The 55,281-nt window shown below is 71.5% G+C and carries 51 protein-coding genes and 3 pseudogenes (2 of these 54 only partly in view); 25 read left to right on the top strand and 29 right to left on the bottom strand.

The window, feature by feature from the left end:
* The 4 genes from ACQP09_RS02615 to ACQP09_RS02600 all read right to left on the bottom strand — a co-directional run.
* Positions 1-1,316, bottom strand: the 5' portion of a protein-coding gene (locus tag ACQP09_RS02615; protein ID WP_433395648.1) for an ABC transporter transmembrane domain-containing protein. 511 nt of this gene lie to the left of the window's left edge; only the first 1,316 of its 1,827 coding nucleotides appear in the window; the start codon lies at positions 1,314-1,316; the stop codon falls past the left edge of the window.
* A gap of 166 nt (positions 1,317-1,482) precedes the next feature.
* Positions 1,483-2,991, bottom strand: coding sequence for a Gfo/Idh/MocA family oxidoreductase (locus ACQP09_RS02610; protein ID WP_433395646.1), 1,509 nt, complete (start codon positions 2,989-2,991; stop codon positions 1,483-1,485).
* Positions 2,992-3,234: 243 nt separating this feature from the next.
* A complete protein-coding gene (locus ACQP09_RS02605; RefSeq protein ID WP_433395645.1) occupies positions 3,235-6,183 on the bottom strand; it encodes an FAD-binding and (Fe-S)-binding domain-containing protein in 2,949 nt (982 codons plus the stop codon).
* 12 nt (positions 6,184-6,195) lie between these two features.
* Positions 6,196-6,705 carry a MarR family winged helix-turn-helix transcriptional regulator gene (locus tag ACQP09_RS02600; protein WP_433395643.1) on the bottom strand — a complete coding sequence of 170 codons (510 nt, stop codon included), beginning with the start codon at positions 6,703-6,705 and terminating at the stop codon, positions 6,196-6,198.
* Between the two features lie 106 nt (positions 6,706-6,811).
* On the opposite strand from ACQP09_RS02600, the gene ACQP09_RS02595 reads away from it, so the two are divergent.
* The 3 genes and pseudogenes from ACQP09_RS02595 (at position 6,812) to mltG (ending at position 10,392) form a co-directional block, all read left to right on the top strand.
* On the top strand, positions 6,812-8,629 hold the full coding sequence (locus ACQP09_RS02595; RefSeq protein ID WP_433395641.1) for an ABC transporter ATP-binding protein: 1,818 nt from the start codon (positions 6,812-6,814) through the stop codon (positions 8,627-8,629).
* A gap of 50 nt (positions 8,630-8,679) precedes the next feature.
* A pseudogene (locus ACQP09_RS02590) lies at positions 8,680-9,135 on the top strand (hypothetical protein); the annotation flags it as partial.
* 399 nt (positions 9,136-9,534) lie between these two features.
* Entirely contained in the window at positions 9,535-10,392 is an 858-nt protein-coding gene (gene mltG, locus ACQP09_RS02585) for an endolytic transglycosylase MltG (protein ID WP_433395639.1), read from the top strand.
* 27 nt (positions 10,393-10,419) lie between these two features.
* Here mltG and ACQP09_RS02580 read toward each other — a convergent pair whose 3' ends face one another.
* The 6 genes from ACQP09_RS02580 to ACQP09_RS02555 form a co-directional block, all read right to left on the bottom strand.
* Positions 10,420-11,517 (bottom strand): NAD(P)-binding domain-containing protein, encoded by a 1,098-nt coding sequence (locus tag ACQP09_RS02580; protein WP_433395637.1) that lies wholly within the window; start codon positions 11,515-11,517, stop codon positions 10,420-10,422.
* A 67-nt stretch (positions 11,518-11,584) separates the two neighbouring features.
* Positions 11,585-12,781 (bottom strand): LLM class flavin-dependent oxidoreductase, encoded by a 1,197-nt coding sequence (locus ACQP09_RS02575; protein ID WP_433395635.1) that lies wholly within the window; start codon positions 12,779-12,781, stop codon positions 11,585-11,587.
* Positions 12,778-13,809 (bottom strand): ABC transporter substrate-binding protein, encoded by a 1,032-nt coding sequence (locus ACQP09_RS02570; RefSeq protein ID WP_433395634.1) that lies wholly within the window; start codon positions 13,807-13,809, stop codon positions 12,778-12,780. Before ACQP09_RS02570 ends, ACQP09_RS02575 begins: the two co-directional genes overlap by 4 nt.
* Before the next feature lie 44 nt (positions 13,810-13,853).
* On the bottom strand, positions 13,854-14,675 hold the full coding sequence (locus ACQP09_RS02565) for an ABC transporter ATP-binding protein (RefSeq protein ID WP_433395633.1): 822 nt from the start codon (positions 14,673-14,675) through the stop codon (positions 13,854-13,856).
* On the bottom strand, positions 14,648-15,538 hold the full coding sequence (locus tag ACQP09_RS02560) for an ABC transporter permease (RefSeq protein WP_433395631.1): 891 nt from the start codon (positions 15,536-15,538) through the stop codon (positions 14,648-14,650). Before ACQP09_RS02560 ends, ACQP09_RS02565 begins: the two co-directional genes overlap by 28 nt.
* Positions 15,539-15,790: 252 nt before the next feature.
* On the bottom strand, positions 15,791-15,892 hold the full coding sequence (locus ACQP09_RS02555) for a putative leader peptide (protein ID WP_356899727.1): 102 nt from the start codon (positions 15,890-15,892) through the stop codon (positions 15,791-15,793).
* Positions 15,893-15,966: 74 nt separating this feature from the next.
* On the opposite strand from ACQP09_RS02555, the gene ACQP09_RS02550 reads away from it, so the two are divergent.
* The 3 genes from ACQP09_RS02550 (at position 15,967) to ACQP09_RS02540 (ending at position 18,361) form a co-directional block, all read left to right on the top strand.
* Positions 15,967-16,389 carry a secondary thiamine-phosphate synthase enzyme YjbQ gene (locus tag ACQP09_RS02550; RefSeq protein WP_433395628.1) on the top strand — a complete coding sequence of 141 codons (423 nt, stop codon included), beginning with the start codon at positions 15,967-15,969 and terminating at the stop codon, positions 16,387-16,389.
* Between the two features lie 121 nt (positions 16,390-16,510).
* Positions 16,511-16,915 carry an FKBP-type peptidyl-prolyl cis-trans isomerase gene (locus ACQP09_RS02545; RefSeq protein ID WP_433395626.1) on the top strand — a complete coding sequence of 135 codons (405 nt, stop codon included), beginning with the start codon at positions 16,511-16,513 and terminating at the stop codon, positions 16,913-16,915.
* 132 nt (positions 16,916-17,047) lie between these two features.
* The gene (locus tag ACQP09_RS02540) at positions 17,048-18,361 is read left to right on the top strand and encodes a hypothetical protein (RefSeq protein WP_433395624.1); all 1,314 of its coding nucleotides are present in this window, start codon (positions 17,048-17,050) and stop codon (positions 18,359-18,361) included.
* Positions 18,362-18,432: 71 nt separating this feature from the next.
* Here the strand turns inward: ACQP09_RS02540 and katG are convergent, their stop codons facing one another.
* A complete protein-coding gene (gene katG / locus ACQP09_RS02535) occupies positions 18,433-20,688 on the bottom strand; it encodes a catalase/peroxidase HPI (RefSeq protein WP_433395622.1) in 2,256 nt (751 codons plus the stop codon).
* A 392-nt stretch (positions 20,689-21,080) separates the two neighbouring features.
* Between katG and ACQP09_RS02530 the strand changes: the two genes are divergently transcribed.
* The 5 genes from ACQP09_RS02530 (at position 21,081) to ACQP09_RS02510 (ending at position 26,563) form a co-directional block, all read left to right on the top strand.
* Positions 21,081-21,491 (top strand): Fur family transcriptional regulator, encoded by a 411-nt coding sequence (locus ACQP09_RS02530; RefSeq protein ID WP_356751007.1) that lies wholly within the window; start codon positions 21,081-21,083, stop codon positions 21,489-21,491.
* 96 nt (positions 21,492-21,587) lie between these two features.
* Positions 21,588-22,925 (top strand): pyroglutamyl peptidase, encoded by a 1,338-nt coding sequence (locus ACQP09_RS02525; protein ID WP_433395620.1) that lies wholly within the window; start codon positions 21,588-21,590, stop codon positions 22,923-22,925.
* Position 22,926: 1 nt separating this feature from the next.
* Positions 22,927-23,556, top strand: a complete 630-nt coding sequence (locus tag ACQP09_RS02520) for a class I SAM-dependent methyltransferase (RefSeq protein WP_433395618.1) — start codon at positions 22,927-22,929, stop codon at positions 23,554-23,556.
* 135 nt (positions 23,557-23,691) lie between these two features.
* Positions 23,692-24,561, top strand: a complete 870-nt coding sequence (locus ACQP09_RS02515; RefSeq protein WP_433395616.1) for an alpha/beta fold hydrolase — start codon at positions 23,692-23,694, stop codon at positions 24,559-24,561.
* Between the two features lie 40 nt (positions 24,562-24,601).
* Positions 24,602-26,563 carry an acyl-CoA dehydrogenase family protein gene (locus ACQP09_RS02510; protein WP_433395614.1) on the top strand — a complete coding sequence of 654 codons (1,962 nt, stop codon included), beginning with the start codon at positions 24,602-24,604 and terminating at the stop codon, positions 26,561-26,563.
* Positions 26,564-26,611: 48 nt separating this feature from the next.
* Here the strand turns inward: ACQP09_RS02510 and ACQP09_RS02505 are convergent, their stop codons facing one another.
* The 3 genes from ACQP09_RS02505 to ACQP09_RS02495 all read right to left on the bottom strand — a co-directional run bounded on the left by ACQP09_RS02505 (position 26,612) and on the right by ACQP09_RS02495 (position 28,783).
* Positions 26,612-26,755 carry an MFS transporter small subunit gene (locus ACQP09_RS02505; protein ID WP_326707124.1) on the bottom strand — a complete coding sequence of 48 codons (144 nt, stop codon included), beginning with the start codon at positions 26,753-26,755 and terminating at the stop codon, positions 26,612-26,614.
* Positions 26,724-28,070, bottom strand: coding sequence for an OFA family MFS transporter (locus tag ACQP09_RS02500; protein WP_433395612.1), 1,347 nt, complete (start codon positions 28,068-28,070; stop codon positions 26,724-26,726). The genes ACQP09_RS02505 and ACQP09_RS02500 overlap by 32 nt, the downstream gene beginning before the upstream one ends.
* Before the next feature lie 101 nt (positions 28,071-28,171).
* On the bottom strand, positions 28,172-28,783 hold the full coding sequence (locus ACQP09_RS02495; protein ID WP_433395610.1) for a TetR/AcrR family transcriptional regulator: 612 nt from the start codon (positions 28,781-28,783) through the stop codon (positions 28,172-28,174).
* A 92-nt stretch (positions 28,784-28,875) separates the two neighbouring features.
* Here ACQP09_RS02495 and ACQP09_RS02490 point away from each other — a divergent pair, with 92 nt between their 5' ends.
* From ACQP09_RS02490 to ACQP09_RS02475, 4 genes and pseudogenes are all read left to right on the top strand, one after another.
* On the top strand, positions 28,876-29,832 hold the full coding sequence (locus ACQP09_RS02490; RefSeq protein ID WP_433406472.1) for an oxygenase MpaB family protein: 957 nt from the start codon (positions 28,876-28,878) through the stop codon (positions 29,830-29,832).
* A 208-nt stretch (positions 29,833-30,040) separates the two neighbouring features.
* Positions 30,041-30,172 (top strand): annotated as a pseudogene (locus tag ACQP09_RS02485) (iron-enterobactin ABC transporter permease); the annotation flags it as partial.
* A 687-nt stretch (positions 30,173-30,859) separates the two neighbouring features.
* On the top strand, positions 30,860-33,349 hold the full coding sequence (locus tag ACQP09_RS02480; protein ID WP_433395608.1) for an ATP-dependent Clp protease ATP-binding subunit: 2,490 nt from the start codon (positions 30,860-30,862) through the stop codon (positions 33,347-33,349).
* 3 nt (positions 33,350-33,352) lie between these two features.
* On the top strand, positions 33,353-33,520 hold the full coding sequence (locus ACQP09_RS02475) for a hypothetical protein (RefSeq protein WP_433395606.1): 168 nt from the start codon (positions 33,353-33,355) through the stop codon (positions 33,518-33,520).
* Positions 33,521-33,544: 24 nt separating this feature from the next.
* On the opposite strand, the gene ACQP09_RS02470 is transcribed toward ACQP09_RS02475, so the two are convergent.
* Positions 33,545-34,660: an FAD-dependent oxidoreductase gene (locus tag ACQP09_RS02470; RefSeq protein ID WP_433395604.1), complete on the bottom strand. Its 1,116-nt coding sequence runs from the start codon at positions 34,658-34,660 to the stop codon at positions 33,545-33,547.
* A gap of 167 nt (positions 34,661-34,827) precedes the next feature.
* Positions 34,828-35,385, bottom strand: coding sequence for a hypothetical protein (locus ACQP09_RS02465; RefSeq protein WP_433395602.1), 558 nt, complete (start codon positions 35,383-35,385; stop codon positions 34,828-34,830).
* Positions 35,386-35,520: 135 nt separating this feature from the next.
* On the opposite strand from ACQP09_RS02465, the gene ACQP09_RS02460 reads away from it, so the two are divergent.
* Complete coding sequence (locus tag ACQP09_RS02460) at positions 35,521-36,177, top strand: DUF6518 family protein (protein ID WP_433395600.1); 657 nt, start codon at positions 35,521-35,523, stop codon at positions 36,175-36,177.
* A gap of 60 nt (positions 36,178-36,237) precedes the next feature.
* On the opposite strand, the gene ACQP09_RS02455 is transcribed toward ACQP09_RS02460, so the two are convergent.
* From ACQP09_RS02455 to ACQP09_RS02440, 4 genes are all read right to left on the bottom strand, one after another.
* A complete protein-coding gene (locus tag ACQP09_RS02455; RefSeq protein ID WP_401113275.1) occupies positions 36,238-36,504 on the bottom strand; it encodes a DUF4235 domain-containing protein in 267 nt (88 codons plus the stop codon).
* Positions 36,501-37,067: a DUF3618 domain-containing protein gene (locus ACQP09_RS02450; protein WP_433395598.1), complete on the bottom strand. Its 567-nt coding sequence runs from the start codon at positions 37,065-37,067 to the stop codon at positions 36,501-36,503. Before ACQP09_RS02450 ends, ACQP09_RS02455 begins: the two co-directional genes overlap by 4 nt.
* A complete protein-coding gene (locus tag ACQP09_RS02445) occupies positions 37,064-37,477 on the bottom strand; it encodes a phage holin family protein (protein ID WP_433395596.1) in 414 nt (137 codons plus the stop codon). The genes ACQP09_RS02450 and ACQP09_RS02445 overlap by 4 nt, the downstream gene beginning before the upstream one ends.
* 163 nt (positions 37,478-37,640) lie before the next feature.
* Positions 37,641-38,690: a YihY/virulence factor BrkB family protein gene (locus ACQP09_RS02440; RefSeq protein ID WP_433395594.1), complete on the bottom strand. Its 1,050-nt coding sequence runs from the start codon at positions 38,688-38,690 to the stop codon at positions 37,641-37,643.
* A 188-nt stretch (positions 38,691-38,878) separates the two neighbouring features.
* On the opposite strand from ACQP09_RS02440, the gene ACQP09_RS02435 reads away from it, so the two are divergent.
* Positions 38,879-39,739, top strand: coding sequence for a SigB/SigF/SigG family RNA polymerase sigma factor (locus ACQP09_RS02435; RefSeq protein ID WP_433395592.1), 861 nt, complete (start codon positions 38,879-38,881; stop codon positions 39,737-39,739).
* Between the two features lie 127 nt (positions 39,740-39,866).
* On the opposite strand, the gene ACQP09_RS02430 is transcribed toward ACQP09_RS02435, so the two are convergent.
* Positions 39,867-40,349: an ATP-binding protein gene (locus ACQP09_RS02430; protein WP_432149895.1), complete on the bottom strand. Its 483-nt coding sequence runs from the start codon at positions 40,347-40,349 to the stop codon at positions 39,867-39,869.
* A 420-nt stretch (positions 40,350-40,769) separates the two neighbouring features.
* Between ACQP09_RS02430 and ACQP09_RS02425 the strand changes: the two genes are divergently transcribed.
* The 3 genes and pseudogenes from ACQP09_RS02425 (at position 40,770) to ACQP09_RS02415 (ending at position 44,340) form a co-directional block, all read left to right on the top strand.
* Positions 40,770-41,639, top strand: coding sequence for a universal stress protein (locus tag ACQP09_RS02425; RefSeq protein WP_433395590.1), 870 nt, complete (start codon positions 40,770-40,772; stop codon positions 41,637-41,639).
* A gap of 195 nt (positions 41,640-41,834) precedes the next feature.
* A pseudogene (locus ACQP09_RS02420) lies at positions 41,835-43,519 on the top strand (GAF domain-containing protein).
* Positions 43,520-43,623: 104 nt separating this feature from the next.
* Positions 43,624-44,340, top strand: coding sequence for a response regulator (locus ACQP09_RS02415; RefSeq protein WP_433395588.1), 717 nt, complete (start codon positions 43,624-43,626; stop codon positions 44,338-44,340).
* Positions 44,341-44,495: 155 nt separating this feature from the next.
* Here the strand turns inward: ACQP09_RS02415 and ACQP09_RS02410 are convergent, their stop codons facing one another.
* Complete coding sequence (locus tag ACQP09_RS02410) at positions 44,496-46,118, bottom strand: phytoene desaturase family protein (protein WP_433395586.1); 1,623 nt, start codon at positions 46,116-46,118, stop codon at positions 44,496-44,498.
* Positions 46,119-46,161: 43 nt separating this feature from the next.
* Complete coding sequence (locus ACQP09_RS02405; protein ID WP_433395584.1) at positions 46,162-46,641, bottom strand: SRPBCC family protein; 480 nt, start codon at positions 46,639-46,641, stop codon at positions 46,162-46,164.
* 297 nt (positions 46,642-46,938) lie between these two features.
* Here ACQP09_RS02405 and ACQP09_RS02400 point away from each other — a divergent pair, with 297 nt between their 5' ends.
* Positions 46,939-47,748, top strand: a complete 810-nt coding sequence (locus ACQP09_RS02400) for a SigB/SigF/SigG family RNA polymerase sigma factor (RefSeq protein ID WP_433395582.1) — start codon at positions 46,939-46,941, stop codon at positions 47,746-47,748.
* Between the two features lie 53 nt (positions 47,749-47,801).
* Here ACQP09_RS02400 and ACQP09_RS02395 read toward each other — a convergent pair whose 3' ends face one another.
* Positions 47,802-48,338 carry a cysteine hydrolase family protein gene (locus ACQP09_RS02395; RefSeq protein ID WP_433395580.1) on the bottom strand — a complete coding sequence of 179 codons (537 nt, stop codon included), beginning with the start codon at positions 48,336-48,338 and terminating at the stop codon, positions 47,802-47,804.
* Positions 48,339-48,468: 130 nt separating this feature from the next.
* On the opposite strand from ACQP09_RS02395, the gene ACQP09_RS02390 reads away from it, so the two are divergent.
* A complete protein-coding gene (locus ACQP09_RS02390; RefSeq protein WP_433395578.1) occupies positions 48,469-49,659 on the top strand; it encodes a zinc-dependent alcohol dehydrogenase in 1,191 nt (396 codons plus the stop codon).
* A 37-nt stretch (positions 49,660-49,696) separates the two neighbouring features.
* Positions 49,697-50,743 (top strand): NAD-dependent epimerase/dehydratase family protein, encoded by a 1,047-nt coding sequence (locus ACQP09_RS02385; RefSeq protein ID WP_433395577.1) that lies wholly within the window; start codon positions 49,697-49,699, stop codon positions 50,741-50,743.
* Between the two features lie 52 nt (positions 50,744-50,795).
* On the opposite strand, the gene ACQP09_RS02380 is transcribed toward ACQP09_RS02385, so the two are convergent.
* Complete coding sequence (locus ACQP09_RS02380) at positions 50,796-51,590, bottom strand: RNA polymerase sigma factor SigF (protein ID WP_433395575.1); 795 nt, start codon at positions 51,588-51,590, stop codon at positions 50,796-50,798.
* Between the two features lie 358 nt (positions 51,591-51,948).
* Between ACQP09_RS02380 and ACQP09_RS02375 the strand changes: the two genes are divergently transcribed.
* Positions 51,949-52,737 (top strand): VOC family protein, encoded by a 789-nt coding sequence (locus tag ACQP09_RS02375; RefSeq protein ID WP_433395574.1) that lies wholly within the window; start codon positions 51,949-51,951, stop codon positions 52,735-52,737.
* Positions 52,738-52,759: 22 nt separating this feature from the next.
* On the opposite strand, the gene ACQP09_RS02370 is transcribed toward ACQP09_RS02375, so the two are convergent.
* The 3 genes from ACQP09_RS02370 to ACQP09_RS02360 form a co-directional block, all read right to left on the bottom strand.
* Complete coding sequence (locus tag ACQP09_RS02370; RefSeq protein WP_433406471.1) at positions 52,760-53,431, bottom strand: HAD family hydrolase; 672 nt, start codon at positions 53,429-53,431, stop codon at positions 52,760-52,762.
* 102 nt (positions 53,432-53,533) lie between these two features.
* Complete coding sequence (locus tag ACQP09_RS02365) at positions 53,534-54,007, bottom strand: DUF5709 domain-containing protein (RefSeq protein ID WP_432149877.1); 474 nt, start codon at positions 54,005-54,007, stop codon at positions 53,534-53,536.
* A gap of 40 nt (positions 54,008-54,047) precedes the next feature.
* Complete coding sequence (locus ACQP09_RS02360) at positions 54,048-54,374, bottom strand: plasmid stabilization protein (RefSeq protein WP_432149876.1); 327 nt, start codon at positions 54,372-54,374, stop codon at positions 54,048-54,050.
* A 567-nt stretch (positions 54,375-54,941) separates the two neighbouring features.
* On the opposite strand from ACQP09_RS02360, the gene ACQP09_RS02355 reads away from it, so the two are divergent.
* Entirely contained in the window at positions 54,942-55,181 is a 240-nt protein-coding gene (locus ACQP09_RS02355) for a DUF5133 domain-containing protein (RefSeq protein WP_433395572.1), read from the top strand.
* 50 nt (positions 55,182-55,231) lie between these two features.
* Here ACQP09_RS02355 and ACQP09_RS02350 read toward each other — a convergent pair whose 3' ends face one another.
* Positions 55,232-55,281 carry the final stretch of a GAF and ANTAR domain-containing protein gene (locus ACQP09_RS02350; protein ID WP_433395570.1) on the bottom strand. It continues 682 nt past the right edge of the window, so only the last 50 of its 732 coding nucleotides appear in the window; its start codon lies beyond the right edge, outside the window; the stop codon is at positions 55,232-55,234.

Genomic DNA, 55,281 nt, shown 5'->3' with positions numbered 1-55,281 from the left:
GACGGGACGTCCAGCAGCTCCTCGAGCGTTCCGGAAAGCAGCACCGGGTCCTTGTCCTGGACCAGGACGGCGGTACGGGCGGTGTCCAGCGGGAGTTCGTCCAGCGCGACGGCGCCGAGCAGGACGGAGGGGGTCTCCTGCTGCTCCTCGGCGTCCTGGTCCCCGGTCTGCGCATGGCCGCCGAGGCGTTCGGCCAGCCGTCCCGCCTCGTCCGGATCGCCGCAGACGACCGCGGTGAACTGGCCCTGGTGGGCCATCAGTCCGGTGGCCGGGTCGTACAGATCGCCCGACGGAACGCCCGCCTCGGTGGCCGTCCGGTCGCTGCGGCGGAGCGACAGCACCCGTACGGCGCGCTGTGCGGACGGCCGCGAGAAGGAATAGGCCATCGCGATCTCCTCGAAATGGCGGAGCGGGAACAGCATCAGGGTGGCCGCGCTGTAGACCGTGACCAGCTGGCCCACGTCGATCCGGCCCTCCCGCGCCAGCGTCGCCCCGTACCAGACCAGCGAGATCAGCAGGACGCCCGGCAGCAGCACCTGCACCGCCGAGATCAGCGCCCACATCCGCGCGCTGCGCACGGCCGCCTTGCGGACCTCCTGTGAGGCGCGGCGGTAGCGGCCGAGGAACAGCTCCTCGCCGCCGATGCCGCGCAGCACCCGCAGTCCGGCCACGGTGTCCGAGGCCAGCTCGGTCGCCTTGCCCGCCTTCTCGCGCTGCTCGTCGGCGCGCCGGGTGGCGCGGGGGAGGAGCGGCAGGACGGCGAGGGCCAGCACCGGCATGGCGACGGCCACCAGGACGCCGAGGGTCGGAAGGTAGACGACCAGCCCCACGCAGACCACGACGAGCGCGATGGCGGCGGCCAGGAAGCGCGAGAGCGCCTCGACGAACCAGCCGATCTTCTCCACGTCGCCGGTCGACACGGCCACCACTTCACCGGCCGCGACCCGCCGGGTCAGGGCGGACCCCAGCTCGGCGGTCTTGCGCGCCAGGAGCTGCTGCAACCGGGCGGCGGCGGTGATCCAGTTGGTGACGGCGGTCCGGTGGAGCATGGTGTCGCCGAGCGCGATGAAGACGCCGAGAGCCAGGATCAGACCGCCGGCCAGCGCCAGGCGTGCGCCGGAGCGTTCGATGACGGCCTGGACGGCGACACCGACGGTGACCGGGAGACCGGCGATGCTCAGCTGGTGGAGCAGTCCCCAGCCGAGCGCCTTGAGCTGTCCGCCGAGCTGATGGCGCCCGAGCCAGTACAGGAAGCGAGGGCCCGACCGTACATCGGGGTCGCCGGGATCCGAATACGGAAGATCGCGAATCTGCATGACGTCCCAGGGGCTCGGTATGCGCGAGGTCCGTGCGGACCTCGGAGAACGGGGTGACCAAACCGTGCAAGGTTCGCTTCCCGTACCCCTTCGGGGCAACCGGTTTTTCTCCGCTGCTGGGAGGCCGCGCGGGGCCCCGTGCCGACCGCCCGGGACCCCGCCGCCGTCAGGCCGCCGGCTTCTCCGAGTCCATCCCGGACCTGGCCTTCTTCCACGCGCCCCGGGTGAAGTCCGGTATCGGCAGCGGCGCGCCCTTGGCCTTGATGGAGAGGTGGCTGAGCGGCACCGGGGCCGTCCAGACGGCCGCGTCGTACACGTCGAAGTCCGGGACCAGTCCGAGCCGCATGCACTGCATCAGCCGGAAGATCATGATGTAGTCCATCCCGCCGTGGCCGCCCGGCGGATTGGCGTGCTCCTTCCACAGCCAGTGGTCCCACTCGGCGTACTTCTTGAAGTCGTCCCACTGGTGGTTCGTGTTCGTGGGCTCCAGGTAGATCCGCTCCGGGTAGTCCTCGAAGACGCCACGCGTACCGCCGAGGCTGTTGATACGCGAGTACGGATGCGGCGACGACACATCGTGCTCCAGCCGGATCACCCGGCCCTGGGCGGTCTGGACGAGGCTGATCGTCCGGTCGGCGCCGATGTACGACTCCTTCCAGCTCGGATCGCCCGCCGGCATGTGCTCCTTCCGGTACGCGGCGAGGCCGAGGGCCGGGGTGCCGACGCTGGTGATGGAGACGGCCCGGTCGCCCCGGTTGACGTCCATGTAGTTGGCGACCGGCCCGAACCCGTGGTTCGGGTAGAGGTCGCCGCGCAGCCGGGTGTGCCAGAGCCGCCGCCACGGGCCCTCGTAGTAGTCCGGGTCGAACATCAGCTCACGCAGATCGTGGTTGTACGCCCCCGCGCCGTGCAGCAGGTCCCCGAAGAGGCCCGCGTGCGCCATCCGGAGCACCCGCATCTCGTTCTTGCCGTAACAGCAGTTCTCCAGTTGCATGCAGTGGCGCCGGGTGCGCTCGGAGAGGTCGACGAGCTGCCAGAGCTCGTCCAGCCGCATCGCGATCGGGCACTCCACGCCGACGTGCTTGCCGTTCAGCATCGCCGCCTTGGCCATCGGGAAGTGCGTCTCCCAAGGCGTGGCCACATAGACGAAGTCGATGTCCCCGCGCCGGCAGAGGTTGACGTAGTCGTCCTCGCCCTTGGCGTAGACGGCGGGCGCGGGCTGTCCGGCGGCGGTCACCTTGGCTGCGGCCTTCACCGTCTTCTCCCGCACCGGGTCGCAGACCGCCACGACCCGGACGCCGGGGACGGCGAGGAAGAGGTCGATCATGCTGTCGCCGCGGTTGCCGAGGCCCACGATGCCGACCCGTACGGTCGAGCGCCGCTCGAAGGGGACGTCGGTCATGGTGCGGCCCTGGCGGGCGGGGGCGGCCGTGGCGGCCGCCACGGCTTCCGGAATCGTGGCTCCGGCGGCCGAGGCGGTGCCTCCCGTGAGGGCGCTCAGGCCGAGTCCGGCGCCGGCCACGCCCGCGGTGGTCCACAGCACCGAACGGCGGCTGGGATCCTGCTGGTCGGTGTGGTGGCCGGTGTTCTGCGGGCTGCTGGTGTCCTGCGGGTTGCCGGTGTTCTGCGGGGGGAGGTCCTGCGGGGTCTGTGCGGGCCGGGCGTCGTCGTTCATCGAGCCTCCAGGTGGGGTGTGGGGGTTCTGGACGTGCGCGAGCGGGGCCGGTCCCGAAGGGGCCTGAGCGACCTCGGGACGGGCCTCGGTAAGGACCCTGAACGGTGAGGTTGATGGTGCGCAAGGGAGCCAATTGGACTCTCGTCCTCAAACCATGGACTTTTCTTCCGGGCACACCAACGCCCCAACTGGTTCAACCAGTTGGGGTGTCTGACCTGCGCTCGGCCGGGCCGGGCGGTCCGTTCAGCGACTCGGCGGCCGGGTGGCGCGCTCCAGCTCGATCAGAGCCGAGCGGTAGGGGTGTCCGGTGGCCCGCTCCATGCCGATCTCGCACATGCGGTTGGCCGAGAGGTAGGCGTCGTACGGACGCGAGGTGACCTCGGCCGCCTCCTTCGCCATGGCGGAATCGGTCAACTCCTTGTGCAGCATGCCCCGGTCACCCGCGAACGCGCAGCATCCGGCGTCGTCGGGGACGACGACCTCCTCGGCGCATGCTCGGGCCAGGGCACGCAACTGCTCGACGTCACCCAGGTGTTCCATCGAGCAGGTCGGATGGACGACGGCTGAGCCCACCCGCTCGAACACCGTCAGCTCCGGCAGCAGCTCGTCGGCCGCCCACACCAGCGAGTCCACGACGGTCAGCTCCTGGTGCAGCGCCCGGTTCTCCTCGGTGAGGTAGGGCACGACCTCCTCGGCGATGCCCAGCGTGCAGGAGGACGCGTCGACGACGAGCGGCAGGGCCCCGCCCGCCGTCCAGCCCCAGGCCGCCTCGACGATGCGGTTGGCCATGATCCGGTTGCCCGCGTCGTACCCCTTGGAGTGCCAGATCGTCGCGCAGCACGTCCCGGCCACGTGGTCGGGGATCCGGACCGGCTTTCCGGCCCGCTCGGAGAGGGCCACGACGGCATCGGCCAGAGAGGGGTCGACCGGGCCCGTCTCCGGTCCCGCGAAGATGCGGTTCACACAGGCCGGGTAGTAGACCGCGCTCGCGCCGACCCGCGCGGTGCGGGGCAGCTGCCGAGCGGCGGCACCGGGCAGCTGAGGCAGCCACTCCGGTACGAGATCAGGGCGTACGGCCTTGCGCGCGAGCCGGGTCACCGACTCCAGCAGCCGGTCGCCGCCGCGCTCACCGATGGCGTCGCCCGCCGCCACCGCGAGCCGCGCCGAGGCCTCCACCACGCGGAAGTTCTTCGCGGTGAGCGCGGCGATCCGCTCCTCGCGCGCGGTGTGCCTGCGGTGCCGGAAGCCCTTCATCATCGCGCCGGTGTCGATGCCGACCGGGCAGGCGAGCTTGCAGGTGGAGTCACCGGCGCAGGTGTCCACCGCGTCGTACCCGTAGGCGTCGAGCAGTCCGGTCTCCACCGGGGAGCCGTCGGCCTGGCGCATCATCTCGCGGCGCAGCACGATCCGCTGGCGCGGCGTGGTCGTCAGATCCTCGCTGGGACAGGTGGGTTCGCAGAAACCGCACTCGATGCACGGGTCGGCCACCGCCTCCACCTTCGGAATGGTCTTCAGCCCGCGCAGATGGGCGCGCGGATCCCGGTCGAGGACGATGCGCGGCGCGAGCACGCCGTGGGGGTCGATGACCTGCTTCGTCCGCCACATCAGCTCCGTCGCCCGCGCGCCCCACTCCTTCTCCAGGAACGGTGCGATGTTGCGGCCGGTGGCGTGCTCCGCCTTGAGCGATCCGTCGAACCGGTCCACGACCAGGGCGCAGAACTCCTGCATGAACGCGTCGTACCGCTCCACGTCGGCGGCCCGCGCCGCGTCGAAGGCGAGCAGGAAGTGCAGGTTGCCGTGGGCCGCGTGCCCGGCGACGGCCGCGTCGAAGCCGTGGCGCGACTGGAGCTCCAGCAGCGCCTCGCAGGCGTCGGCCAGCCGGTCCGGCGGCACCGCGAAGTCCTCGGTGATCAGCGTCGTACCGGACGGGCGGGAGCCGCCGACCGCAGTCACGAACGCCTTCCGCGCCTTCCAGTACCCGGCGATCGTCCCGGCGTCCCGGGTGAACGCGTTGGTGACGGAGGTGGCCGGAACCACCAGGTCCAGCCCGCGCATCACCTCGGCCGCCGCCACCTCGTACGCCTCCTGGCCCGCCTCGTCCGGAGCGCGGAACTCGACCAGCAGCGCGGCTGTCTCCCGAGGCAGCGCCGCCCAGTCCGCCGGGACGCCTTTCACGCTGACCGAGGCGCGCAGGGTGTTGCCGTCCATCAGCTCCACCGCGATGGCCCCGGCCTCGTTGAAGCGGGGCACGGCGGCCGCGGCGGCGGTGAGGGACGGGAAGAAGAGCAGCGCGCTGGTGACCCGGCGGTCCAGCGGCAGGGTGTCGAAGACGGTCTCGGCGATGAAGCCGAACGTGCCCTCGGAGCCGACCATGAGCCCGCGCAGGATCTGTACGGGCGTCGCGCCGTCGAGGAAGGCGTCCAAGCGGTAGCCGTTGGTGTTCTTGATCGCGTATTTGGTACGGATGCGGGCCGACAGCTCCGCGTCCGCTTCGATCTCCGCCTTGAGCTCCAGCAGCCCGGCGCACAGCTCCGGCTCCGCGCGGGCCAGCTCCTCGTCGGCGGCGGGGTCGGCGGTGTCGACGACGGTGCCGCTCGGCAGGACGAAGGTGAGGGAGGCGAGCGTGCGGTAGGAGTTGCGGGTGGTGCCGGCCGTCATGCCCGACGCGTTGTTGGCGACGACCCCGCCGACCGTGCAGGCGATGGCGCTCGCCGGATCGGGGCCGAGCAGCCTGCCGTACCGGGCGAGCGTGGTGTTGGCCCGCAGGACGGTGGTGCCGGGTCGGATACGGGCCCGCGCCCCGTCGTCCAGCACCTCGACACCGGTCCAGTGACGCCGTACGTCGACGAGGATGTCCTCGCCCTGCGCCTGGCCGTTGAGGCTGGTACCGGCGGCCCGGAAGACCACCTCGCGGCCCTTGCCGTGGGCGTACGACAGGATCGCGGAGACGTCGTCGAGGTCCTCGGGGACCAGCACCACCCGGGGGAGGAAGCGGTAGGGGCTGGCGTCGGAGGCGTACCGCACGAGGTCGGAGATCTTCCAGAGCACCTTGTCCGCGCCGAGCAGGGCGATCAGCTCGGAGCGCAGGGGCTCGGGTGTGCCGCCGGCGCTCCGGTCGGTGACCCGGTCGATGGCGGGCTCGCGTGCCGTACCGGGGCGGAGGGCTTCCCGGTCGGGCTCCAGCAGCGGCATATCGGCGTCCCCTCAGCAGTGGCGCTCCGGCATTCCGTCGACCAGAGCGGAGAGCAGCTCACCCAGCACCTCGCGCTGGCCGGCGGTCAGTGGAGCCAGGATCTCCTCCGCGGCCGCCCGGCGCGCGTTGCGCAGGGAGCGCAGCGTGGCGCGTCCCTCGTCGGTGATCTCGATGCGCACCACCCGGCGGCTGTCCGGATCCGGCGCGCGGCGGACCCGCCCGCTCGCCTCCAACGCGTCGACCAGCGTCGTCACGGCGCGCGGGACGACGTCCAGGCGCTGGGCGAGATCGGCCATCCGGGGCGCCGCGTCGTAGCTCGCGACCGTCCGCAGCAGCCGGAACTGGGCCGGGGTGATGCCGATCGGCTCCAGCTGGCGGCTCTGGATGCGGTGCAGCCGGCGCGTCAGCCGCAGCAGCTGCTCGGCGAGCAGGCCGTCGGAGTCGCGGTCACGATCGTGGGACCGCTCGGCGGTGGCCGCCGCATCCACGGCATCGGCGTCGGGGGAATCTGAGGCGTCCATACGGGAACAATATCAGGACCCCGTTCATTGTGAGTATAGGTAACAATGAGCTAAGCTCTGAACGTCGGACGCCTCCGACCGTTCCGCACGCCCCACGAAGGAGCCCATGAAACCCGACGAACTCACGTGGACGCCCCCACCCGATGCCCCCGCCGCCTCCGACCGGCCGCCCGGCGAGGTGCGCCGCATCCTCCGCCTCTTCCATCCCTACCGCGGCCGCCTCGCCGTGGTCGGCCTGCTGGTCGGCGCCTCCTCCCTGGTGTCGGTCGCCTCTCCGTTCCTGCTGCGCGAGATCCTGGACACCGCGATCCCGCAGGGCCGCACGGGCCTGCTGACGCTGCTGGCCCTCGGCATGATCCTGACCGCCGTGATGAACAGCGTCTTCGGCGTCCTGCAGACCCTGATCTCGACGACCGTCGGCCAGCGCGTCATGCATGACCTGCGTACCGCCGTGTACACCCAGCTCCAGCGGATGCCGCTGGCCTTCTTCACCCGGACCCGCACGGGCGAGGTCCAGTCCCGCATCGCCAACGACATCGGCGGTATGCAGGCGACGGTCACCTCCACCGCGACCTCGCTGGTCTCCAACCTCACCGCCGTCATCGCCACCGTCGTCGCGATGCTCGCGCTCGACTGGCGCCTCACCGTGGTCTCGCTGCTCCTGCTGCCGGTGTTCGTCGCGATCAGCCGCCGCGTCGGCCGGGAGCGGAAGCGGATCACCACCCAGCGCCAGAAGCAGATGGCCGCCATGGCCGCCACGGTGACCGAGTCCCTCTCGGTCAGCGGCATCCTCCTCGGCCGCACGATGGGCCGCTCCGACTCGCTCACCAAGGGGTTCGCCGAAGAGTCCGAGCGCCTGGTCGACCTGGAAGTGCGCTCCAGCATGGCCGGCCGCTGGCGGATGTCCATCATCTCCATCGTGATGGCCGCCATGCCCGCCGTCATCTACTGGGTGGCCGGCCTCACCATCCAGCCCGGGGGCACCGCCGTCTCCATCGGCACGCTCGTCGCCTTCGTCACCCTCCAGCAGGGCCTGTTCCGTCCGGCGGTCAGCCTGCTCTCCACCGGCGTCCAGATGCAGACCTCACTCGCCCTCTTCCAGCGGATCTTCGAGTACCTGGACCTCACGGTGGACATTACCGAGCCGGACAAGCCCGTCCGTCCGGCGAAGATCCGCGGCGAGATCGCCTTCGAGAACGTCGACTTCAGCTACGACACCACCAGCGGCCCCACGCTCAGCGCCATCGACGTCACCGTCCCCGCGGGCAGCAGCCTCGCCGTCGTCGGCCCCACCGGCTCCGGCAAGTCCACGCTCAGCTATCTCGTGCCCCGCCTCTACGACGTCACCGGCGGCCGGGTCACGCTCGACGGGGTCGACCTCCGTGACCTGGACTTCGACACGCTGGCCCGGGCGGTCGGCGTGGTCTCCCAGGAGACCTACCTCTTCCACGCGTCCGTCGCCGACAACCTGCGCTTCGCTAAACCGGATGCCACCGACGAGGAGATCGAGGCCGCGGCCCGCGCCGCGCAGATCCACGACCACATCGCCTCCCTGCCCGACGGGTACGACACGCTGGTCGGCGAGCGCGGCTACCGCTTCTCGGGCGGCGAGAAGCAGCGCCTGGCCATCGCCCGCACGATTCTCCGAGACCCGCCGGTGCTGATCCTCGACGAGGCGACCAGCGCACTCGACACCCGTACGGAACACGCCGTGCAGGAAGCGATCGACGCACTCTCCGAGGGCCGCACCACCCTCACCATCGCGCACCGCCTCTCCACCGTCCGTGACGCGGACCAGATCGTCGTCCTGGACGGCGGCCGCATAGCCGAGCGCGGTACGCACGAGGAGCTGCTCGACCGGGACGGCCGCTACGCAGCCCTGATCCGCCGCGACTCCTACCCGGCCCCGGTCCCGGCCCCCTGACGACGCACGGTGGGCAGCCGCCCCCGGGTGCCACCGGCCCACCATCCGTACGGCACCACTTCACCGCTCAGGCAGGCGGCGGGCTCATCGAGGCATCGGTGAAGCGGCTCGGCGAACTGCCCGCCCTGCGCCAGATACTCAAACTGCCGCTCCCGGGGCAGCCCAGCGGCCAGGCGTTCATCGGCAGCTTCACCGTGCCCCGCGCCATGTGCAGCACCGTGGTGAAGATCCAGGCGGCCGAGCGCGGCATGACCGGCATGCGGGAGGCCGTGGTGATGGCCAAGCTCGGCCCCGACCAGTACTTCCGGCCCCATCCGTACGCCCCCGAGGTCCAGGGCGGGCTGCCGTTCCATGCGGCGGACCACGACCGGTGGGACCCCGAGTTCCCGGACCACCCGCTCACCCGGGTCCGCCACACCCTCGGCGTCCTCGCGGAGGCGGTGACGGTCGACCCCGCCTTCACCGCGCTGCCGCCCTTCGCCGGACCGGCGGCGGCACGAGGCTGAAAGCGCTCGCCGACCCGGCTCCGTACACGCGACGGCGCCGCCGCTTCCGTGGGACGGGGAGCGACGGCGCCGGGCGGAGTGATGGTCAGACGAGCCAACCCACGAAGTGGACGATGCCGGCCAGCAGGTTGGTCAGGAAGTTCATCTGGTGGTTCTCCTTGTGCGTGGTGCATGTGTGGGACGTGCGCGGTAGCGGTCTGCAGCCCGTTGACTGCGCCCTGCAATCATCACGCCCGCCGGAAGGGATCAGCAACGAATCCCGATACGATCACGCGTTCCAGCGAACACCCGATCCCTTGTTCGTGTGTTCTGGTCGTGCGGTACGGCGTTCGTGTCGCCGGAGCCGACGCCGCAGCCGGGCTACCGGCCCGGGGGAGTGGACCGGGTTAACGTGCCCGCATGGTGAACGAGTCCCCGGACGCCCGTCCCCGTCGCAGACTCCGCCCGACCCGCCGCGGAAAGATCGTCCTGGCCGTCGCCGCGCTGCTCGTGGCGTCGGCCGCCGTGCTGATCCCGCTCTCCCTGCTCGGCTCGGACGAGGAGAAGGAAAAGGAGAAGCGGCCGCAGAGCACGCTGGTGATCCCGGAGGGCTGGCGCGCCTCGCAGGTGTACAGCGCCGTCGACCGGGAACTCGGCCTCAAGCCCGGGTCCACGGAGAAGACCGTGGAGACGGTGGATCTGGACCTGCCCGACCAGGCCGAGGGCAACCCCGAGGGGTACCTCTTCCCGGCCACGTATCCGATCGACTCCGCGACCAAGCCGGCCGGCCTGCTGCGCTACATGGCGGACACCGCCCGCAAGCGGTTCGGCGGCGACCACATCACCGCCGGAGCGCAGCGCAACAACGTCACCGTCTACGAGACGGCCACCATCGCCAGCATCGTCCAGGCCGAGGCCGACACCGCCTCCGACATGGGCAAGGTCGCCCGGGTCGTCTACAACCGGCTGCTCAAGGACATGCCGCTGCAGATGGACTCCACCATCAACTACGCCCTCAAGCGCTCCACCCTGGACACGACGAACGCCGACACCCAGCTGGACAGCCCGTACAACAGTTACGTACGCAAGGGCCTGCCGCCGACGCCCATCGGCAACCCGGGGGAGGAGGCGCTGAGCGCCGCCATCAGCCCCACGCCCGGCCCCTGGCTCTACTTCGTCACGGTCGCGCCCGGGGACACCCGGTTCACCGACAGCTACGACGAACAGCAGAAAAACGTCGAGGAGTTCAACCGCAACCGCCGCGAGGCCGCGGGCTGAGGGTGGCCGGCTGAGGGCCCTGGGCCCTCAGCCGGCCACCCCGGCCTTCGCCTCCACGCTCGACCGGCCGCCCGTCCTCTCCAGCAGCCGCAGCACCGACCGCACAGCGGTGCGCCCCGCCCGGTTGGCGCCGATGGTGCTGGCGGACGGCCCGTACCCGACGAGGTGGACGCGTCCGTCGCGTACGGCACGCGTGTCCTCCGCCCGGATGCCGCCGCCCGGCTCGCGCAGCTTCAGCGGTGCCAGATGATCGACGGCGGGTCGGAAGCCGGTCGCCCAGAGGATCACGTCCGCCTCGACGCTCCGGCCGTCGTCCCAGGCCACGCCGGTCGGGGTGATCCGGTCGAACATCGGCAGCCGGTCCAGCACCCCCTGCTCCCGGGCGCGCCGTACCGCGTCGGTGACCGGCAGCCCGGTCACGCTCACCACGCTCTGCGGCGGCAGCCCGGCCCGTACCCGCTCCTCCACCATCGCCACGGCCGCCCGGCCCCACTCCTCGGTGAACGGCTCGTCGCGGAAGACCGGCTCGCGGCGTGTCACCCAGAAGGTCTCGGCGGCGTACGGGGCGATCTCCATCAGGTGCTGCGTACCGGAGGCACCGCCGCCGACCACGACGACGCGCCGCCCCGCGAACTCCTCGGGCCCCGGGTAGTCCGCCGTGTGCAGCTGGCGCCCCCGGAAGGTCTCCTGTCCCGGGTAGCGCGGCCAGAACGGCCGGTCCCAGGTGCCGGTCGCGTTGATCAGCGCCCGCGCGGCGTACGTCCCCTCGGACGTCTCCACGAGCAGCCGCCCGCCGCTTCCCTCACGTACGGCACTCACCTCGACGGGCCGGTGGACCCGCAGGTCGAAGCGGTCCTCGTACGCCGTGAAGTACGCGCCGATCACCTCGGATGAGGGCCGGTCGGGGTCGGCGCCGGTCAGCTCCATGCCCGGCAGCGCGTGCATCCCGTGCACCTTGCCGTACGTCAGCGAGGGCCAGCGGAACTGCCACGCCCCGCCCGGCCGGGGCGCATGGTCCAGGACGACGAAGTCGCGGTCGGGTGCGAGCCCGGCGCGGCGCAGGTGGTGGGCTGCGGAGAGTCCCGCCTGCCCGGCGCCGATCACGACCACGTCCAGCTCGCGCACCCCAGTAATGTTCACGTTTCTACTAACTCGTGGGGCGCCCGGGATCTTCCCGGGCGCCCCACCGGGTTCAGCGCCCGCCCGCCACCAGCAACGGCGCTCCGGCCGTCCGCGATTCCGCGCCGGGCGCCCCCAGCAGCGGGGACGCCGGTACGGTCGACAGCAGCCCGCGCCGGGCCAGCTCGGGCGTCACGCCCTCGCCGAACCAGTACGCCTCCTCCAGGTGCGGATAGCCCGAGAGCACGAAGTGCTCCATACCCAGCGCGTGGTACTCCTCGATCCGGTCGGCGACCTCCGCGTGGCTGCCCACCAGCGCGGTCCCGGCCCCGCCGCGCACCAGACCGACGCCCGCCCACAGGTTCGGCGCGATCTCCAGCTTGTCCCGCGAACCGCCGTGCAGCGCCAGCATCCGCTGTTGCCCGACCGACTCGCTCTTGCCCAGCGCCTGCTGCGCCGCCGCGATCGTGTCCGGATCAAGGTCGCCCAGCAGCCGGTCGGCGGTGGCCCACGCCTCTCGTGCGGAATCCCGGGAAATGGTGTGCAGCCGGATCCCGAACCGGACGGTCCGCCCCTGCTCCTCGGCCAGCCCACGGATCCAGTCGATCTTCTCCTTCACCGCCGCCGGCGGCTCACCCCAGGTCAGATAGACATCGGCATGCGCGGCGGCCACCGGACCGGCGGCCGCCGATGACCCGCCGAAGAAGACCTCCGGCAGCGGGTCCGGCGGCAGCGCGGTCAGCCCGCCCTCCACCTGGTAGTGCTCGCCGTCGAAGTCGTACGGCTGCCCGCTCCACGCACCCCGCACCACGGACAGGAACTCCGCGGTCCGCGCGTACCGCCGGTCGTGGTCCAAGTGGTCCCCGAACCGCCGCTGTTCGGTCGAATCGCCACCGGTCACCACGTTGAGCAGCAGTCGGCCCCGGGTGATCCGCTGATAGGTGGCGGCCATCTGGGCGGCCAGCACGGGCGAGATGACGCCGGGCCGGAAGGCGACCAGGAACTTCAGCCGCTCGGTGTGCTGCGCGAGCGCCACCGTGGTCAGCCAGGCGTCCTCGCACCACGTACCGGTCGGCGTCAACACGGCCTCGAAGCCCAGCTGTTCGGCCGCCTTGGCGATCTGCGCCAGATACTCGATGTCCGGGGCGCGCACACCGCTCACCGGGGTGATGCGGTCGCGTTTGATTCCGCCGTCGGTGTACGCGTGCCGGTCCACGAGCGTCCGGCCGTCACCGCCGGTGGGCAGGAACCAGTGGAGATGGACGTTCATGAGGAGGCCTTTCCGTACGAGCGCGGTGCGGTGGTGGACGGCGGGAGGTCACGGTTGAAGCGGGTGTCGACGTAGTCCTTGAAGGCGAATCGCCGTGGGATCAGCTTGAGTTCGGCGAAGGTGTCGGCGATCTCCTGCTCGGAGGCGATGGCGGCGTCGTCGATGGCCACGGGGACCCGGGTGCCGTAGCTGCGCTTCACCGCGTCCAGCGCCACCTCGTAGGGCAGCCCGGTCTCCTTCGCCCAGACCTTCGCCCACTCCTCCGGGTGTTTGAAGACCCAGCTCTGCGCCCGATCCAGCCGGACGAGCAGATCGCCGATGGCCTTCGACTTCTTCGGATCCTTGAGCGAGGAGGGTGAAGCGACCTGGAAACCCAGGCCGTTGACGACACCCTCGCCGGTCGTCAGCACGCGGGCGTTCCCGGCCCGCAGGATCTGCGAGGTGTACGGATCCCAGATCGCCCAGGCATCCACCTTGCCTCGGCTGAACGCGGCCAGCGCATCGGCCGGCTGGAGGTAGTTGAGCTTCACGTCCTTGATGGAGAGACCGGCCTTCTTGAGCGAGGCGACCAGTTGGAAGTGGGCCGAACTGCCCTGTGCCACGGCGACGGACTTCCCCTTGAGCTGCTCGGGCTTCTTGAGCGGTGAGTCCTTGGGCACGACGATGACCTCACCGGCCGGCGAACCGTGAGTGGCGCCCACGACGGTGATGTTCGAGTCGGAACCGGCGGCGAAGACGGGCGGTGTGTTGCCCACTCCGCCGATGTCCACGGCCCCGGCGCTCACGGCCTCCAGAAGCGGTGGACCGGAGGTGAAGGTGGACCATTTGATGCGGTAGTCCAGGTCGTCGAGCTCTCCGGAGGCCCGCAGGATGGCCTCGTAACCGCCTTTCTGGTCACCGATGTTCAGCGTGACGCTGCCCTTGCCGTCGGTGCTGCCGCCCGACTCCGCGGACGAGGCGCCGCCACCGCAGGCGGCGAGGAGCAGGGTGAGCGGAAGGAGCAGGGCGGGCAGGGTGCGGCGTTTCATGGTGGTTCTCCGTAGGTGTGTCGCCAGGAAAGGAAAATGAGGGGTCATACGTCCGAGTGCGCCACGGCAGCCGTTTCCCGCTGCCGGTCCGCTCCGGCCTCGGCGGTACCGTCCTCGACGCCCAGCTTGCTCAGCAGCCGCGAACGCAGGCCGGTGAAGCCGGGGGCGCCGACACCGCGCGGGCGGTCCAGGGCGACGGGCGTGTCGTACGCGATCCGGCCGTCCCGCATCACCAGCACCCGGTCGGCCAGCAACAGGGCCTCGTCCACGTCATGGGTGACCAGCAGGACGGCGCAGCCGCGCCGCTGCCAGAGCTCGGCCACCAGCTGCTGCGCCTTGATCCGGGTCAGGGCGTCGAGCGCGCCGAACGGCTCGTCGAGCAGGAGCAGATCGGGCTCGCGCACCAACGCACGTGCCAGAGAAGCGCGTTGCGCCTCGCCACCGGAGAGCGTCTTGGGCCAGGCGCCGGCCCGGTCGGTCAGCCCGACCTCCGCCAGCGGCTTCTCGGCCAGGGCCCGTTCGGGCTTGCCCGGCAGCCCCAGCAGGACGTTGCGCCAGACCCGCTTCCAGGGCATCAGCCGCGGGGCCTGGAAGGCCACGGCGCGGCGGCGAGGCACCAGGACGGTCCCCGCGATCTCGCGGTCGAGCCCCGCCAGCACACGCAACAGGGTCGACTTGCCGCAACCGCTGCGCCCGAGCAGCGCCGTGAACTCCCCGGATTTCAGGGTGAGATCGAGGTCGTCGATCACCGCGCGCCCGTCGAAGGCCCGGGTCAGCCCTTCGACCCGTACGGCGGTTTCGGTTTCCGGCTCTCCGGCGGGGGAGGGGGCCGGCACGGTCACTGGCCGGTGAAGGTCGGTCGCCATTGCAGCAGCAGCCTTTCGAGGGTCCGGACGATGACATCGGCGGTGAGGCCGAGGAAGGCGTACACGACGAGGCAGACGACGATCACGTCGGTCCGGAAGAACTCCCGCGCCTGGTTCATCAGGAACCCGATCCCGGCATCGGCGTTGATGGACTCACCGAAGACGAGCGCGAGCCAGGCGGTGGCGAGCGAGTAGCGCAGCCCGGTCATGGCCCCGGGCAACGCGCCCGGCAGCACCACATGGCGTACGAGCCCCCACCGGCTGAGCCCCAACGACTCACCTGCTTCGATGAGTTGGGCGTCCACACCGCGAATCCCCGCATACACGTTCAGGTACAGATGGAAGGCGACCCCGAGCGCGATGAGCGCCACCTTCGGCGCCTCGCCGATCCCGAGCCAGATGATGAACAACGGGATCAGCCCCACCCAGGGGGCCGTGCGCAGCATCTGTACGGTCGCGTCGACGAGGTCCTCGCCGAGCCGCGAGAGCCCCGAGACCAGCGCGAGCGCCGTCCCCACGACCCCGCCGAGCACCAGCCCGACGGCCACCCGCTGGAGCGACACCCCCATGGCGGCCGGCAGCGTCCCGTCGGCGATCAGATCCGCTCCCGCACGGCCGATGGTCCCCGGCGAGGCCAGCACATCCGGATGCAGGACGCCCGTGGCGCTGAACACCTGCCACAACGCGAGCAGCAGCAACGGCCCCACGGTCCGCCGCAACCACCGCGGCACGGACCGCAGCCGGGCCCGGCGCACGGACGCCGGGACGATCGGCTCCAGGTCGGGGGACGTACGGCTGGTACCGGATGCCGGGACTTTCTCCGCGATCGGGGATGGATCGGGCGGTGCGTGGCTGACGGTCATGGCGGCTCCACAGGAGGTCGTACGGAGGGGGAATCGGGCGCGCCACCCCGACCGCCCCTCTCGCGGCGACGGCTGTGCCGGAAGAACCCCCGCTCGGCATCCCGGCAGGCGGGAGCCACGGCGATCCGAAGCGGTCAGGAGACCGGCAGGACGCGGCGGCCCACGGCGGCGCGCGAGACGAGGGGTGCGGGAGAGGGGGCGGAGCGGGCGGCGGGCCCGGTCAGCAGGGGCGCGAAGGGCGCTGAGAGAACGTCAGCAGCCGCGGCGACACGCGGCGGATGCCACCCGCAGCAGGTCGATGTGACCGCGCGAGGTGAGCAGAGCTGATCGGAACATGGCGATGAACGTGGTCATCCGGTCAGGACACGGTCAATGGTGTCTCGGAGCGTGGACGTGTGATCTCGTCCCCCGGAAGAGAAGATGGAGCCATGTCCGATTCCTTCACCACCACGGTCCTGCACCTCACCACCGGCACGGCGGAGACCGTCATGGACCTGACGCGGGAGTGCGAGGAGTTCCTCACCCGCTCGGCGTCCGGCCGCGACGGCCTGCTCAACATCTTCGTACCCCACGCCACGGCGGGCATCGCCATCCTGGAGACGGGCGCGGGCAGCGATGACGACCTCCTGGCCGCCCTCCACCACCTGCTCCCGGCCGACGACCGCTGGCAACACCGCCACGGCACCCCGGGCCACGGCCGCGACCACGTACTCCCGGCGCTCGTCCCGCCTCACGCCACGTTGCCGGTGATCGGGGGAGCGCTGGAGCTGGGGACCTGGCAGTCGGTGTGTCTGGTGGACACGAACAAGGACAATTCGGAGCGGCAGGTGCGGTTGAGCTTCCTGGGTTAGCGAGTCACCGGGCGGAACGGTGAACGGGAACTTCCGCGTAGCGTGATCACCTGCCGCATGGAAGGTCCATGGGTCGGGTCGGCCCCTACGGGGCAGGCCGGTGGCGAGCGATGGGGCCGTGATGAGCGAACTGACGAAACCCGTGATCGAAGTTCCGGAGGGGGATGCGCCCGCCGAACTGACGATCCGGGACCTGGTGGTGGGAGACGGGCCCGAGGCGCGGCCGGGCCGGGTCGTCCAGGTCCACTACGTAGGGGTGACGTTCGCGTCCGGGAAGGAGTTCGACTCCTCCTGGGAGCAGGACCGGCCGTTCAAGTTCGCCGTGGGCGGCGGCCGGGCCATCAAGGGCTGGGACCGGGGGGTGAGGGGCATGAGGGCCGGCGGCCGACGGGAGATCATCGTTCCGCCGCGGCTCGGCTACGGCAAGCAGTCACCCTCTGCGCTGATCCCGGCGGGCTCGACGCTGATCTTCGTCGTGGACCTGCTCACGGTGGTGGGGGGCCCGCCGGAGCGAGGTTCGGCCTGAAGGGGCGGGGCGAGCGCCTGGCCGCACGGATCTTCGGATGCCCGGGTGCTGCGATCCGATCGGGAAGAGCGGGAATCGACTGTCCTCCCCGCACGCCGGCCCTAGGCTGTGCCGGGAAAACAAGGGGAGACGATGATCGACTACCGCAAGGCGACCGTTCCGGTGTGGACGCTCGCGACGAGTGATGTCCGGGTGCCGTCGGTGGCCGGGGACGGGCCGATGACGGCCGAGCGCCTGGGTGAACTGCGCGGCGTGCTGGCCGCCTTGGCCGATGCGCCGATCGCCACGCTGGAAGCACATCCGCTGCCCGACAAGCTCGACCGCAGCCGAGGCATCCCGCTCGATGCCGCGAGCCCTCTGGCGGAGCACTTGTCGCAGCTGGTCACGCAGACAGCTCGGAATTCCTCTACGGCAGCCAAGGCGACCGTTGCCGGCGAGAACCTGTACCGGATCGTGGTCCCGGCGAAGTTCGCCGCTCAGGTCGACCAGGGCAGCGTCCGCCTGATGATGTCCAGGGCGGTGGCCGGTGGTGTCCGTGGGCCGATTATGGGCGCCAACGGCAAGATCGTCGGAGGCGTGACGTTCATGCCGGTCGGTAAAGCGGCGGCAGGGGGCGCCGTCGGTGGGGCCGGTGCGCCAGCCGGTATCGCGGCCACCGGCGGCGCCGCCCTCACCGTGGCCGCGCCGCTCGTGCTCATGGCGGTGGCGGTGGGGGTGAGCGCGCATGCCGACCAGAAGCGCCAGCAGGCCATCGAGCACATAACGGAGCTGCTGGAGCAACTGCACGAAGAGAAGCTCGATGACGAGCACAGCGCACTCGACGGTTGCCGTGATGCCATCGACAAGGCCACGGCCATCCTGCTCGACCAGGGCAAGCTCGGCATGTCGCTCGGGCTGGACTCGGCGGTGCACGCCATCAACACGGCACTGGGCGCCGCCGACCGTCGCCTCGCCCGATGGCAGAGCGCACTGGACAAGCTTGCCGCAGGCGAGGCCGTCGACATCGCCACGCTGACGAAGTCGTTTCCCGGCATCGACGAGGAAGGCGGCCGGTTCCGGGCGCACATCGAACTCGCCGCCCTGGCTACCGCGTTGAAGCGGCGGGTCATCGTTCTGCAGGCCGTCGAGCATGCTCAGAGCGACCCGGACAACCTGTTCGAGAGCTTCACCCGTGCTCTCAAGCGGGACCAACAGCGCCTCGACGAACTGGAGTCGGGCATCGCCGGCGTCCTGGTGCGCCTGTCGGCGCTGGAGCTGGCCCGTCCGAGCGGTCTTCGGTCGCCCGTGTTCACACCGGGTGAAGTCGATCGCCTGATGCGTGCCACGCACCGGATCCACCGGCTGGGCGACGATGTCACGGCCGGGGGTCGCCCCACTGACATGGCGATCGAGATGGCTCGTGACCGGGACGGCTCGCTGGTCGTGTTCCCGGCGGTACCGGCGTAGGCGCTCGAACGCCCCGGCAACGGGCCGCGGGGGCCGGTGCGCGTACGCACCGGCCCCCGCGGTCGCTGTGATCAGACCAGGTCGAAGCGGTCCAGGTCCATGACCTTCGTCCAGGCGGCGACGAAGTCCGTCACGAACTTCTGGCGGGCGTCGTCGCTCGCGTAGACCTCGGCGAGGGCGCGGAGCTCGGAGTTGGAGCCGAAGACCAGGTCGGCGCGGGTGCCGGTCCACTTGACCTGGCCGTTCGCGTCGCGGGCCTCGAACTCGTCCTGTGCCGACGACGTCGACTTCCAGGTGATGCCCAGGTCGAGCAGGTTCACGAAGAAGTCGTTGGTCAGCGTGCCCGGGCGGTCGGTGAGGACGCCGTGGGTCGAGCCGCCGGTGTTGGCGCCCAGCACGCGCAGGCCGCCGACGAGGACGGTGGTCTCCGGGGCGCTCAGCGTCAGCAGGTTGGCGCGGTCGAGGAGCAGGTACTCGGCGGGCAGGCGGGCGGCCTTGCCGGCGTAGTTGCGGAAGCCGTCGTACGCGGGCTCCAGCGCGGCGAAGGACTCGATGTCCGTCTGCTCCTGCGTGGCGTCGACCCGGCCCGGGGTGAACGGCACCTCGACCTCGACGCCCGCGTCCTTGGCCGCCTGCTCGACGGCCGCGTTGCCCGCGAGGACGATCAGGTCGGCCAGCGAGACCTTCTTGCCGCCCTTGGCGTCGAAGGACTGCTGGATGCCTTCCAGGGCGCGCAGGGCCTGGGCCAGCTCGTCCGGGTCGCTCGCCTCCCAGCCGCGCTGCGGCTCCAGGCGGATCCGGGCGCCGTTGGCGCCGCCGCGCTTGTCGCTGCCGCGGAAGGACGCGGCCGAGGCCCAGGCGGCCGAGACCAGCTGCGCCACCGTCAGGTCCGTGGCGAGCACCTGCTCCTTGAGCGCGGTGATCTCCGCGGCGTCCAGCGGCTCCTCGGTGCGCGCGGGCAGCGGGTCCTGCCACAGCAGCACCTCGGCGGGCACCTCCGGGCCCAGGTAGCGTTGGATCGGGCCCATGTCGCGGTGCGTCAGCTTGTACCAGGCGCGGGCGAAGGCGGCCGCGAACTCCTCCGGGTTCTCGTGGAAGCGGCGCGAGATCTGCTCGTACGCCGGGTCGAAGCGCAGCGACAGGTCGGTGGTGAGCATCTGCGGCTTCTGCTTCTTCGACGCGTCGTGCGCGTGCGGGATGGTCGCCTCCGCGTCCTTGGCGATCCACTGCTTCGCACCGGCCGGGGACTCGGTCAGCTCGTACTCGTACGCGAAGAGGTTGTGGAAGAACTCGTTGCCCCACTGCGTCGGCGTGCTGGTCCAGGTCACCTCCAGACCGCTGGTGATGGCGTCGCCGCCCTTGCCCGACTTGTACGAGTTGCGCCAGCCGAGGCCCTGCTCCTCCAGCGGGGCGCCCTCGGGGTCCGCGCCGACGCTCTCGGCCGGGCCCGCGCCGTGCGTCTTGCCGAAGGTGTGGCCACCGGCGATGAGGGCGACGGTCTCCTCGTCGTTCATCGCCATCCGGCGGAAGGTCTCGCGGATGTCGCGGGCGGCCGCGATCGGGTCCGGGTTGCCGTTGGGGCCCTCGGGGTTGACGTAGATCAGGCCCATCTGGACCGCGCCGAGCGGGCTCTCCAGCTCACGGTCGCCCGTGTAGCGCTCGTCGTCGAGCCAGGTGGTCTCCGGGCCCCAGTAGACGTCCTCCTCCGACTCCCAGACGTCCTCGCGGCCGCCGGCGAAGCCGAAGGTCTTGAAGCCCATGGTCTCCAGGGCGACGTTGCCGGTGAGGATCAGCAGGTCGGCCCAGGACAGCGCCTGGCCGTACTTCTTCTTGACCGGCCACAGCAGACGGCGGGCCTTGTCCAGGTTGCCGTTGTCCGGCCAGCTGTTCAGCGGGGCGAAGCGCTGCTGACCGGCGCCCGCGCCACCGCGGCCGTCGCTGATGCGGTACGTGCCGGCGCTGTGCCAGGCCATCCGGATCATCAGCGGGCCGTAGTTGCCGAAGTCGGCCGGCCACCAGTCCTGCGAGGTGGTGAGCACCTCGGCGATGTCCCGCTTCACCGCGGGCAGGTCGAGGGCCTGGAACGCGGCCGCGTAGTCGAACTCCTCACCGAGCGGGTTCGCCACGGCGGGGTTCTTGGCGAGGATCTTCAGGTTGAGGCGGTCCGGCCACCACTGGCGGTTCCCGCCGCCCTGGGTCGGGTGCGGAGCGCGGCCGTGGGCCACGGGGCAGCCGCTCGCCTGCGCCTCGGGCACCTCCGGGACGGCCGTCTCGGGCGAATCCGGGACGACGGGGTCGAAGACGTGTGACTCGTTGTTCTCGGTCATGGGTGATCCTTCCGGCCCCGGAGGGTGGTGGGGGCGCTGAACGGGGGAGGAGGATTCGAGCCGTGCAGGAGGGGCACGCTGTGAGCCAGGACCTCGCCGTGGGCCGTATGTACGCCTCGCGGACCACCGGGCCGTACGTCCCGGGCGATGCGGCGAGGGCGGTGCCCGGCGGACGGGCGGCGCCGCGCGATGGAGGCGGCGGTGTCCTGTCGTGTGTCTCTGCTGCCGTAGCCGGAGTCTTCCTGTCTCTTGGATGTCGCCGGTATCGATCCTACGATGGACTTCGTCCAAGTCAAGAAGCACACTAAAAACGTACCGACCCGGGGCATGACGTCGCGGGAACTCTTCAGGGGACTGTCCGTCCCTCCGCGAACCGGAGCAGGTGAGACGAGATGAGCGACCTCCTTCAGCGGCTGCGGGGCCGTGGCTGGCGACTGACCTCGCAGCGGCGTGTCGTCGCGGAGGTCCTCGACGGCGACCATGTGCACCTCACGGCGGACGAGGTGCATGTGCGGGCCGCCGCACGGCTGCCCGAGATCTCCCGTGCGACCGTCTACAACACGCTGGGCGAGCTCGTCGCGCTCGGCGAGGTGCTGGAGGTCTCCACCGTCGGCCGCGCCAAGCGCTACGACCCGAACGCGCGCAACCCCCACCAGCACCTGGTCTGCTCCGGCTGCGGCACGGTCCGCGACGTCCACCCGGACGGCGATGCCCTCGGCGACCTGCCCGAGGCCGAGCGGTTCGGCTTCACCGTCGGCGCGGTGGAGATCACCTACCGCGGCCTCTGCCCCGCCTGTACCTGAACGTTTCGGCGCCCTCGCCGAAGGACCGGCCCCATGGCGTTGCCACCCGCAAGGCCGCGATACTGCGGGCCAACCGTTTCCGTCGGAAGGGCCCACGTGACGCACCACTTCCCCGCCACCACCCGGCTCGGCATCGGTGGCGTAACGCTTCTGCTCGTCCTCGCGGGCTCCGCCCTGCCCGCCACCGCGTCCCCGCCCGCCACCGCGTCCCCGTCCGCCACCGCCCGTGCCGACGCGCAGCCCACCGTCGAGGAGCAGCGCCTGGAGCGGGCCGTGCCGCGGGAGATCCTGCGGCGCAGCGGATTCGACGTCTTCGCGCCGGGCTTCGCCCGCGCCCTGGAAGGATCGCGCAGTTACGCGCAGGCGGAGCGCGCGGTGACCCGGCACGGCTCGGCGCTGTGGCAGCGGGCCGTGGACCGTGCTCAAGGGCGCGGTCCCGCCACGGGCGACCTGAGCCGGGGCGACGACCGGCCGCTGTACTGGGCGCGGCTCGCGCTCAGCCGTGAACTGCGGGCGTGGACACCCCGGTTCGACCTCGGCGACCAGCGGCGCAAGGCCCTGCACACTGCCCTGGAGACCTCCTCGCGCGGCCAGGACGACGTCCGCCATCCAGGCCGTCACCCACGCGGGAAGGACGCCGGCCCTCAGGTGAAGCGGGTCCTCGTCACCGGCTTCGACCCGTTCACGCTGGACCGGGACGTCCGCATCGGCAACCCCTCCGGCGCGAGCGCGCTCGCCCTGGACGGCACCCTCGTGCACACCGCCGACGGGCCGGCCCGGATCGAGGCCGTCGTCTTCCCGGTGCGGTGGACGGACTTCGCCGAAGGGGCCGTCGAGCGGACGCTCGCCCGGCATCTGCCGTACCTGGACGCGTTCACCACCATCAGCCAGGGCCGCCAGGGCCGGTTCGACGTGGAGCGCACCAACGGCGCCTGGCGCGGTGGCTTCCCGGACAACGAGAACCTGTCCCGTACGGGCACCGTCCCCGTCACCGACCCCGCCTCGCAGCCGCAGTGGACCTCCACGACCCTCCCGTACCGGCAGCTCACCGAAGCCGACACCGGCCGCTTCCCGGTGTACGACAACACCGAGGTCACCGAGATCCCGGCGGGCGCCACCCAGCCGGTGACCAGGCCGGACGGGCCCACGCCGGGCTCGGCCGCGCGGGCCGGTGGCGGCGGCGACTACCTCTCCAACGAGATCGCCTACCGGGCCACCCTCCTCCGCGACCGGCTGGGTCTCCCGAAGCTGCCGGGCGGCCATCTGCACACGCCGGTCCTGCAGTTCGGTCCCGGCAACGAGAACCCGGCGACCGGCGCGGTCACCGACCCCGGCTTCGAGCGCAACCGCTCGGATATCGTGCGGCAGGTGCGGGCCCTGGTGAAGACGGCGGTGAGCGCCACCGCGAACCGGGCCGACCGGAGGACACGCTGACATGACCGGGAACCGGGACCGCTGGGCGGAACTGACCGGCGGGCAGGCCGGAGAGCGGTACGCCCGGCGGTTCGCGGACCTCGCCGCATCGGGCCACGACATCCACGGCGAGGCGACGTTCTGCGCCGCGCTCGCCGAGCCCGGCGCCCGGGTCCTCGACGCGGGCTGCGGCACCGGGCGGATCGCGGTCCGCCTCGCCGAGCTGGGATACCGCTGCACCGGCGTGGACATCGACGCCTCGATGCTCGCCGTCGCCCGCCGCGACGCACCCGAGCAGGAGTGGCTCCTCGGCGACCTCGCCCGTACGGACACGCTCGGCCTGGAACCCGGCTACGACCTGGTGCTCGCCGCCGGCAACGTCATCCCGCTCCTGGCCGCGGGCACCGAGGCCGCCGTCATCGGACAGCTGGCCGCCGTGCTGCGGCCCGGCGGCCTGCTGGTCACGGGCATGGGCCTGGACGCGGCGCACCTGCCGCTGCCCGAGGCGCCGTTCGGGCTCGCGGAGTTCGATGCGTGGTGCGAGCGGGCCGGGCTGGTCCTGCGGGAGCGTCACGCGACGTGGAGCGGTGAGCCGTACGTACCGGAGTGCGGCTACGCCGTCAGCGTGCACGCCCGGCCGGACGGGCGGTGAATTTCCGTTCCGTACCGATGAGGGTTCTGAACCGATGAGGGTTCCGTACCGACGAGTGCTGCGGACCCATGAGGGTTCTGGACCCATGAGGTTCCGGACCGATGAGTTCTGGCGGCAGCGGCGGTCTGCCCAGGTGTGAAGACTCACACGCTCAGCACACCCGGCGCCGACCTCGTGTACGACGTACGCGGGCCGCTGCCCGCCGCCGACGGGCGCCCGCCGCTGCTCATGATCGGGCAGCCCATGGACGCCTCCGGATTCGCCGCGCTCGCCGCCCGCTTCCCGGAGCGGACCGTGGTCACCTACGACCCGCGCGGACTCGGCCGCAGCGCCCGCAAGGACGGACGGACCGACCACACCCCCGAGACCCAGGCCGACGACCTGCACGCCCTGATCGAGACGCTCGGCGCGGGCCCGGTCGAGATGTTCGCCAGCAGCGGCGGCGCGGTCACCGCGCTCGCGCTCGTCGCCCGGCACCCCGGCGATGTGACCGTCCTCGTCGCCCACGAGCCGCCGCTGATCACCCTCACGCCGGACGGCCCCGCCGCCGTACGGGCCCGTGCCGCCCTCCGGGACACGTACGAGAAGCGGGGCTGGGGGGCCGGAATGGCCGCCTTCGTGGCCATGACCTCCTGGGAGGGCGAGTTCACCGAGGCGTACTTCGCGCAGCCGGAGGCCGATCCGGCCGCGTTCGGGATGCCCACCGAGGACGACGGATCGCGCGACGACCCGCTGCTCTCCGACCGGTCCTGGGCGATCAGCGACCACCGGCCGGACACCGACGCGATCGGCCGTGCGGCCACCCGCGTGGTGATCGCCGTGGGCGAGGAGTCGCGGGCCGTCCAGACCGGGCGTACCTCCGACGCGACCGCCGAACTGCTCGGACAGCGGGTGACCGTGTTCCCGAGCCATCACGGCGGATTCCTCGACGGAGAATTCGGCTATCCCGGAAAGCCGGACGAGTTCGCCCGCCGTCTGCGTGAGGTCCTCGACGGCGCGGCGTGAGCTACCGCGTGATCGCTCCCGGTCGGGGTAGCGAAAGGCTATGAGCACTGACAGAACACCCACCGCTGCCGTCGGATACGTACAGCCGGAGATCGACGTCCGGGCCCTCACCGAGGTCCTGGACGGCGAGTACGCCGGGATCCGGGACCTGGTCCGCACCAACCTGGTGACGTACGCCTCCGTCCTGGAGGAGGCCGACGAGCTCTCCATCGACGCGTTCCGCGAGCGGGTGCGCGAGCTCGTGGTCGAGATGGCGGCGACGGGGCAGACCGGCATGGGCTTCCCGAAGCAGTACGGCGGAGGCGGCGATGTCGGTGCCTCGATCGCCGCCTTCGAGACGCTCGCCTTCGGTGATCTGTCGGTGCTGGTGAAGGTCGGCGTCCAGTTCGGGCTCTTCGGCGGCGCGATCCTGCACCTGGGCACCGAGCGCCACCACGACGCCTATCTGCCCGACCTGATCACCGGGAAGCTGATGGGCTGCTTCGCGATGACCGAGACCGGGCACGGCTCCAACGTGCAGGCGCTCGGCACGGTCGCGCGGTACGACGCCGACGCCCAGGAATTCGTCATCACCACCGAGGGCGAGCAGGCGCGCAAGGACTACATCGGCAACGCGGCCCGCCACGGCGAGCTGGCCGTCGTCTTCGCGCAGCTGGAGGTCGGCGGGGAGTCCGAGGGCGTGCACGCCTTCGTCGTACCGATCCGGACCGGCGGCGAGGCGGCGCCCGGCGTCGACATCGAGGACGACGGCCGCAAGATGGGCCTCAACGGCGTGGACAACGGACGCATCCGGTTCGACGGCGTGCGGGTGCCGCGCGAGGCGCTGCTCAACCGCTTCGCCGACGTCACTCCGGAAGGCGTCTACGAGAGCACCATCGACAACCCCGACCGCCGCTTCTTCACCATGCTCGGCACCCTGGTCCAGGGCCGGGTCAGCGTCGGTGGCGCCGGGGTCAACACCGCCAAGGTCGCGCTCGCCGTCGCCACGAAGTACGCCCTGCGGCGCCGGCAGTTCGCTGCCGGGCCCGAGGGCGAGGAGCAGCTGCTCCTCGACTACGGCCTCCACCAGCGCCGGCTGCTCCCGCTCATCGCCCGTACGTACGCGCTGCACTTCGCCCAGGACGTCCTGCGGACGCAACTGCACAACGTCTTCTCCGGCCTGGAGGAAGACGCGCAGGCCCGCCGGCGGCTGGAGGCGCGGGCCGCCGGGACCAAGGCGCTCGGCACCTGGCACGCCACCCGGACGATCCAGGAGTGCCGCGAGGCGTGCGGCGGCGCCGGCTATCTCGCCGTCAACCGGTTCGCCGCGCTCAAGGTCGACAGCGACATCTTCACGACGTTCGAGGGCGACAACCACGTCCTGCTCCAGCTCGTCGCCAAGGGCCTGCTCACCGACTACGCCAGCGAGTTCGAGGACCTGGACCAGCTCGGCATGGTCCGGTACGTCACCGGCCTCGCCGTCGAGACGGTCATCGAGAAGACCTCGGCCCACAAGCTGCTCGAACGCGTACGGGATCTGCTGCCGGGCGGCGACGAGTGGGACCAGGAGGCCGGGCTGCTCGACTCCGAGTACCAGCTCGCCATGCTCCGCTACCGCGAGGAGCACATGCTCGCCGGAGTGGCCCGCAGGCTCAAGCGCGGCATCGACCAGAAGCGCGATCCCGGCGCCGTCTTCTCCCAGGTCCAGGACCACGTCATCGCCGTCGCCCACGCGCACATGGAGCGGCTGGTGCTGGAGGCGTTCATCGAGAAGATGCGTACGCTGCCCGAAGGCGGCAACAAGGTGGCGCTCGGGCTGCTGTGCGACCTGTTCGCCCTCTCCACGATCGAGGCGGACCGGGCCTGGTTCATGGAGCACGGCCGGCTGACCACCCAGCGTTCCAAGGCGATCAGCCGCGAGGTCAACGAGCTCTGCCGCAAGGTCCGTCCCCTCGCCGGCGAGTTCGTCGACGCCTGGGGCATCCCGTCGGCGATGCTGCGCGCCCCGGACCTGGTGGGTTGATCCGGCCACGACGCCCGCCCCCTCAGCCAGGGGGCGGGCGTCTCGGGGTCAGCCGGTGAACAGCTGGGTGGCCTTACGGAACAGCTCGTACAGGCCGTACGCGAGCGGCGCGCCCACCCACAGCCAGGTGAGGACGATCAGCGGCCGCCGGTCCCTCACCTCAGGCGGATTCGGACTGCTGCTGCCGGACATCGGACGCTCCCTTCTGCGCCGGTACGGCGTCGAGGTGGTGGGACGGGTGGACCGGCCGGACCAGTTCGTTGGCCACGAAGCCGACCGCGAGCAGGGCCATCATGATGAGCAGCGACGTGCTGTACAGCTCCGCGCCGTGCTTCCCGGCCTCCTCCTGCCGGTCGGCGATCCAGTTCACGATCAGCGGTCCCAGGACACCGGCGGTGGACCAGGCGGTGAGCAGCCGTCCGTGGATCGCCCCGACCTGATACGTGCCGAACAGGTCCTTCAGGTAGGCCGGGATCGTGGCGAAGCCGCCGCCGTAGAAGGAGAGGATCACCAGCGCGCACAGGACGAACAGCGGCTTGGAGGAGCTGCCGACCAGCGCGATGAGCGCGTACATGAGCACGCCCGCGCCGAGGTAGACGCGGTAGATGTTCTTCCGCCCGATCAGGTCGGAGGTGGACGACCAGCCGATGCGCCCGGCCATGTTGGCTGCGGAGAGCAGGGCGACGAAACCGGCGGCGGCCGTGGCCGAGACCGGGGCCGAGGTGTCCGCGAAGAAGTCCGCGATCATCGGCGCGGCCTTTTCCAGGATGCCGATACCGGCCGTCACGTTCGTGCAGAGCACCACCCACAACAGCCAGAACTGCGGGGTACGCAGCGCCTGGCGCGCCGAGACCCGGGGCCCGTCCGCGGCCGTGGTGCGACCGGCCTGCCGCTCCTCGGCGCGCGGGCGCGGCACGCGGACCAGCAGGACGCCGAGCAGCATGAAGACGGCGTAACTCAGTCCGTGGACGAGGAAGGCCAGCGCGATGCCGGAGGTGTCGCTGCCGAAGGACTCCAGCATCTGCGCCGACCAGGGTGAGGCGATCAGCGCGCCGCCGCCGAAGCCCATGATGGCGATGCCGGTGGCCATGCCGGGCCGGTCGGGGAACCACTTGATGAGCGTCGAGACCGGCGAGATGTATCCGATGCCGAGGCCGATGCCGCCGACGAAGCCGTAGCCGAGGACGATCAGCCAGAACTGCCCGGTCGCGGCGCCCAGCGCGGAGAGCAGGAAGCCGGAGGAGAAGCAGACGAGGGCGACGGTCATGGCCCAGCGCGGCCCGCGGCGCTCGACGAGCGTGCCGCCGAAGGCCGCGGAGAGGCCGAGCATGACGATGCCGAGTTGGAAGGGGAGCGCGCTCTGCGTGCCGCTCAGGCCGAGCGCGTCCTCCAGTGGGGGTTTGAACACGGACCAGGCGTAGGCCTGGCCGATGGAGAGGTGGATCGAGAGAGCGGCGGGCGGAACCAGCCAGCGGCTCCAGCCCACAGGTGCGATGGGGGGACTCATGGGTCCCCAACCGTACGGAGCGGGAAAGCGGTTGAGAAGGTTGTTGAACGTTCTTTCACTGTGTTCGTTTTGTGTGACGGTGAGGAGCCCGTGCCGCTGCCCTAGGTCCGGGTCGATGGTGCCGATGTCGCCGCGAGCACCAGCTCCACGCAGTGCGCCTCCAGTCGCTCACGTGGTACGTCGAGCGTGCCGTGCAGCCACCCCGCGAAGAGGCTCGCCAGGCCGCCGACCAGTGCGTGCGCGGCCATCCGGCGGTCGATGCCGTCTCCCGTACCGGCGAGCTGGCCGCCGACGAGGTCGGTGAAGACCGGCATCAGCCGGTGGCTGTGCGCGCCGAGAGCCGGGTCGGCGAAAGGCTCCAGGAGCAGGAGGCGGCCCTTGTGCGGGGCGTCCAGGACCAGGGCGACGAAGGCGGCGACGGCGGCCCGGGCCCGGACCTCCGGCTGTGGGTCGCTGAGCGCCACGGCTTCCTCCAGAGCCCTCCTGGCCTCGTCGGCGACCCGCTCGAAGGCGGCGAGGAGCAGCTCGTCGCGGCCGGCGAAGCTCTCGTAGAAGTAGCGGTCCGTGAGGCGCGCCTGCCGGCAGACGGACCGGACCGTGACGGCCGCGCATCCTTCCTCGCCGGCCAGCCGCTCGGCGGTGTCCAGCAGGTTCGTCCGGCGGGCCGCGCGACGATCGGCGAGCTTGGTCCCGCCCCAGCTCCGCTCGGCCAACTCGCCTTCCTCTCCGCTCCGTTGCCTTCCGGCCCATTGACGACAGCCGTCCTCACATTTTACCTTTCGATGTGATGACAGGTGTCCTCAGAATGGAGGCGCACGTGGAACCATCAGCTCATGACCCGGCCGGGCCGGGAACCGTCGAACCCCTCGGCCCCGACTCGCTCACCTGGCGCTGGTTCGGCGACTGGAGAGGCCTACTCCTCGCTCCGTGGGCCGGTTCGATGCAGAACATGCACCCCGGACTCGGCGCGGGCGTCGCCGAACACTCGCGCTTCTTCGAGGAGCGGTGGGAGCGCCTCTTCCGCTCGCTGTACCCGATCGGCGGAGTCGTGTACGACGGCCCGCTCGCCGCCCGTACGGCCCGTGAAGTGCGCGGCTACCACGCGTCGATCAGCGGGGTCGACGAGCGCGGCCGCCCGTACCACGCGCTCGACCCGGCGACGTTCTACTGGGCGCACGCCACGTTCTTCATGCTCACCGTGCAGGTGGCCGAGCGCTTCGGCGGCGGCCTCACCGAAGCGCAGCGGCACACGCTCTACGAGGAGCACGTCCGCTGGTACGCGCTGTACGGCCTGTCCATGCGGCCCGTCCCCGGCAGCTGGGAGGAGTTCCAGCGGTACTGGGACCACATGTGCGCGGACGTCCTGGAGGACAACCGGCCGACCCGGGACGTCCTGAACATGCGCCGCATCGCTCGGCCGCCTCTCCTGCGGTGGCTGCCGTCGCCGCTGTGGGCCGTCGCCCGGATCCCGCTCGTGCGGCTGACGCTGTGGATGACGATCGGTCTGTATCCGCAGGCCGTACGGGAGCGCCTCGGGCTGCGCTGGACGCCCCGCGACGAACGGCTGCTGGCCGGGCTCGGACGGCTGGTGCACCACGCCTGGCGGTGCGTTCCCGAGCGGTACCGCTTCCACCCGCGCGCCCGGGCGGGCTGGGACCGCGAGCGAGGGCGGCCGGTGCCGGGCCCGGTGGAGACGCCCGCCCGCAACCTGCCGCCGGAGGAGCGGCGGGGACTTCCGCAGCATTACGTACCGGGGAGCTGACCGGCCGGGGGCGTTCGGCCTGGCGGCGTCCGCCTCGGGCGTCCGGTCCTGAGGTGTCCGGTCCTGAGGTGTCCGGTCCTGAGGTGTCCGGCCCTGGGGCGTTCCGCCGAGGGGCGTCCGCGCTTGGGACGTCCGCCCGAGGACGGCCCCTTGCACCTCACGCCCGGCACGGCACCGTCGCCTCCGCGCCCCGGCCGAGCGCGATGGTCTGCTCGGCGCCGACATCGCCGCGCGGCAGACGATTCCGGGCGTCCTGCTGCCGACCGGCGTGGTCACGGTGTGCGTCAGTGGGGCGTATCTGCTGGTCCTGCCGGTGGGGGAGTCGCGGCGGGGGGTCTAGGACTGCTCTGGAGGGCTGCTCCCGGGGAAAGGAGGGATGAACGTTTCTTCCGGGGTGGTCAGTCGGCCGGAGTGCCCAGGTGCGAGGCGAGGAGTGGGCGTGGCTCTGCGGACCGTTCGGACCTCCGCCCTGCGTTTCGCGGGACGTGGTCCAGATCGCCTCGATGCCGAGCGGACGGTACCCGTCCTCCGGCGTCCACGCGGTTGAGCTGGAACGTTCCTGCGCGTGCGCGTGCGTCGGAGGTGTCGGCAGTGCCTTGCGCTCGATGCCCCCCAGCCGTCGTTCGAAGTCGGCCTGGAGCCGGTTCATGGTGTCGAGGAAGTCCTCGAGCGGAATGCTTCCTTCGTACATCTGTACCTCTCTTCTGCACCGCTCTCCTTGCCGCACGCCGCAGCCGGAAGGGGGCGCGCGGTGAGGGGGCGGACGGTTCACCGGTGGAGCCGTGCCGTGAGGGTCGTCGCGGATACGGCCCTGGAAGTCGTCAAATTCGAAACGAAATATGCTTTCCGTCGTCGCACTCCGCACAACGATCTCTCCCGCCGGGGGGAATGCGGCATTCGGGTGAACCGGCGTACCCCGGCCGCCGTCCACGAGGGCGGGCCCGGCCCCGCCCGGCCGTACCGTTTGCGGACCCATGGGCATCGGGTTTGAGTGGATGGGACCCCCATTCGCTCATCTGGAGCTGGCATGTCGATGGCATTCGGTTCTCCCTCCGGTTCGCCGGACCCCTTCAGCGAACTGCTGAATCGCTTCTTCGGTATGTCGCCGGCCTCGTCGCCCCCGGCCGTGCAGCGCGTGCCCATCGGCCGGCTCCTCTCGGAGCCCTCGCGCGAACTCCTGGACGCCGCCGCCCGCAGAGCGGTCCAGGACGGTACGTCCGACCTCGATACGGAGCACCTCCTGTGGGCCGCCACCCAGGTCGAGCCCACCCGGCGGCTGCTGGCCCAGGCCGGGGTCGATCCCGAACGGCTCGGCGACCGGATCGCCGAGGTGCTGCCCCGCGAGTCGCAGGAGCCGTCCTCCGAACCCGGCCTGACCCCGGCCGCCAAGCGGACCCTCGCCCTCGCCCACGCCAGGTCGCAGGCGGCGGAGGTCTCGTACATCGGCCCCGAACACATCCTCGGCGCGCTCCTCGCCGACGCCGACTCCGGCGCCTCCCGGTTCCTGCGCTCCGAGGATCTGGACGTCGGAGAGCTGCGCGGAGCGACGGGCCGGGCGTCCGGCGCGAACGGGGCTCCGGCCGGTGGCAAGCAGCCGTCCGAGACCCTCGACGAGTTCGGCAGGGACCTGACCGAGGAGGCGAAGGCCGGCAGGCTCGACCCCGTGGTCGGCCGGGCCGAGGAGATCGAGCAGACCATCGAGATCCTGTCGCGGCGCTCCAAGAACAACCCCGTGCTCATCGGCGAACCGGGCGTCGGCAAGACCGCCATCGTGGAGGGGCTGGCCCAGAGCATCGTCGCGGGCGAGGTGCCCGACACCCTCAAGGACAAGCGGGTCGTCTCGCTGGACCTGTCCGGCATGGTGGCCGGAGCCCAGTACCGCGGCCAGTTCGAGGAGCGGCTGAAGAAGGTCATCGAGGACGTGCAGGAGGCCGAAGGGGAGATCATCCTCTTCATCGACGAACTCCACACCGTCGTCGGTGCCGGCGCGACCGGCGAGGGTTCGATGGACGCGGGCAACATGCTCAAGCCCGCCCTCGCCCGCGGCGAGCTCCACGTGGTCGGCGCGACGACGATCGACGAGTACCGCAAGCACATCGAGAAGGACGCCGCCCTGGAGCGCCGCTTCCAGCCCGTCCTGATCCCGGAGCCCACCGTCGAGGAGACCGTACAGATCCTCGAAGGACTGCGGGACGCGTACGAGGCCCACCACCAGGTCCGCTTCGCCGACGGGGCCCTGACGGCGGCCGCCGAACTGTCCGACCGCTACATCTCCGACCGGTTCCTGCCCGACAAGGCCATCGACCTGATGGACCAGGCCGGTGCCCGTGTACGGCTGCGCAGCGCCAACCGCTCCACCGAGGTCGTCAGCCGGGAGGACCGCCTCGCCAAGCTGCGCCGGGAGAAGGACCAGGCGGTGGCGGCGGAGGAGTTCGAGCGGGCCAAGGAGCTCAAGGAGCAGATCGCCGAGGTGGAGGGCGAGCTCGCGGGCATCGAGGAGCGCCGGGAGGGCGTCGTCTCCGTGACGGCCTCCGACATCGCCGACATCGTCTCCCGCCGTACCGGCATCCCCGTCTCCCAGCTCACCGCCGGCGAGAAGGAGAAACTCCTCAAGCTGGAGGAGGAGATGCACGCCCGGATCGTCGGCCAGGACGAGGCCGTCGCCGCGGTCTCCGAAGCCGTACGCCGCAACCGCGCGGGCATGGGCGACCCCAACCGGCCCGTCGGCTCGTTCCTCTTCCTCGGCCCCACCGGTGTCGGCAAGACCGAGCTGGCCAAGACGCTGGCCGAGCTGCTGTTCGGCGCCGACGACCGCATGATCCGGTTCGACATGAGCGAGTTCCAGGAGAAGCACACGGTCGCCCGGCTCGTCGGAGCGCCTCCCGGATACGTCGGCTACGACGAGGCGGGCCAGCTCACCGAGAAGGTGCGGCGCAATCCGTACAGCGTGGTGCTGTTCGACGAGGTCGAGAAGGCGCACCCCGATGTCTTCAACACGCTGCTCCAGATCCTCGACGACGGCCGGCTCACGGACGGTCAGGGCCGCACGGTCGACTTCCGCCACTGCGTCGTCATCATGACGTCCAACATCGGCGCCCATCGCATCCTCGCTCACCAAGGCGATGCCGCCGAGCTCAAGGACGAGCTGATGGAGGATCTGCGCGGCCGGTTCCTGCCCGAGTTCCTCAACCGCATCGACGACATCATCGTCTTCCACAGCCTGACGGAGGACGACCTGTCCGAGATCGTCGAGCACCTGCTGGACCGCAGCAAGCACCGCGTCCACGCCCAGGGCCTGACGCTGGAGGTCACCGAGGCGGCGAAGAAGCTCCTCGTGGCCCACGGCTACCAGCCGGAGTTCGGCGCCCGTCCGCTGCGCCGCACGATCCAGACGGAGCTCGACAACCGTGTCGCCTCCCTGCTCCTCGGCGGCGAGGCCGGACCGGGCCACACGATCGTCGCCGATGTGAAGGACGACTCCCTCCACTGCTCGATCCGTAACGACGACAAGGAGTGACCGATGGCTCACCACCACCACAAGTCGAACGAAGAGGTCGAGGGCGACCCCCACACCGGCCACAGCCGTGGCATGCCCCGCCGCCCGGACGAGAAGAAGCTCGACGAGCGCCTGGAGAAGGACCGCGAGGAGGTACGCCGTCCTCCGGAGGAGGACGGCCGGGCCGACTAGCCGGTCCTGAGAACGGCTACGGCTTCAGTGCGCGGGTGCCGTGCGGCCGAGGGCGAAGCGGGCGATGCCCGGCCGTCCTTCGACCAGGTCGGCGGCGAGTTCGCCGATGGCGGGGCCGAACTTGAAGCCGTGCCCGGAGAAGCCGGCCAGCACGGTGACCGGGCCCTGCCGGTCGATGACGAAGTCCTCGTCGGGCGTCGTGGTGTACAGGCAGGTGAGCGGGGTCGGCTCGGTGCCGGCGACACCGGGCAGCCACTCCTCGGCGTAGGCGCGGAGGCGTTCGACGGCCGCCGGGTCCGGCGTACGGTCGCGGCGGTCGGGGTCCACGACGGGCCCGACGCCGTGCAGCCCGATCTTGACGCCGTCCGCGCTGCCCAGCCCGTACAGGCCGCCCTCCACGTTCCAGCCGGCCCCCGGGTGGTGGATGAACGACGGCCACTCCAGGGCGTCCGGCACCGGGAAGTGCACCGGCTGCTCCTGGGTGACGCGCATCGGCGGCAGGCCGCTCACGAGGTCCGGCAGGAATCCCGGCGCCCAGCCGCCCACGGCGACCACGATTGCGTCCGCCGTCAGCGCCTCGTCGGCGTCCGTGACGACGGTGACTCCGCCTCCGCCGGTACGTCCGGTGTGCCGGATCTCCGTCACGCGCACCCCGTGCCGCACCTCGGCGCCACGCTGCCCGGCCGCCTTGAGCAGCGCACCCACGGCGTCGTCGGCGTGCACCCGCCCGGCGTCCGGGTGGTACAGCGCGCTGGTGTCGGCCCGGAGCCCCGGCCACCGGTCGGCCACCTCACCGGGGGACAGGCGCCGCGCGGACCGCCCCGCCCCGGCGAGCACACCGGCCAGCCGGTCCAACGCCTCGGGCAGGCCGTGGTCGACGGCCCCGGTGAGCGTCAGCACCGACTGCCCGCTCTCCTCCTCCAGCCGCCGCCACAGGGGCAGGGCGCGCAGGGCCATCTCGGTGTACGAGGGCTCGCCGTACGCCAGCCGGAAGATCCGGGAGGTTCCGTACGAGCTGCCGCGGTCGTGACCCGGGCCGAAACGTTCCAGCACGGTGACCTGGTGGCCGCGTACCGAGAGGCGCCAGGCGGCGGCCGCCCCCATCAGCCCGCCACCAACGACGAGCACCCGTAGAGCCATGCCCCTGTGTCCTTTCCTGTGCCGGACCCTGCCGGTCAGCGCGTCAACGCGTCACCGTCCACGTACTAGGGCCCGGACGACCCCGGTGAAGCATACGGACGGCAGGCCCTCCGCCGCGGATTCCACGGGTGAGAACAGGCCCCCTGGTGGTTCTCGAGACCCGGTCCTCAGTCCGGAGCCATCACCAGGTCGCCGATCACCCGCAGCCCGACCTGTGCGGCCAGCCACGGCGCTCGCTCGGCCTCGACCTGCTTCACATGGACGAAAACGGTGTGGTCCGGCGCGGGCTCATCCAGTTCGAGATCGTGGGCGTTCACGCACAGCGTCACGAACGCGCCCCTGGCTCCTCCGCAGCCCAAGCCCACTTCGGGGGCGGCGGGCCAGCCCATGAAGTCCCACCGCACGGTGGCCGGGCTGTCACCCCGTGCGCCGAGGAAAGGCCCCACGGCCTCCGGGGAAGGGGCCCAGCTCCTCAGCCGGACGGGCAGGTGCGTCGACGGCTCGTCGCCCTTCGCCGACGAGCCGCCCCTGCCACCTTCCGCCCACCACTCGGCGTCCGGGAACAACTTCAGCAGAGGTGTCAGGACGTGCGCCGAGGAGACGAGCACCTCGAAATCGACTTCCAGGTCCTGGAGATCGGCGATCCCGAGCAACCGCTCGACCGATCGCAGGCCCTCTGAGAGATCACCTGTTCTCAGGACGGGCTGCGCATATGAGTTGGACATGGAGGTCACTCTGCCACCGGAGCACAGGCGCTATGCGCTACATGTATACGCGAAGTGTATAGTCGCGAACTCCTGAGGACGCCCGAGAGCCCTCAGCTCCTGAGAACTCCTGAAACCATGACCATGGAGACGACGATGACCTCCATCAGCACCATCCCGGACGCCCCCGCCGCGCCGAGAAGCGACGTGCGCGCCCGGGTCGGCCGCGCCGCTGTGGCGACGGGCGGTGGTCTGCTCCTCGGTGTGCTCACCAACCTGGCCCAGGGGTGGCTGCCCGACACGTGGCAGCAGCTCGCCAACTCCGGTGCGGTCTGGTCCGCCGCCGCCTTCGTCGTCGGCGCGGTGCTGTACCGGCACGAGCGGCTCGTACAGGCCGCGTTGGGCGGCGCGGTCGCGGAGGCCGGACTGGTGGTCGGGTACTACGGGTACGCCGAGTTCGGGCGTGACGGAGCGGGAAGTCTCTTCTTCCCGCTGGTGTGGCTCGGGCTGGCCCTCGTCGCCGGGCCCCTGTTCGGTGCGGCGGGCTGGTGGTGGCGGCGTGGCCGGGACGTGCGGCGCCGCGTCGTGGGCCTGGGCGCGTTCGCCGGTCTCTGGGGGATGGAGGGGCTGATGTACGCCCTGGACCTCGGTTACCTGCCGGAGGCGTACGCCTGTCTGGCGCTGTTCGTCCTGATCCCGCTGGTGATGGCCCGGGACCACAAGGGGCGTGCGCTGTCGCTGGGGGCGGCCGCGGTCTGCGCGCTCGTCGCGTACGGCGTCGTCGAGGTGCCCCTCCAGATGGTCAGCGCCTGATCCCCGCCCCCTGTCCGGGCGGTGCCGACCCGTCCGTGCGGGGGCCGGCACCGCGGCGGGTCAGGCCGGCCAGGTGCCCGTGACGCGCCGGGTCGCCTGGGCGCCGGAGCGTTCGACCGTGGCCTTGACCACGGCGAATATCGCGCCCTGTACGGCGGCGGCGAGGAGGATCTGCCGCCATGGACGGTCCTCGTCCAGCGCGTCGGGGGCGTCGCCCTCGCCTTCGATCAGCTTCCACGCCTGCTTGAACGCGGCGCCCGCGATCATGCCGCTGACCGCGCCCAGGGCGAGGCCGACCGGCTTGTAGGCGATCTTGGACGCCTTCATCGGTTACGTCCCCGGCTGCGGCGGATCAGCAGGAAGACGGCCAGCAGCGCACCGCCCGCGATGAGCGGGGTGCGGTTGGCGCGGGCGGCCGTCGCGGCCCGGTCCGCCTGCTCCAGCAGCGGGTCGGGCGTCTTCTCCGCCGCGTACCGCTTGGCCTGGGCCGCGCTCTCGCGGACCTGTGCGGCGGCCTGCGCGGTCTTCTCCAGCACCGCGTCCGGCGTCTTGTCCTTCACCGTCTGCGCGGCCTGCTCCGTCTTCTCACGGAGCTGAGCGGAGGCCGCCGCGGTCTTCTCCGCGGCCTGTTCCTTGACCGCCGCGGTCTTCTCGGCGGCCTGCTCCCGGACCACCGCGGTCTTCTCCGCGGCCTGTTCCTTCACCGCTGCCGTCTTCTCGGCGGCCTGTTCCTTCACCGCCGCGGTCTTCGCCTTCGCCTGTGCCTTGATGTCGGCCTTGGCCGCCAGCGCCTCCACGGTCTGCCCGAGTTCGTCGCGCGTGCGCTCGACCTGCTCGCGCAGCTCCTCGGGGGTCGGGGTGCCCATCTGGTTCTGCGATTCGTCGTTCATCGGTGAGCCTTCTCCTTGACCTCGGCCAGATCGGCCTTGACGCTGTCGATGGTCTGTTCAGGGGCGGGGGTGCCGGCCCGGGCGATCTGCTTCTTCCCGGCCAGCGCGGCCAGGCCCGCCATCGCCGCCAGCACCGCCGTGACGATGAGAGCCGCCGCCCACACGGGCAGGACCAGCGCGAGTGCGGCGATGCATGTCACCACCAGGGCCTGGGCCGCCAGGACGCCCACGAGACCCGCGGCGCCGAAGAGGCCGCCGCCCTTCCCGTAGCGCTTGCCCTTCTGGGTCATCTCCGAACGTGCCAGCTGCATTTCCTCGCGGACCAGCTCCGAGATCTGCTGCGAGGCACGCGCGACCAGCGCACCCACCTGCTCGCCGGACCCGTCGGCGTGCCGCTCTGCTGTGCTCATGATGAGGTCACCTTGCTCTCCTCGCTCTCCTCGAACGGTCGGGAATCGTCACGGGACGTGGACCGCCACGGCGGAACACCAGCGTCCGGATGTGTACGCCGTCACCGTCCGGCTACCCAGCAACCGCGGCCGCACCCGTCCCCGCCGAAGAAGCCGGCACCGCTCACGGCTGCTCCATGCGGCGGCGGACATCGTCGCTCCAGGCGCGGGTGTCGCGAGGTTCCACGTACGGCTCCTCGTCCTCGGGGTGTCCGCCGACGATCGCGCGCTGGCGGACCATCTCCGCGTCGAACTCCAGCCCCAGCAGGATCGCCAGGTTGGTGATCCACAGCCACACCAGGAAGACGACCACACCGGCGAGGGCACCGTAGGTCTTGTTGTACGAGGCGAAGTTCGCGACGTAGAACGCGAAGCCGGCCGACGCGGCCAGCCAGATCACCAGGGCCAGGAAGCTGCCCGGCGTCACCCACCTGAACCCGCGGCCCTTGGCGTTCGGCGCGGCCCAGTAGAGCAACGCGATCATGACGACGACGAGCAGGACCAGGACCGGCCACTTCGCGATCGACCAGATGGTCAGCGGAGTGTCCCCGATACCCAGCGCGGCGCCGGCCTGCCGGGCGATGCCGCCGGAGAAGACCACGATCAGCGCGCTGGCACACGCGAGGACCATCAGCGTCACGGTCAGGGCCAGGCGCAGCGGCAGGATCTTCCACACCGGCCGGCCCTCCGGCATGTCGTAGACGGCGTTCGAGGTGCGGATGAACCCGGCGACGTAACCGGAGGCCGACCAGACGGCGACGGCCAGACCCACGATCGCCATGAACGAGCCGACACCGGCGTTGCCCTGGAGCTGCTCCACGGCATCGCTGATGATGTCCCGGGCGGAACCGGGTGCCAGCTTCTGCAGGTTCTCCAGGACCTCCTTGGTGGCGGACTCGCCCGCGATGCCCAGCAGCGAGACCAGCACCAGGAGGGCCGGGAACAGCGCCAGCACTCCGTAGTACGTCAGAGCGGCGGCGCGATCGGCGAGTTCGTCGTCCTGGAACTCCTTCAAGGTGCCGCGCAGCACCGCCGTCCAGGAGCGCCGGGGCAGCTCGGTCGGCTGGTCCGGGGCCCGCTCCGCCACCTCCGCATCAGGTCCCGCTCCACCCTCGCGGCGGACGTCTTCGCGCCCGTCTTCCTTGCCGGGGCCCGGCTTCGCTGTGTCTGTCATACCCAGCGGGTTTCCCGGCCGGTGGTACTCATGTCCACGAAGTTGAGGTCCCGGCCGACCGTGACGGGCCGGTCCCGGCGGATCCCTGAACGACGTTGTTCCCGCAGGCGTGTTCCGCGGGAACCCGGGTACCTGCAGCCACATGCAGGCGGGATTCCGCGGCAGCGTCTGGGACAGGAAAGGTCGTAATGTCGATATCCATGGAGGCCGCGACCGGGATCGCCGCACCGGCGGCACTCCCGCAGATCGACGATCCGCAGAAGATCGCGCCGAAGGACGCCCGGGCGCTGGGCGCGCTCTTCTTCGAACAGTTGCAGGTGCTCGAAGAGGGCACCCATGAGTACCAGTACGCGCGCAACACCCTCATCGAGATGAACCTGTCGCTGGTGCAGTTCGCCGCGAAGCGGTACCGCAACCGCGGTGACGGCCAGATGGAAGACATCATCCAGGTCGGCACCATCGGCCTGATCAAGGCGATCGACCGCTTCGAGCTGTCGCGCGAGGTCGAGTTCACCTCCTTCGCGATCCCGTACATCGTCGGCGAGATCAAGCGTTTCTTCCGCGACTCCACCTGGTCCGTCCACGTCCCCCGGCGCCTCCAGGAACTGCGCGTCGCCCTGGCCAAGGCCAAGGAGGAGCTCACCTCCACCCTGGGCCGCGACCCCGGCGTCGCCGAACTCTCCGAGCACCTGGCGATCAGCGAGGAGGAGGTCATCGACGGCCTCATCGCCGCCAACGGCTACACGGCGGGCTCCCTCGACCTGCCGATCGGCGGGACCGACCAGGGCGGCTCCGACAGCACCACCAGCTACGCCGACATCACCGGCGACTACGACCCGGGCATGGAGCTGATCGAGAACCTCCACGCCCTGGCCCCGCTGCTGGAGACCCTGGAGGAGCGCGACCGGGAGATCGTCCGGATGCGCTTCGGCCAGGAGATGACCCAGGCGCAGATCGGCGAACATCTGGGCATCTCCCAGATGCATGTCTCCCGGCTCCTCTCCCGCCTCCTCACCACGCTGAGGAAAGGCATGCTCACCCAGAACTGAGACCGGGCCACGGAACCGGGTCACCGGAACCGAGGCCGTCGGTACAGGTCCATGAAAAGAACCCCCACAACGGTCCGTTGTGGGGGTTCTGCCATGCCAGGACGGAGGAGCGAGCCGAGCGGGCGCCCTACCAGGCCGCCGACCCGCCCTGGGGGCCGTCGAGCAGCGAGATCCGTACGCGGACGCGCTTGCCCACCGGTTCGCGGCGCACTTCGAAGCTCTCGCAGACCGCCAGAACGATCTCCAGCCCGTGCTGCCCCATGCGCGTCGGATCGGCCTGCCGGCTGGTGGGCAGCACCGAACCGGTGTCCCACATCGTGATGCCCAGTAGGCCGTCGCCCGCTTCGAGGTCGAGCAGGCACGGGCCCGGGGCGTACTTGCAGACGTTGGTGGCCAGCTCGCTCACCACCAGCTGCGCGAGATCCATCGCCCGTGCGGAGACGGGCAGACCGTGCAGCGACTGCGCGTCCGCCAGGAACTCCCGGACGAAGCCCCGGGCCCGGGCGATCTCTCCCGAACCCATGTCGTACGCGGCGCTGCCCAGCACCGTGCCCGTGCCCGGTGCCTGCGGGTTCTGTTCGGTCGCTCGGTCCGCCATCAGCAGTTCCATGTCGTGTCCCCCGTCGGATCGGCCGCACCACGCAGCCCTCAAACGCAACCCGCCTACCCGCTGCCACACGTTTCAGTCCTCGGCTCGCATCCGGTGGGATCCCCGCAGGTCGGACGTGGTGCAGCCGGTCCCGTACCGCTTTTGGACCGGTGTCAGGCGCTCCCGTGCCTCGTCGTCCTGTCGGGCTCCGGGCTCGGCCGCCCGCTCGGCCTGGCCGCCTGGCCCTCCGCACGGTCGCGGAGGTGACCGTGCACCACGTCGGCCCCGCACCGCCGGACGCGACCTGAGGGCTCCCCGGCGCCGAACGTCCCCGCCGAGGAGGGCCGATCGGCCCTCCCGTGGGTGCGTGCCGGGCGGAATGCTGGCTCCCAGCGGCCGGTCGAGGGGGCCGGTCGCTCAGGGACGTACGGAGGCAGACGCGTGAAGAAGGCCGTGGTCGTAGGGGTGGACGGTTCGCCGGAGAGTCTGGCGGCGGCCGACTGGGCGGCGGGTGAGGCGGCTCTGCGCGGTCTGCCGCTGCGCATCGTGCACGCCTGGCTCTGGCAGCCGCTGGACATCCCGCTCGTCCAGAACCGCGAGACGGAGGCGCAGGCCGCCCGGGCCGTACTGCGCGAGGCCGAGGAGCAGGTGGCCGACCGGTATCCCGAACTGCCCGTCTCCAGCCGGGTGCTGCCCGAGACCGCGGTCGTGGCGCTGCTCGCCGAGGCCGAGCGCTCCGCCCTGCTCTGCCTCGGCACCCGGGGCCACGGGGCGCTCCTCGGCTTCCTCCTGGGCTCCTACGGCCAGCAGGTGATCGCCGGAGCGAACGGTCCTGTCGTCTCCGTCCGCGCCTACGACGGTGAGTACCCGGTCCGCGAGAACGGCGAGGTCGTCGTCGGCCAGCAGGGCAGCCCGGAGGAGAGCGCGGACGTGCTGGGCTTCGCCTTCGCGGCCGCTTCCGTACGGGGAGTTCCGCTGCGCGCGGTCCGCGCCTGGAGCCTGCCGCCCGTCTACACCTGGAGCGCCTCCCTGGCCCTCGCCGACGCCTCGGGCGGCCTGGAGCCCTTCGAGCGCAAGGCCCTCCAGGAGGCCCTGGCCCCGTGGCGCGAGAAGTACCCCGAGGTGCAGGTCACGGAGCACGTGGAGATGGGCAGCGCCGGCCAGGTGCTGGTGGAGGAGTCCACCGAGGCGCAGCTGATGGTGGTCGGCAGGCGCGCCCGCCGGGCCCCGGTCGGCACCCGGATCGGCTCGGCCGCCCACGCGGTCCTGCACCACGCCCGCTGCCCGGTCGCCGTCGTCCCGCACGCCTGACGTCCGTACGTCCGCGCCCGATTCCGTACGCCTGACGTACGTGTCCCGGCGTCCCGCACGCGAACGACCGGAGCCCGCCCCGCCTCCCCACGGGGCGGGCTCCGGTCGCGCGGCGGCGGCCCCATAGAGTGGCGCGGTAGGTGACGGGGCGGACGGGAAGAGGGCGCTGTGGGGGACGAGCAGCCGCTGTCGCGGATGCCGCAGATGCGGCTGGACGAGCTGCTGGAGGAGCTGCAGGCGAGGATCAACGCGGCCCGGGGGACCCGGGACCGGGTGCACAGCCTGCTGGAGGCGGTCGTCTCGGTCGGCCGCGAACTGGACCTGTCCCAGGTGCTGCGCCGTATCGTCGAGGCCGGTGCGCACCTCGTGGACGCGCAGTACGGCGCGCTCGGCGTGATCGGGCCCGACGGGCGGAGCCTGTCGCAGTTCCTCACCTCCGGCATGACGCGCGAACAGCGGGAGCGGATCGGACCGCTCCCGGCCGGACACGGCCTCCTCGGTGAGCTGATCCGGCACCCGGAGCCGCTGCGGCTGCGCGAACTGGGCGCGCACGAGGCCTCGTTCGGCTTTCCCGAGCACCATCCGCCGATGCGGACGTTCCTCGGTGTGCCGATCCGCGTACGCGACGAGGTGTTCGGGAACCTCTACCTCACCGACAAGCGCGGTGGCCTGGAGTTCGACGCCGAGGACGAGTCCGTGATCACCACGCTGGCGGTGGCCGCCGGAGTGGCGATCGACAACGCCCGCCTGTACGAGAGCGCCCAGCGCCGCCACCGCTGGCTCCGGGCCGGCGCCGAGGTCACCAACCACCTGCTGTCGGGCGAGGCCCGCCAGGACGTGCTGGAGCTGATCGCGCACCGGGCCGGAGAGATCACCGGCGCCCGCCTGGCCGAGGTGTCCGCACCGGTGTCCGGCACGGACAGCCTGGTGGTGGAGCTGTCCGTCGACCTCTCCGCGGACGCGGACGGCGACGGCCTGCGCGGTCTCGTCGTCCCGGTCGACAACACCCTGGCCGGCGCCGCGTCGGCCGCGGGCACCCAGGTGGTCTCCGCCTGCCTCGGCAAGGACCCGCGCTTCCTCGCCGACCCCCACCTGGCCACGGGCCCCGGTCCCGCGGTCGCCGTTCCGCTCGGGGCGGCCGGAGCGGCCGTCCTGCTGCTGGTCCGCGAGGTCGGCGAACCGGTCTTCACCGAGGCGGACCTGGAGCCGCTGCTCGCCTTCGCGGGCCAGGCGGCGCTCGCCCTGGAACTGGCCGTACGGAGACGGGACGCCGAACACGTCGCGCTCCTGGAGGACCGGGACCGCATCGCCCGCGACCTCCACGACCTGGCGATCCAGCGCCTGTTCGCGACCGGGATGACGCTCCAGAGCACCGCCCGGCTGATCGAGCACACCGGCGCGGCGGAGCGGGTGGCACGGGCGGTCGACGACCTGGACGAGACCATCAAGATCATCAGGTCCACCATCTTCGGCCTGCGCGCCCGCGACGAGGGCCCCGGCTCCAGCCTGCGCGCACGCGCCTCCCGCACGGTCGGCGACGCGGTCACCTCGCTCGGCTCCCGCCCCGGCTCAGCATGGAGGGCCTGCTCGACACCGACGTACCGCTCGACGTGGCCGAACACGTGGTGGCGGCGCTCGGCGAACTCCTCAGCAACGCGGCCCGCCACGCACACGCCACCCGGGTCGAGGTGAGCCTGAAGGCGACGGCCGACGAGGTGCGCCTGACGGTCTCCGACAACGGCGGAGGCATCCCGGAACAGAGCCGCCGCAGCGGCCTGGACAACCTCGCCGAGCGCGCCCGCCAGGTCGGCGGCGCCCTGGAGCTGTCCACGCCCGACGGCGGAGGCAGCCGGCTGCTCTGGCGTGCCCCGCTGACCTGAGCGGCCGATGAGGGCCGACCGGCCCTGTTCGCCGGCACCGCCCGTACGGCACGATCGTCGCAGCCCGGCGCGGCGGGCACGGACAAGAGATGACGGAGCATGTGATGACGGACCAGGCCACGGGCACCGACGGGAAGACACCGGTGACGGTCTTCCTCCTCGACGACCACGAGGTGGTGCGTCGGGGCGTGCACGACCTGCTGGACGCCGAGCCCGACCTGACCGTCGTCGGCGAGGCGGGCACCGTCGCCCAGGCGCTCGCCCGGATCCCCGCTCTGCGCCCGCAGGTCGCGGTCCTGGACATCCGCCTGCCCGACGGGGACGGCGTCGGCGTCTGCCGTGAACTGCGCTCCCGGATGCCCGAACTCGCCTGCCTGATGCTGACGTCCTTCGACGACGAGGAGGCGCTGCTCGACGCGATCGTGGCGGGCGCCTCCGGCTACGTACTGAAGCAGATCACCGGCACCGACCTCGTCCAGGCCGTACGGACGGTCGCCTCCGGCCGCTCACTGCTCGACCCCGGCGCCACCGCCCGCGTGATGGCCCGCCTCCGCGGCGACGCCGCCCAGGACGAGCGGCCCGCCGGAGTCGCGGCGCTGACCGCCCGGGAGCAGGACATCCTCGCGCTCATCGGCGAAGGCCTCACCAACCGCGAGATCGGCCTGCGGCTCCACCTCGCGGAGAAGACGGTCAAGAACAACATCTCCCGCATCCTGGCCAAGCTCGGCGTCGAACGCCGCGTCCAGGCCGCGGTCCTCGCCACGGAGGCACGAGGGCCCGGCCGGCCGCTTCCCGTGGCTGGCTTCAGACTCCGTACGTGAGCGTGCCGTACACGACGAAGGCGACGGCTCCCGCGAGCAGAAAGCCGAGGCGGACCGCGGCCGTCGTGGGTGCCGTCCTGCTTCAGCAGGTGCGCCGACTGCCGTTCCGCCCGGATGTCGTCCCGCGGAGCGGGGGCCACCGCAGCCCTCGCCTCTCACACCTCCCCGCGCCGCCCCCGGCGGCTCATCATCCGCTGGGCCGTGCTCAGTACGGTGGCGGTGGCGCGGGTCGAACGGAGGGCTGCCCGGGCCGCGTTGGCGCCCGGGGCGCCGTGGACACCGCCGCCCGGGTGGGCGGAGGCGGAGGCCAGGTACAGGCCCTTCACCGGGGTCTCGGGGCGGCCCGTGCCCGGCACCGGGCGGAACACCGCCTGCTGGTGCAGCGCGGCCGTACCGCCGTTGATCGCGCCGTGGTGCAGGTTGCGGTCCGCCGCCTGGAGCGTGGGCGGTGCCAGGATCCGCCGGGACCGTACGCGGGGGCGGAAGCCGGGAGCGTACCGTTCCACCTGCTCCTCCACCCGGTCCGCCATCCTCTCCTGCTCGCCCGCGCCCCACGCGCCGGACAGGCCCTCCCCGCCGGCGTCCGCCTTCACGTGGGCGGGCACATGGGTGTAGGCCCAGGCCGATTCGGTGCCCCGGGGCGAACGTGTCGCGTCCGCCGTGGTCATCTGCCCCAGGAGCAGGAAGGGGCGGTCCGGGATCAGGCCGCGGGCGATCTGGGAGGCCCACCGGCTGAGTTCGTCGACGCCGTCCGCCAGGTGCACGGTCCCGGCCGTGGCGGCTGCCGGGCTCTGCCACGGGACGGGTCCGTCCAGCGCCCAGTCCACCTTGAACGTGGCGAAGTCCCACTGGAACCGACGCAGGTCGCCGAGGAGCCGGTCCGGCAGATGCTCCGCGCCGACCAGCTCCCCGTACAGGCTGGGGGCGGACACATCGGCGAGCACCGCCCGGCGGGCCGGGACCGCGTCGCCGGAGGCCGTACGGACGCCTACGGCACGGGCCTGCCGTACGACGACCTCGGTCACCCGCTGCCCGCACCGCACCCTGCCCCCGCGTGACTCCAGTCGCCGCACCAGGGCCGAGGTGAGGGCACCGGCGCCCCCGACCGGGACCGGGAAGCCGTGGAACTGCCCCAGCATCGACATCAGCCAGCCGAAGCCGCCGCTGCCCGCCGCCTCGGGGGCCAGATCCGCGTGCAGGGCGTTGCCGGCCAGCAGGAGCCGTCCGCCCTCGCCGTTGAACTCCTCCTCGCCCAGCCTGCGTACGGGGAGGACGAGGCTGCGGGCCAGCCGCAGCCCTCCCGCCGCCCGCAGCCGGGCGAGCAGCCTGGTCCCGGCGAGGACGGGTGGGAAGGGGGAGAAGAGGGAGGCGGCGATGTCGTCGCCCAGCCGGTCCCAGAGGGCGCACAGATCCAGCCAGCTCTGCCCGTCACCAGGGGCGAAGCCGTCGAGGCCCTCGGCGGTGGCCGCCCGGTCGCGGTCCAGTACGGCACAACCGCCGTCCAGGAGCGGGTGGGCGAGGACCCGGGGCGCCCGGCTCCAGCGGAGACCTTCCCGGTCCAGCTCCAGGGCCGCCAGCACCGGGGAGACCGCCGCCAGCGGGTAGAACGAGCTGAACAGGTCGTTGACGTAGGCCGGATCGACCCCACGGTCGCTGCGGACCGCGCCGCCCGGCTCGTCCTGCTCCTCCAGGACCTCCACGGACCAGCCGGCGTCGGCCAGCACATTGGCGGCCACCAGGCCGTTGGGCCCGCTACCGATCACTACTGCGTCCACCATGGCACCGTCCTTCGCCCGGGAGCACGCCTGGCGGGGCCCGGGATCAGTCGGCCGGTGCGGCGACGCGCGGGCCGCCGTCCGGTTCCGCGGCCGTCACGCGTTCCACCAGCCGGGTGAGGCGCGCCAGCATGGTGCGGTGGCGGAGCTGGAGCAGGGTGTCCAGCAGCGGGTTGTGGAGCGTGCCGCCCAGGCCGCGCAGCGGGTGCTCGTCGACGATCACGAGGGTCCGCTCGCCCCACGGACGGATGTCGAAGGCGATCCGGGCCGTGCCCCAGGGGCCGCCCTCCGCCTCCAGCTCCAGCGTCCCCGGCCGGTCGACGTGCCGGACGACCGTGCGCCCCTCGAACCGCTTGGGCCCGACATGCACCTGGTACGTGATCGACGAACCGGCCTCGGGCCAGTCGCCCCGCTCAGGGCGGGAGTCCGAGGTCCCGACCACCCAGTCCCCGTACCGGGACCCGTCCTCCAGGACCGCCCAGACGGCGGCCGGCGGTCGGTCGATGAGGTGGTGACGTACAGCCATGACCCTCCTCGGTCGGCGCAGCGGGCGACTCTTCCTGAGTGCCATTCTTCCTCGCGCGGGGCGGCCCCGCGCGAGGAAGAGGGCGGCAGCCAGCCCGGCGACCGGTCGGGTGAACGCACCGCCCCCGCGTTTTCACGGTTCCGCGCACCGGGGAAGGCAACGAGGGTGCTTCGGAGGTGAGGCACGCCCCGGCGACGGATACCGCGCGGGCCGCCCTCTCTGACGTGGGGCCCCGCCCCGGCGCGTCACCCTCCCGGCGACATCGATCCCGTACGGCGAGGAGTTGAGCCGCACCCCATGGCCGAGGAAAGCCGGTACGCCGACGACCCCGACACGGAAGCGGACTTCCGCCGTCTCGCGGAGCTTCCCGCCGGCCCCGCCAAGGAGCGGCTGCGCGGGCAGATCATCTGTGCCTGGCTGCCGATGGCCCACCGCCTGGCAGCCCGCTACCGCAATCGCGGCGAGACGCTGGAGGACCTGCGGCAGGTGGCGGCGATCGGACTCGTCAACGCCGTCGACCGCTACGACCCCGCCATCGGCCGCGCCTTCGCCCCCTTCGCCGTCCCCACCGTCACCGGGGAGATCAAACGGCACTTCCGGGACCGCATGTGGTCGGTCCACGTCCCCCGCCGCGTCCAGAACCTCCGCAACGCCATCCGCCTCGCCGGCTCCGAACTGGCCGCCATGGGCATCGCCCCCTCACCCGCACGGATCGCCGAGCACACCGGCCTGACCGAGGACGAGGTACGGCAGGGGAGCGAGGCGCTGCACGGCTTCACCGCCCTGTCCATCGACGTCGAGACGGCCACCGGCACGGGGGAGGCGCTCCTGGGCGACCGGCTGGGCGCCATGGACGAGGCGTTCGACCTGGTGCTCGACCGCGAGGCGGCGAAGCCCGGCCTCAGCCGGCTGGCCGAGCGCGAGAGACGGGTGCTCTACCTCCGCTTCTTCGCCGGGATGACCCAGAGCGCCATCGCCACCGAACTCGGCCTCTCCCAGATGCACGTCTCCCGCCTGATCGCCGAATCCTGCCGCCGGGTCCGGGAGAACGCCACACGCGAACCCGCCCCGCGCCCAACGCCCTTGAGCCCGGCCCGCCCGAGGTGAGGGGCCCCTCACCCTCCCGGTGGACCGTCGGGCCGGGAGCCCGGGCCCGCCTCTCAGAACGCCACGGTCTCCGCCGTCCGGACGGCGGCGCTCATGTTGCGCTCCATCATGCGCAGCGCGGCCTCGGCGAGATCCTCGTGGATGTGGGCCACCGCGTCCTTCGGCACGGTGACCCGCAGCTGCCGGATATGCGCGTCGAGTGCCGAATACAGCACGCACTGCTCCGTCACCTGGCCGCAGAGCACCACATGGTCCGCGCCCAGCTGGGAAAGCAGATAGCTCAGCGGCGTCTCGTAGAAGATGGAGTGCCGCGCCTTGACGACGAAAAGGGAATCGCCGTCCGGCAGGATCGGTTCGACCAGCTCGGCGTTCTTCCCGGCGAGAGTCGCCTCGACGATTTCCCCGTGATGCGACCGCCATTCGCCGAAATTGTCGTTCGCATAGACGACCGGAACGCCTTCGGAGCGGGCCCGCTCGATCAGCCGGGTGAGCTGTGGAAGAACCGTGCGGACGGAGGGAACGAGCAGCTCGGCGTCGGGGTGGTCATACGCGTTGATCATGTCGATGACGATGAGGGCGCTGTTTCCCATGAGGTCATCCTCGCACCACACCCATGGCACCACACGACCGTGTTTCACGAGGAGCCCTGTGGGAACTCGGCATGCGTCCACAACCCGGGGGAACGGCCGTGGGATCCGACGCGAAACAGGGAGTGGAACCGTGCGCGCATTGACGTACCAGGGAAAGCGGGATGTCCGGGTGGAGACCGTTCCGGATCCGAGGATCCAGGATCCGACGGACATCATCGTCAAGATCACCTCGACCGGGATCTGCGGCTCCGATCTCCATCTCTACGAGGTGCTGGGCCCCTACCTCGATCCCGGCGACATCCTCGGCCACGAACCGATGGGCGTCGTGGAGGAGGTGGGGCCCGAGGTGCACTCCGTAGCCCCGGGAGACCGGGTCGTCATCCCCTTCAACGTGTCCTGCGGCCACTGCTACATGTGCGGTCAGGGACTGCACTCGCAGTGCGAGACCACCCAGGTACGTGAGCGCGGCACGGGCGCCTCCCTGTTCGGCTACACCAAGCTCTACGGGCAGGTGCCCGGCGGACAGGCCGAGTACCTGCGGGTGCCCTTCGGCAACGATCTGCCCGTCAAGGTGCCGCACGGCCCCTCCGACGACCGTTTCGTCTACCTCTCGGACGTGCTGCCGACCGCCTGGCAGGCCGTGGAGTACGCGGACATCCCGCCCGGCGGCAGCGTCACCGTCCTCGGCCTCGGACCCATCGGGGCCATGGCCGCACGCATCGCGATCCACCGCGGCGCCGGCCTCGTCATCGGCGTGGACCGCGTCCCCGAACGCCTCGACCGGGTCAGCGCGTACGGGGCCACCTGCCTCGACCTGCGCCGGTACGACAAGGCCAAGGACCTCGGCGACGCCGTCCGGGACCTCACCGACGGGCGCGGCACGGACGCCGTGATCGACGCCGTCGGCATGGAGGCCCACGGGGCGCCCGTCGCCAAGGCCGCGCACGCGGCGGTCGGCCTGCTGCCCGACAAGGTGGGACAGCGCCTGATGGAGACGGCGGGCATCGACCGCCTCACCGCCCTCCACACCGCGATCGACCTGGTGCGCCGGGGCGGCACGGTCTCCGTCTCCGGCGTCTACGGCGGATCCGCCGACCCGATGCCGCTGCTGACCATGTTCGACAAGCAGATCCAGCTGCGTATGGGCCAGGCCAACGTCAAGCGCTGGGTCGACGACCTGCTGCCGTTGCTGGTCGACGGCGACCCGCTGGGGGTGGACTCCTTCGCCACCCACCACCTCCCGCTGGAGGAGGGGCCCCAGGCGTACGAGACCTTCCAGAAGAAGGCCGACGGCATGATCAAGACCCTGCTCGTCCCCTGATGGCGTCCCCGATGTTCCCTGGCGGAAGGAAGCACTGATGGAAAGCACCGGACGGTCCGACGGCAAGAGGATCGTGGTCACCGGGGCCACCGGCAACGTGGGAACGAGCGTCGTCCGCGCCCTGGCCGCCGACCCCGGGGTCGGTTCGGTCCTGGGGCTGGCACGCAGGCGGCCCGCCCTGGAGATCGCGGGCGTCGAGTGGGACACCGTCGACCTCTCGCGCGACGACAGCGAGGAGCGGCTCACCGGCCTGCTGCGCGGCGCGTACGCCGTCGTCCACCTGGCGTGGCGCTTCCAGCCCACCCACGACCCGGTCGTCACCTGGCGGAGCAACGTACTCGGCTCCCAGCGGGTCTTCCGCGCGGTGGAGCGGAACGGGGTCCCCGCCCTGGTGCACGCCTCGTCCGTCGGCGCCTACTCACCCGGCCCCAAGGACGAGCCCGGCGTGAACGAGGAGTGGCCCACGCACGGCTGGCCGGACGCGGCCTACTGCCGGGAGAAGGCCTACCTGGAGCGCGTTCTCGACGCCTTCGAGCTGCGGCACCCGCAGATCCGGGTGGTCCGGATGCGGCCCGGCTTCCTCTTCAAGGAGACGGCCGCGTCCGAACAGCGGCGCATCTTCGCCGGCCGCCACGTCCCGGGCAACCTTCTCCGCCCCGACCTGCTGCCCTTCGTGCCCGACCTGCAAGGGCTGCGGTTCCAGGTGCTGCACACCGACGACGCCGCCGAGGCGTACCGGCTGGCGGTGCTGCGCGACGTACGCGGCCCCTTCAACCTGGCGGCGGACCCGGTGATCGACGCCCGCAAACTGGCGGAGATGCTCGACGCCCGTGTCGTACGGATCCCGAGGGCGCTGGTGCGTACGGCGCTCGCGGGCGCCTGGCGGGCCCACGCCGTACCGGCCTCCCCGCACCTGTTCGACGCGGTGCTGCGGCTGCCCGTGCTCGATTCCGGCCGGGCGCGCGAGACGCTGGGCTGGCAGCCGACCCGTACGGCCGAGGAGGCGCTGAACGCGTTCCTGCACGGCGTACGGGAAGGCCGGGGCGAGGACACCGCACCCCTGGCCGGCCGGAAGGTCGGCTGAGACCGGTAGCGGCAGGGCCCGTCGTCGTACGCGATCCGGGCGAGGCGTCCTTTCACACGGCCCCCTTCATGGCCCCGGCGCGCACGCGCTCGCAGGACTGGCTGATCAGCCGGGAGACGTGCATCTGGGATATGCCGAGCCGCTCCGCGATGCTGACCTGGGTCATGTCGCGGAAGTACCGCAGATAGAGAATGGTCCGCTCGCGCTCCGGCAGCCTGCGCAGCTCCGGCTTGACGGCCTCGCGGTCGACGGCGACGTCCAGGGCGTGATCGCAGGCGCCCAGCCGGTCGGCCAGGGGGGCTCCACCGTCGGCACCCGCCGGCTCGGCATCCAGGGACAGGGCGCTGTAACTCTCCAGAGCCTCCAGACCGAGCAGTACGTCCTCCTCGGCGAGGCCCGCCTCCGCCGCGATCTCGGCGCAGGTCGGGGCCCGGCCGCTGAGCCGCAGGGCGAGATCGCGGCGCGCGGTGCGGACCCGGTTACGGAGGTCCTGGACCCGGCGGGGCACGTGGACGTCCCAGGTGTGATCACGGAAGTGCCGCTTGATCTCGCCGGTCACGGTCGGCACGGCGTACGTCTCGAAGGCCTTGCCCCGGGAGGGGTCGTAGCGGTCCACCGCCTTCACGAGCCCCATCGCGGCCACCTGGCGCAGGTCGTCCATCGACTCACCCCGGCTGCGGAAGCGGGCGGCCAGCCGGTGGGCCATCGGCAGCCAGGCACAGACGATCTCGTTCCGCAGCGCGTCCCGCCCGGCTCCCTCGGGAAGGGTGCTCAGCCTCCGGAACGCGTCGTCCGTGGGCGGAGTGCCCGCATCCGAGAGGAACTCAGGGGTAGGTGCAGCCTGCATGGTGGTCACTCCTCGACGGCGAAACGCTGACGATGCTCGGTCGCCGCGGGAGCACGCGTAACCGGACAGAAGCAGCCCGGGACTCCCACGGGCGCCTCATGTCCGAAGCACAGTCCAGCTCATACCCGTATCAATCCCATCCAAACGTGTGAAAGCCGGGTGAGTCGGGCTCGGTGCTCCGGCCGTCTACGGCGTTCGCGGTGTATGGCCAGGACCGAAAAGGGGTACCCGCCTCGGCTGAGCCACCCCGGCAGACCGGGAGGAAGCCATGGATCTCGTGCGGAGTGGAGCCTGAAGCGGCTGCCGAAAGCGGCCCCCGATCCGCCGGCGCCGAACAGTGCACCGGCCCGAGGAGACGATGACCATGCCGATCACCACCGCGGCCCCGCCCGTGCGAGGCGCACCCTGCTGGGTCAATCTGCTGGTGCGCGATCCGGCCGCCGCGCAGACCTTCTACTCCGCCGTGCTCGGCTGGAAGTTCGACAGCTCCGGAATGCTGGGGGAGGGCTTCTCGGTCGCGCTCGCCGACGGGCGGCCCGTCGCCGGAATCGGCGCCCGTTCCCCCTTCCTCGCCGCCCCGACGGTGTGGACGCCGTACTTCGCCTCCGCCGATGTGAACGCGTCCGCCGACCGGATCCGCGAACGTGGCGCGACGGTCGCGGTCGGCCCGCTCGCGGTGGGGGAGGGCCGGGCGGCGATCGCCTCCGACCGGGACGGTGCCGTCTTCGGGATCTGGGAGGGCGCCGCACCCGTCTGGTCGCCCGGTGCGGCCGGCACCTCGCCGTGGCTGGAGCTGTGGACCCGGGACGCCTTCGAGGCCGCCCTGTTCTACGGCGAGGTCTTCTCCTGGCCGCGCCCCGGACCGGACGCCATCGATGTCGCGTACGAGGAGGAACAGGTCGTCGCCCGGGTGGCCGGCCACCCCATGGCCGTACTCTCCGGCGGAGCCGTCGGCAGCGCCCCGGACCCCCGGGTCCGGCCGCGGTGGATCGTCCACTTCCCGGTCGACGACGCCGCACGGGCGGCCGCGCAGGCGGACCGGGCGGGCGGAGAGACCTTTCCGTCGCCCGGTGCACGAAGCTCCGAGTACGTCGTCCGGGACCCGGAGGGAGCCCTGTTCACAGTGGCGGAGGAGGCGGGCGACTGACCCCTGTCCACCCGTTCGGGCCTCAGCCCTGCTCACGCCCGAACGGACTGTCGTCCAGGTGGGCGAGCAGGTCGGCGGCGTCCCGGAAGACCGCGTCCGCCCCCGCCGCCTCCAGGTCCGCACGCGGGATGCCGCCCGAGAGCAGCGCCACCGCACGCACCCCGGCCCGGCTCGCCGCCTTCATGTCCCACACCGTGTCCCCCACGAACACCCCTTGCGAGGCATCGGTCCCGGCCAGCTCCAGAGCCAGCTCCACGGGCTCCGGCGAAGGCTTGCCCTCGTCGACGTCGTCCGAGCTCGCCGTATCCCGGATGGCCTCGTCCGCGTCCACCGCCCGCCGCAGGGCCGCCAGCTCCGGCCCGCTCGCCGAGGTGGCCAGGACGACCTGCCAGCCGCGCCCGGCCAGGGTGCGCAGCAGGTCGCCCGCGCCCGCGAAGGCCGGAAGCCGGTCGAAGTACGTCCCGTAGAGCACCGTGTGCGCCGAGCTGATGGCGGAGTCCTGGTCACGGTCCCGGTCCGGGCCGAGCAGCCGCTCGATCAGGTCCTCCGAGCCCAGGCCGACCGCCCGGTGGATGTCCGGCATCGGCACGGTGTGCCCGGCCTGCCGGAACGCCTCCCACCACGCCACCACATGCAGATGGTTGGTGTCGGTGAGCGTGCCGTCCACGTCGAAGATCGCCGCGCCTGCTGCCATGTCCACCTGCACCTGTCTCCTTCGCTGCCGGTTTCGTACCGGGCGGTCCCGTACCGGGCGTTCTCGTACCGGGCGGTCCGCCGCCGGGTCACGTACGGCGGGTCAGGCCTCCCGGCCCCCGCCGTCCTCCTCGTCGGCCACGTGCACGGCCGCTTCCTCGGCCGACGCGGCCCCACCGTCGATACCGACGTCCTCGGCGAAGACATCGGTGTTCCGGCCGGTCGCGTCGTCCGCCGCAGTGAGCCGCCCGGCCCGGGCGTCGCCGTCGATCCGTTCCTCGGGCTCGCCCTCACCTTCCGCGACATCGCCGATGCCGTCACCGTCGGGCGGCTGGACGTCGGGGACCTCCTGGGCGAGCCGCTGGTCGAGCGATTCGCCCTCCCGCTCCTCCTCACCCGTGGTGCCGAACTTGTTCACACCCAGCGGACGTTCGGGAGGCGAGTAGCCCTCTTCCATCTGGTCGTCCAGGCCGCGTTCGCCGAGCGTGTTCTCCAGGTCCAGCTCGTCGTTGGGCGGGTCCTGGCCGTCGTCGCTCTGCGGCTGGTACACATCGTCGCCGCGTGCTTGATCACTCATATGTCCTCCTTCGCGTAGGGCTCACCGGCTGCACGGAAGGTCAGCGTCCGAGAGCCTTCCGCAGCTCCGCCTTGTTCATCGAGGAGCGTCCGTCGATGTTCTTCTTCTTCGCCTCGGCGTAGAGCTGGTCCTTGGTAGGACCCTGTGCGCCCTGGTGGGAGCGTTCACCACCGCGCTCGTAGGCGGACTTCCTGTCCTGCGTCGACGTCCTGCTCGCCGTCCGCGACTCGCCGGACCTGGCCCGCTCCTTGTTCACCGTCCTGGCGGCGATCTCCTTGGCGCGCTTCTCGGAGCTGCCCCGCTCCTCCTGGCTCTCCTTGATGTGCTCGTACTGGCGTTCACGCTTCGCGTTGGACCCAGCAGGCATGAGGTACTCCTTATCCATCTCGATTTCCCGGCGGGCGCCCACCCGCGTTTCCCGTACGAGCCCCAATAAACAGCGCGGGAGGCCGACGGGCACTCCTGTCCCGTGGTTCCGCGTCCACTGGAGTGACGGCCGTCGAAGGAGGGGCAGGAGTCAATGCCCCGAGCGGCGCCGAGGGCTGCTTTCCCAACCCGTCGGCGCCTCAGTTCCGCGTACGCCGGATACCTTGTAGGAGGAGTACCCATGGGCCGGAAGGTAAACATGGGGACCGACAAAGCCCTCACGCTTGCATGAATCGCATGCGGCTGGGCACAGTTATAGGGCAGAGGTCAGGAAGCGGCCGGCTCTCATCCGTCCGCGTTCCCCCAGGTGAGCCGTGCTGTTACCGGGTCACCCGCCACCTCTCTCTTCTGTATCCGTATTCCGCATTACCCCGGGCATGCGCGGTGCGCCGCTGATGGCGTTCCGTCGTAGGTCGTCGTATGTCCTCGCCAGTTCGTCCCAGGAACGCCTTCCGCACCCGTTCGGCCTACACGAGTGCCCTTGACAGTGAGAGAAAGGCAGAGCGCGATGCTGATGGCACACCCCGCGGTACTCGAAGAACTTCTGCGCCGCTACGAGGAACTCCGGGCACAGCACGGACAGGGCGTCGACGGGGTGGCTCGCAGGCTGGAGGACGTGAGCTACACGCTGTGCGTCTCCACCGGCACCCGGGAGATCGCCGCCGCGCTGGTCGCCGCCCGCGAGCAGCTGAGACGCGCGGCCCCGGGACGGGAGACCCCGGTCGTCTCCACCTCGGTCCCTGCCTGAGAGCCCCGTTCCCCGCCTGAGAGTCCCGTACGGGAGAGGCGGCGAGGGCCTCAGGGGCGGGGACGCAACCGGGGCCCGCCCGGCGGCATGCTTCCCGAGA

It is taken from the genome of Streptomyces sp. CA-146814 (genome assembly GCF_050942385.1).
GTDB lineage: Bacteria > Actinomycetota > Actinomycetes > Streptomycetales > Streptomycetaceae > Streptomyces.
The sequence above is the reverse complement of the archived record's forward strand: the minus strand, read 5'-3'. Positions and strand labels throughout refer to the sequence as shown.

Bases quoted from the DNA above. Each gene is read 5' to 3' on its own strand.
- ACQP09_RS02610 (WP_433395646.1), bottom strand. From the start codon at position 2,991: ATGAACGACGACGCCCGGCCCGCACAGACCCCGCAGGACCTCCCCCCG.
- ACQP09_RS02605 (WP_433395645.1), bottom strand. From the start codon at position 6,183: ATGCCGCTGCTGGAGCCCGACCGGGAAGCCCTCCGCCCCGGTACGGCA.
- ACQP09_RS02600 (WP_433395643.1), bottom strand. From the start codon at position 6,705: ATGGACGCCTCAGATTCCCCCGACGCCGATGCCGTGGATGCGGCGGCC.
- ACQP09_RS02595 (WP_433395641.1), top strand. From the start codon at position 6,812: ATGAAACCCGACGAACTCACGTGGACGCCCCCACCCGATGCCCCCGCC.
- mltG (WP_433395639.1), top strand. From the start codon at position 9,535: ATGGTGAACGAGTCCCCGGACGCCCGTCCCCGTCGCAGACTCCGCCCG.
- ACQP09_RS02575 (WP_433395635.1), bottom strand. From the start codon at position 12,781: ATGAACGTCCATCTCCACTGGTTCCTGCCCACCGGCGGTGACGGCCGG.
- ACQP09_RS02570 (WP_433395634.1), bottom strand. From the start codon at position 13,809: ATGAAACGCCGCACCCTGCCCGCCCTGCTCCTTCCGCTCACCCTGCTC.
- ACQP09_RS02565 (WP_433395633.1), bottom strand. From the start codon at position 14,675: ATGGCGACCGACCTTCACCGGCCAGTGACCGTGCCGGCCCCCTCCCCC.
- ACQP09_RS02560 (WP_433395631.1), bottom strand. From the start codon at position 15,538: ATGACCGTCAGCCACGCACCGCCCGATCCATCCCCGATCGCGGAGAAA.
- ACQP09_RS02555 (WP_356899727.1), bottom strand. From the start codon at position 15,892: ATGACCACGTTCATCGCCATGTTCCGATCAGCTCTGCTCACCTCGCGC.
- ACQP09_RS02550 (WP_433395628.1), top strand. From the start codon at position 15,967: ATGTCCGATTCCTTCACCACCACGGTCCTGCACCTCACCACCGGCACG.
- ACQP09_RS02545 (WP_433395626.1), top strand. From the start codon at position 16,511: ATGAGCGAACTGACGAAACCCGTGATCGAAGTTCCGGAGGGGGATGCG.
- ACQP09_RS02540 (WP_433395624.1), top strand. From the start codon at position 17,048: ATGATCGACTACCGCAAGGCGACCGTTCCGGTGTGGACGCTCGCGACG.
- katG (WP_433395622.1), bottom strand. From the start codon at position 20,688: ATGACCGAGAACAACGAGTCACACGTCTTCGACCCCGTCGTCCCGGAT.
- ACQP09_RS02530 (WP_356751007.1), top strand. From the start codon at position 21,081: ATGAGCGACCTCCTTCAGCGGCTGCGGGGCCGTGGCTGGCGACTGACC.
- ACQP09_RS02520 (WP_433395618.1), top strand. From the start codon at position 22,927: ATGACCGGGAACCGGGACCGCTGGGCGGAACTGACCGGCGGGCAGGCC.
- ACQP09_RS02510 (WP_433395614.1), top strand. From the start codon at position 24,602: ATGAGCACTGACAGAACACCCACCGCTGCCGTCGGATACGTACAGCCG.
- ACQP09_RS02505 (WP_326707124.1), bottom strand. From the start codon at position 26,755: ATGTCCGGCAGCAGCAGTCCGAATCCGCCTGAGGTGAGGGACCGGCGG.
- ACQP09_RS02500 (WP_433395612.1), bottom strand. From the start codon at position 28,070: ATGAGTCCCCCCATCGCACCTGTGGGCTGGAGCCGCTGGCTGGTTCCG.
- ACQP09_RS02490 (WP_433406472.1), top strand. From the start codon at position 28,876: ATGGAGGCGCACGTGGAACCATCAGCTCATGACCCGGCCGGGCCGGGA.
- ACQP09_RS02480 (WP_433395608.1), top strand. From the start codon at position 30,860: ATGTCGATGGCATTCGGTTCTCCCTCCGGTTCGCCGGACCCCTTCAGC.
- ACQP09_RS02475 (WP_433395606.1), top strand. From the start codon at position 33,353: ATGGCTCACCACCACCACAAGTCGAACGAAGAGGTCGAGGGCGACCCC.
- ACQP09_RS02470 (WP_433395604.1), bottom strand. From the start codon at position 34,660: ATGGCTCTACGGGTGCTCGTCGTTGGTGGCGGGCTGATGGGGGCGGCC.
- ACQP09_RS02465 (WP_433395602.1), bottom strand. From the start codon at position 35,385: ATGTCCAACTCATATGCGCAGCCCGTCCTGAGAACAGGTGATCTCTCA.
- ACQP09_RS02460 (WP_433395600.1), top strand. From the start codon at position 35,521: ATGACCTCCATCAGCACCATCCCGGACGCCCCCGCCGCGCCGAGAAGC.
- ACQP09_RS02455 (WP_401113275.1), bottom strand. From the start codon at position 36,504: ATGAAGGCGTCCAAGATCGCCTACAAGCCGGTCGGCCTCGCCCTGGGC.
- ACQP09_RS02450 (WP_433395598.1), bottom strand. From the start codon at position 37,067: ATGAACGACGAATCGCAGAACCAGATGGGCACCCCGACCCCCGAGGAG.
- ACQP09_RS02445 (WP_433395596.1), bottom strand. From the start codon at position 37,477: ATGAGCACAGCAGAGCGGCACGCCGACGGGTCCGGCGAGCAGGTGGGT.
- ACQP09_RS02440 (WP_433395594.1), bottom strand. From the start codon at position 38,690: ATGACAGACACAGCGAAGCCGGGCCCCGGCAAGGAAGACGGGCGCGAA.
- ACQP09_RS02435 (WP_433395592.1), top strand. From the start codon at position 38,879: ATGTCGATATCCATGGAGGCCGCGACCGGGATCGCCGCACCGGCGGCA.
- ACQP09_RS02430 (WP_432149895.1), bottom strand. From the start codon at position 40,349: ATGGAACTGCTGATGGCGGACCGAGCGACCGAACAGAACCCGCAGGCA.
- ACQP09_RS02415 (WP_433395588.1), top strand. From the start codon at position 43,624: ATGACGGACCAGGCCACGGGCACCGACGGGAAGACACCGGTGACGGTC.
- ACQP09_RS02410 (WP_433395586.1), bottom strand. From the start codon at position 46,118: ATGGTGGACGCAGTAGTGATCGGTAGCGGGCCCAACGGCCTGGTGGCC.
- ACQP09_RS02405 (WP_433395584.1), bottom strand. From the start codon at position 46,641: ATGGCTGTACGTCACCACCTCATCGACCGACCGCCGGCCGCCGTCTGG.
- ACQP09_RS02400 (WP_433395582.1), top strand. From the start codon at position 46,939: ATGGCCGAGGAAAGCCGGTACGCCGACGACCCCGACACGGAAGCGGAC.
- ACQP09_RS02395 (WP_433395580.1), bottom strand. From the start codon at position 48,338: ATGGGAAACAGCGCCCTCATCGTCATCGACATGATCAACGCGTATGAC.
- ACQP09_RS02385 (WP_433395577.1), top strand. From the start codon at position 49,697: ATGGAAAGCACCGGACGGTCCGACGGCAAGAGGATCGTGGTCACCGGG.
- ACQP09_RS02380 (WP_433395575.1), bottom strand. From the start codon at position 51,590: ATGCAGGCTGCACCTACCCCTGAGTTCCTCTCGGATGCGGGCACTCCG.
- ACQP09_RS02375 (WP_433395574.1), top strand. From the start codon at position 51,949: ATGACCATGCCGATCACCACCGCGGCCCCGCCCGTGCGAGGCGCACCC.
- ACQP09_RS02370 (WP_433406471.1), bottom strand. From the start codon at position 53,431: ATGGCAGCAGGCGCGGCGATCTTCGACGTGGACGGCACGCTCACCGAC.
- ACQP09_RS02365 (WP_432149877.1), bottom strand. From the start codon at position 54,007: ATGAGTGATCAAGCACGCGGCGACGATGTGTACCAGCCGCAGAGCGAC.
- ACQP09_RS02360 (WP_432149876.1), bottom strand. From the start codon at position 54,374: ATGCCTGCTGGGTCCAACGCGAAGCGTGAACGCCAGTACGAGCACATC.
- ACQP09_RS02355 (WP_433395572.1), top strand. From the start codon at position 54,942: ATGCTGATGGCACACCCCGCGGTACTCGAAGAACTTCTGCGCCGCTAC.